The organism is Mobilicoccus massiliensis (genome assembly GCF_000826525.2).
Lineage (GTDB): Bacteria > Actinomycetota > Actinomycetes > Actinomycetales > Dermatophilaceae > Mobilicoccus > Mobilicoccus massiliensis.
The window spans coordinates 57,672-115,342 of record NZ_LN651325.1; the positions used below are offsets into that span (position 1 = coordinate 57,672).

At 71.3% G+C, this 57,671-nt stretch carries 53 protein-coding genes (2 of these 53 cut by a window edge); 33 read left to right on the forward strand and 20 right to left on the reverse strand.

The genetic code is table 11. The annotated features are described in order from the left end of the window. Positions 1–1,321, forward strand: the 3' portion of a protein-coding gene (locus tag BN1197_RS01985) for a M16 family metallopeptidase (RefSeq protein WP_052465869.1). It extends 8 nt beyond the left edge of the window; 1,321 of the gene's 1,329 nt are visible here — the last part of the coding sequence; its start codon lies off the left edge, out of view; its stop codon occupies positions 1,319–1,321. Continuing rightward, positions 1,318–2,649, forward strand: a complete 1,332-nt coding sequence (locus BN1197_RS01990) for a M16 family metallopeptidase (RefSeq protein ID WP_040155730.1) — start codon at positions 1,318–1,320, stop codon at positions 2,647–2,649. Before BN1197_RS01985 ends, BN1197_RS01990 begins: the two co-directional genes overlap by 4 nt. 13 nt (positions 2,650–2,662) lie before the next feature. On the opposite strand, the gene BN1197_RS01995 is transcribed toward BN1197_RS01990, so the two are convergent. The 5 genes from BN1197_RS01995 to BN1197_RS02010 all read right to left on the reverse strand — a co-directional run bounded on the left by BN1197_RS01995 (position 2,663) and on the right by BN1197_RS02010 (position 7,342). After that, a complete protein-coding gene (locus BN1197_RS01995) occupies positions 2,663–3,454 on the reverse strand; it encodes an inositol monophosphatase family protein (protein ID WP_040155732.1) in 792 nt (263 codons plus the stop codon). Positions 3,455–3,525: 71 nt separating this feature from the next. After that, positions 3,526–4,368 (reverse strand): polyphosphate kinase 2, encoded by an 843-nt coding sequence (gene ppk2 / locus BN1197_RS02000; protein WP_040155735.1) that lies wholly within the window; start codon positions 4,366–4,368, stop codon positions 3,526–3,528. A 132-nt stretch (positions 4,369–4,500) separates the two neighbouring features. Further along, positions 4,501–5,544 (reverse strand): ribosome small subunit-dependent GTPase A, encoded by a 1,044-nt coding sequence (rsgA, locus tag BN1197_RS02005; protein WP_040155737.1) that lies wholly within the window; start codon positions 5,542–5,544, stop codon positions 4,501–4,503. Continuing rightward, positions 5,541–6,842: a 3-phosphoshikimate 1-carboxyvinyltransferase gene (gene aroA / locus BN1197_RS17225; protein WP_040155740.1), complete on the reverse strand. Its 1,302-nt coding sequence runs from the start codon at positions 6,840–6,842 to the stop codon at positions 5,541–5,543. The genes rsgA and aroA overlap by 4 nt, the downstream gene beginning before the upstream one ends. Before the next feature lie 17 nt (positions 6,843–6,859). Continuing rightward, the gene (locus BN1197_RS02010) at positions 6,860–7,342 is read right to left on the reverse strand and encodes a DoxX family protein (protein ID WP_040155741.1); all 483 of its coding nucleotides are present in this window, start codon (positions 7,340–7,342) and stop codon (positions 6,860–6,862) included. 173 nt (positions 7,343–7,515) lie between these two features. On the opposite strand from BN1197_RS02010, the gene BN1197_RS02015 reads away from it, so the two are divergent. From BN1197_RS02015 to rsrA, 3 genes are all read left to right on the forward strand, one after another. Beyond that, the gene (locus BN1197_RS02015) at positions 7,516–8,382 is read left to right on the forward strand and encodes an SOS response-associated peptidase (protein WP_040155742.1); all 867 of its coding nucleotides are present in this window, start codon (positions 7,516–7,518) and stop codon (positions 8,380–8,382) included. Positions 8,383–8,560: 178 nt separating this feature from the next. Next, positions 8,561–9,349 (forward strand): sigma-70 family RNA polymerase sigma factor, encoded by a 789-nt coding sequence (locus tag BN1197_RS02020; protein WP_040155744.1) that lies wholly within the window; start codon positions 8,561–8,563, stop codon positions 9,347–9,349. Further along, positions 9,346–9,627 (forward strand): mycothiol system anti-sigma-R factor, encoded by a 282-nt coding sequence (gene rsrA, locus BN1197_RS02025; protein WP_040155747.1) that lies wholly within the window; start codon positions 9,346–9,348, stop codon positions 9,625–9,627. Before BN1197_RS02020 ends, rsrA begins: the two co-directional genes overlap by 4 nt. Positions 9,628–9,705: 78 nt before the next feature. Here the strand turns inward: rsrA and BN1197_RS18065 are convergent, their stop codons facing one another. Beyond that, positions 9,706–9,780, reverse strand: coding sequence for a 50S ribosomal protein bL37 (locus BN1197_RS18065; RefSeq protein ID WP_390622699.1), 75 nt, complete (start codon positions 9,778–9,780; stop codon positions 9,706–9,708). A 696-nt stretch (positions 9,781–10,476) separates the two neighbouring features. On the opposite strand from BN1197_RS18065, the gene BN1197_RS02030 reads away from it, so the two are divergent. The 4 genes from BN1197_RS02030 to thrC all read left to right on the forward strand — a co-directional run bounded on the left by BN1197_RS02030 (position 10,477) and on the right by thrC (position 16,145). Next, positions 10,477–11,853, forward strand: coding sequence for an HD-GYP domain-containing protein (locus BN1197_RS02030; protein ID WP_141397183.1), 1,377 nt, complete (start codon positions 10,477–10,479; stop codon positions 11,851–11,853). Next, positions 11,850–13,187: an HD-GYP domain-containing protein gene (locus tag BN1197_RS02035; protein WP_052465870.1), complete on the forward strand. Its 1,338-nt coding sequence runs from the start codon at positions 11,850–11,852 to the stop codon at positions 13,185–13,187. The genes BN1197_RS02030 and BN1197_RS02035 overlap by 4 nt, the downstream gene beginning before the upstream one ends. Positions 13,188–13,254: 67 nt before the next feature. Beyond that, positions 13,255–14,553 carry a nucleotide sugar dehydrogenase gene (locus tag BN1197_RS02040; protein WP_040155751.1) on the forward strand — a complete coding sequence of 433 codons (1,299 nt, stop codon included), beginning with the start codon at positions 13,255–13,257 and terminating at the stop codon, positions 14,551–14,553. A 131-nt stretch (positions 14,554–14,684) separates the two neighbouring features. Then, positions 14,685–16,145: a threonine synthase gene (gene thrC, locus BN1197_RS02045; protein ID WP_040155753.1), complete on the forward strand. Its 1,461-nt coding sequence runs from the start codon at positions 14,685–14,687 to the stop codon at positions 16,143–16,145. Between the two features lie 3 nt (positions 16,146–16,148). On the opposite strand, the gene BN1197_RS02050 is transcribed toward thrC, so the two are convergent. The 5 genes from BN1197_RS02050 to wecB form a co-directional block, all read right to left on the reverse strand. Then, positions 16,149–16,937, reverse strand: a complete 789-nt coding sequence (locus tag BN1197_RS02050; protein ID WP_040155754.1) for a GNAT family N-acetyltransferase — start codon at positions 16,935–16,937, stop codon at positions 16,149–16,151. Next, complete coding sequence (locus BN1197_RS02055; RefSeq protein ID WP_052465871.1) at positions 16,934–17,533, reverse strand: Uma2 family endonuclease; 600 nt, start codon at positions 17,531–17,533, stop codon at positions 16,934–16,936. Before BN1197_RS02055 ends, BN1197_RS02050 begins: the two co-directional genes overlap by 4 nt. 115 nt (positions 17,534–17,648) lie before the next feature. Next, positions 17,649–18,215, reverse strand: a complete 567-nt coding sequence (locus BN1197_RS02060) for a dienelactone hydrolase family protein (protein WP_040155757.1) — start codon at positions 18,213–18,215, stop codon at positions 17,649–17,651. Positions 18,216–18,241: 26 nt separating this feature from the next. Then, the gene (locus BN1197_RS02065) at positions 18,242–19,564 is read right to left on the reverse strand and encodes an HNH endonuclease signature motif containing protein (protein WP_052465872.1); all 1,323 of its coding nucleotides are present in this window, start codon (positions 19,562–19,564) and stop codon (positions 18,242–18,244) included. A 214-nt stretch (positions 19,565–19,778) separates the two neighbouring features. Continuing rightward, positions 19,779–20,861: a non-hydrolyzing UDP-N-acetylglucosamine 2-epimerase gene (wecB, locus tag BN1197_RS02070; RefSeq protein ID WP_040155759.1), complete on the reverse strand. Its 1,083-nt coding sequence runs from the start codon at positions 20,859–20,861 to the stop codon at positions 19,779–19,781. A gap of 258 nt (positions 20,862–21,119) precedes the next feature. Between wecB and BN1197_RS02075 the strand changes: the two genes are divergently transcribed. From BN1197_RS02075 to BN1197_RS02085, 3 genes are all read left to right on the forward strand, one after another. Next, complete coding sequence (locus BN1197_RS02075) at positions 21,120–22,214, forward strand: DegT/DnrJ/EryC1/StrS family aminotransferase (RefSeq protein WP_040155760.1); 1,095 nt, start codon at positions 21,120–21,122, stop codon at positions 22,212–22,214. Then, positions 22,214–23,203, forward strand: a complete 990-nt coding sequence (locus BN1197_RS02080; protein WP_040155767.1) for a Gfo/Idh/MocA family protein — start codon at positions 22,214–22,216, stop codon at positions 23,201–23,203. The genes BN1197_RS02075 and BN1197_RS02080 overlap by 1 nt, the downstream gene beginning before the upstream one ends. Before the next feature lie 150 nt (positions 23,204–23,353). Next, positions 23,354–25,090, forward strand: a complete 1,737-nt coding sequence (locus BN1197_RS02085; RefSeq protein ID WP_052465873.1) for a SpoIID/LytB domain-containing protein — start codon at positions 23,354–23,356, stop codon at positions 25,088–25,090. A gap of 90 nt (positions 25,091–25,180) precedes the next feature. On the opposite strand, the gene BN1197_RS02090 is transcribed toward BN1197_RS02085, so the two are convergent. Continuing rightward, positions 25,181–25,837 carry a CoA transferase subunit B gene (locus BN1197_RS02090; RefSeq protein ID WP_040155769.1) on the reverse strand — a complete coding sequence of 219 codons (657 nt, stop codon included), beginning with the start codon at positions 25,835–25,837 and terminating at the stop codon, positions 25,181–25,183. A gap of 1 nt (position 25,838) precedes the next feature. Next, complete coding sequence (locus BN1197_RS02095; protein ID WP_040155771.1) at positions 25,839–26,621, reverse strand: CoA transferase subunit A; 783 nt, start codon at positions 26,619–26,621, stop codon at positions 25,839–25,841. 234 nt (positions 26,622–26,855) lie between these two features. On the opposite strand from BN1197_RS02095, the gene BN1197_RS02100 reads away from it, so the two are divergent. Next, positions 26,856–28,379 (forward strand): peptidoglycan-binding domain-containing protein, encoded by a 1,524-nt coding sequence (locus BN1197_RS02100; RefSeq protein WP_141397184.1) that lies wholly within the window; start codon positions 26,856–26,858, stop codon positions 28,377–28,379. Here BN1197_RS02100 and BN1197_RS02105 read toward each other — a convergent pair. Genes BN1197_RS02105 through BN1197_RS02115 form a run of 3 tightly spaced genes read right to left on the reverse strand, consistent with a single transcriptional unit; the run spans position 28,360 to position 31,114 of the window. Next, complete coding sequence (locus BN1197_RS02105; RefSeq protein ID WP_052465874.1) at positions 28,360–29,097, reverse strand: TIGR03089 family protein; 738 nt, start codon at positions 29,095–29,097, stop codon at positions 28,360–28,362. The genes BN1197_RS02100 and BN1197_RS02105 overlap by 20 nt on opposite strands. A gap of 57 nt (positions 29,098–29,154) precedes the next feature. Further along, positions 29,155–30,459 (reverse strand): MFS transporter, encoded by a 1,305-nt coding sequence (locus BN1197_RS02110; RefSeq protein WP_217991135.1) that lies wholly within the window; start codon positions 30,457–30,459, stop codon positions 29,155–29,157. A gap of 1 nt (position 30,460) precedes the next feature. Further along, positions 30,461–31,114 (reverse strand): ArsR/SmtB family transcription factor, encoded by a 654-nt coding sequence (locus tag BN1197_RS02115; RefSeq protein ID WP_040155780.1) that lies wholly within the window; start codon positions 31,112–31,114, stop codon positions 30,461–30,463. Positions 31,115–31,366: 252 nt separating this feature from the next. On the opposite strand from BN1197_RS02115, the gene BN1197_RS02120 reads away from it, so the two are divergent. Further along, positions 31,367–32,320 (forward strand): DNA-3-methyladenine glycosylase family protein, encoded by a 954-nt coding sequence (locus BN1197_RS02120; RefSeq protein WP_245851790.1) that lies wholly within the window; start codon positions 31,367–31,369, stop codon positions 32,318–32,320. Between the two features lie 20 nt (positions 32,321–32,340). On the opposite strand, the gene BN1197_RS02125 is transcribed toward BN1197_RS02120, so the two are convergent. Then, positions 32,341–33,294, reverse strand: coding sequence for a hypothetical protein (locus BN1197_RS02125; RefSeq protein ID WP_040155782.1), 954 nt, complete (start codon positions 33,292–33,294; stop codon positions 32,341–32,343). Beyond that, a complete protein-coding gene (locus BN1197_RS02130) occupies positions 33,291–34,235 on the reverse strand; it encodes a 2-phospho-L-lactate transferase CofD family protein (RefSeq protein WP_040155785.1) in 945 nt (314 codons plus the stop codon). The genes BN1197_RS02125 and BN1197_RS02130 overlap by 4 nt, the downstream gene beginning before the upstream one ends. Positions 34,236–34,861: 626 nt before the next feature. Here BN1197_RS02130 and BN1197_RS02135 point away from each other — a divergent pair. Beyond that, on the forward strand, positions 34,862–35,128 hold the full coding sequence (locus tag BN1197_RS02135; protein ID WP_040155789.1) for a WhiB family transcriptional regulator: 267 nt from the start codon (positions 34,862–34,864) through the stop codon (positions 35,126–35,128). Between the two features lie 175 nt (positions 35,129–35,303). On the opposite strand, the gene BN1197_RS02140 is transcribed toward BN1197_RS02135, so the two are convergent. Continuing rightward, positions 35,304–35,744, reverse strand: coding sequence for a metallopeptidase family protein (locus tag BN1197_RS02140; protein ID WP_040155793.1), 441 nt, complete (start codon positions 35,742–35,744; stop codon positions 35,304–35,306). A gap of 127 nt (positions 35,745–35,871) precedes the next feature. Between BN1197_RS02140 and BN1197_RS02145 the strand changes: the two genes are divergently transcribed. The 16 genes from BN1197_RS02145 (at position 35,872) to secA (ending at position 55,130) form a co-directional block, all read left to right on the forward strand. Next, entirely contained in the window at positions 35,872–36,255 is a 384-nt protein-coding gene (locus BN1197_RS02145) for a DUF3499 domain-containing protein (RefSeq protein ID WP_217991139.1), read from the forward strand. A gap of 114 nt (positions 36,256–36,369) precedes the next feature. Further along, complete coding sequence (locus tag BN1197_RS02150) at positions 36,370–37,791, forward strand: phosphomannomutase/phosphoglucomutase (RefSeq protein ID WP_040155796.1); 1,422 nt, start codon at positions 36,370–36,372, stop codon at positions 37,789–37,791. Between the two features lie 45 nt (positions 37,792–37,836). Continuing rightward, the gene (locus BN1197_RS02155) at positions 37,837–38,052 is read left to right on the forward strand and encodes a Trm112 family protein (protein WP_040155797.1); all 216 of its coding nucleotides are present in this window, start codon (positions 37,837–37,839) and stop codon (positions 38,050–38,052) included. A gap of 1 nt (position 38,053) precedes the next feature. After that, the gene (locus BN1197_RS02160) at positions 38,054–39,223 is read left to right on the forward strand and encodes an SIS domain-containing protein (protein WP_040155798.1); all 1,170 of its coding nucleotides are present in this window, start codon (positions 38,054–38,056) and stop codon (positions 39,221–39,223) included. 24 nt (positions 39,224–39,247) lie between these two features. Next, positions 39,248–40,645, forward strand: a complete 1,398-nt coding sequence (locus tag BN1197_RS02165) for a mycothione reductase (protein ID WP_040155800.1) — start codon at positions 39,248–39,250, stop codon at positions 40,643–40,645. Between the two features lie 108 nt (positions 40,646–40,753). Next, a complete protein-coding gene (locus BN1197_RS02170; protein WP_040155801.1) occupies positions 40,754–42,085 on the forward strand; it encodes an Ig-like domain-containing protein in 1,332 nt (443 codons plus the stop codon). A 260-nt stretch (positions 42,086–42,345) separates the two neighbouring features. After that, positions 42,346–42,834 (forward strand): class F sortase, encoded by a 489-nt coding sequence (locus BN1197_RS17230; RefSeq protein ID WP_052465876.1) that lies wholly within the window; start codon positions 42,346–42,348, stop codon positions 42,832–42,834. 259 nt (positions 42,835–43,093) lie between these two features. Continuing rightward, positions 43,094–44,539 carry an adenosylhomocysteinase gene (gene ahcY / locus BN1197_RS02180; RefSeq protein ID WP_040155802.1) on the forward strand — a complete coding sequence of 482 codons (1,446 nt, stop codon included), beginning with the start codon at positions 43,094–43,096 and terminating at the stop codon, positions 44,537–44,539. A 167-nt stretch (positions 44,540–44,706) separates the two neighbouring features. Next, positions 44,707–45,384 (forward strand): MtrAB system response regulator MtrA, encoded by a 678-nt coding sequence (mtrA, locus tag BN1197_RS02185; RefSeq protein ID WP_040155804.1) that lies wholly within the window; start codon positions 44,707–44,709, stop codon positions 45,382–45,384. A gap of 92 nt (positions 45,385–45,476) precedes the next feature. Next, entirely contained in the window at positions 45,477–47,423 is a 1,947-nt protein-coding gene (mtrB, locus tag BN1197_RS02190; RefSeq protein ID WP_082043550.1) for an MtrAB system histidine kinase MtrB, read from the forward strand. Then, a complete protein-coding gene (locus BN1197_RS02195) occupies positions 47,420–49,234 on the forward strand; it encodes an LpqB family beta-propeller domain-containing protein (RefSeq protein WP_040155806.1) in 1,815 nt (604 codons plus the stop codon). The genes mtrB and BN1197_RS02195 overlap by 4 nt, the downstream gene beginning before the upstream one ends. A gap of 149 nt (positions 49,235–49,383) precedes the next feature. Beyond that, the gene (locus BN1197_RS02200; protein ID WP_052465877.1) at positions 49,384–50,190 is read left to right on the forward strand and encodes a ComF family protein; all 807 of its coding nucleotides are present in this window, start codon (positions 49,384–49,386) and stop codon (positions 50,188–50,190) included. A 233-nt stretch (positions 50,191–50,423) separates the two neighbouring features. Continuing rightward, positions 50,424–51,080 carry a ribosome hibernation-promoting factor, HPF/YfiA family gene (gene hpf, locus BN1197_RS02205; protein WP_040155807.1) on the forward strand — a complete coding sequence of 219 codons (657 nt, stop codon included), beginning with the start codon at positions 50,424–50,426 and terminating at the stop codon, positions 51,078–51,080. Positions 51,081–51,167: 87 nt separating this feature from the next. Further along, positions 51,168–51,857: a response regulator gene (locus tag BN1197_RS02210; RefSeq protein WP_390622696.1), complete on the forward strand. Its 690-nt coding sequence runs from the start codon at positions 51,168–51,170 to the stop codon at positions 51,855–51,857. Between the two features lie 46 nt (positions 51,858–51,903). Continuing rightward, positions 51,904–52,188 carry a GNAT family N-acetyltransferase gene (locus BN1197_RS02215; protein ID WP_040155809.1) on the forward strand — a complete coding sequence of 95 codons (285 nt, stop codon included), beginning with the start codon at positions 51,904–51,906 and terminating at the stop codon, positions 52,186–52,188. Between the two features lie 209 nt (positions 52,189–52,397). Further along, positions 52,398–55,130, forward strand: coding sequence for a preprotein translocase subunit SecA (secA, locus tag BN1197_RS02220; protein ID WP_040155810.1), 2,733 nt, complete (start codon positions 52,398–52,400; stop codon positions 55,128–55,130). 60 nt (positions 55,131–55,190) lie between these two features. Here the strand turns inward: secA and BN1197_RS02225 are convergent, their stop codons facing one another. Further along, positions 55,191–55,781 (reverse strand): Rv3235 family protein, encoded by a 591-nt coding sequence (locus BN1197_RS02225; protein ID WP_052465878.1) that lies wholly within the window; start codon positions 55,779–55,781, stop codon positions 55,191–55,193. A gap of 167 nt (positions 55,782–55,948) precedes the next feature. On the opposite strand from BN1197_RS02225, the gene BN1197_RS02230 reads away from it, so the two are divergent. Continuing rightward, the gene (locus BN1197_RS02230) at positions 55,949–57,517 is read left to right on the forward strand and encodes a wax ester/triacylglycerol synthase family O-acyltransferase (protein ID WP_082043551.1); all 1,569 of its coding nucleotides are present in this window, start codon (positions 55,949–55,951) and stop codon (positions 57,515–57,517) included. Positions 57,518–57,530: 13 nt separating this feature from the next. Next, positions 57,531–57,671, forward strand: the 5' portion of a protein-coding gene (locus tag BN1197_RS02235) for a DUF6912 family protein (RefSeq protein WP_052465879.1). 237 nt of this gene lie beyond the right edge of the window; only the first 141 of its 378 coding nucleotides appear in the window; its start codon is at positions 57,531–57,533; its stop codon lies beyond the right edge, outside the window.

Here is a 57,671-nt window from a genome sequence, read left to right on the forward strand (position 1 = left end):
GGATTACCCCGTCGAGATCACGACGCTGCCCAACGGGCTGCGGGTCGTCGTCAGTGAGGACCACGCCGCCCCGGTGGTCGCCGTCAACCTCTGGGTGGGGGTGGGCTCGAGGCACGAGCAGCCCGGGCGCACCGGCTTCGCCCACCTCTTCGAGCACCTCATGTTCCAGGGCTCGCGCAATGTCGCGAGCGGAGAGCACTTCTCGGCGCTCATGGCGGCAGGGGCGCGGCTCAACGCGACGACGTGGTTCGACCGCACGAACTACTTCGAGACCCTGCCCGCGGGCGCGCTCGATCTCGCGCTGTGGATGGAGGCCGACCGGCACGGCTACCTGCTGGACGCGGTGACACAGGAGAACCTCGACAACCAGCGCGACGTCGTCAAGGAGGAGAAGCGGCAGCGCTACGACAACCAGCCGTACGGCGAGGCGCTGCACCACCTGTACGCGAGCGTCTTTCCCGAGGGGCACCCCTACCACCACCCGACGATCGGGTCGATGCCCGACCTCGACGCCGCGACGCTGGACGACGTCCACGACTTCTTCCGCCGCTGGTACCACCCCGGCAACACCGTGCTCACACTGTGCGGCGACCTCACCCCGGCCGAGGGTGTCGCGGCGGCGGAGCGGTACTTCGGCGAGCTGCGCCGCGGGGAGGATCCGCCGCCGGCCGCCACTCCGCCGTTGCCGCCGCTGACCGCGGCCACGCGCGTCGAGATCGATCAGGCCGTACCCGCGCCGCGGCTCTACCTCGGGTTCCGGTTGCCACCGGACCACACGAGCGAGTTCGACGCGGCCGCCCTCGCCCTCGAGATCGTCGGCGGCATCGCGATCTCCCGGCTCGAGAAGCGGCTCGTGCGCGGCACCGAGATCGCGACCTTCGCCTCCGCCGCGGCCCTGGGTCTGGCCGACGGCGTCTCGCTGGGGTTCGTCGCGGCCCAGCCCACCGACGGTGTCTCGCTCGCGGAGCTCGAGGAGGCGATCGTCGCCGAACTGGAGGAGTTCGCGGCTCAGGGGCCCACGGCGATCGAGATGGAGGCCGCCGCGGCGCAGAACGAGCGCGAGTGGCTCTCCACGCTGGCCGACGTCGAGCAGCGCGCCGACCAGATCGGCCGGCTGACCACCCTCTACGACGACCCGCAGGGCATCAACACCCATCTCGATCGTCTGCTCGCCCTCACTCCCGAGGACGTCCGCCGGGCCGCCGACGTCTGGCTGCGGCCGGAGTCCCGCGCCGCCGTCGTCTATCCCGCGCGCGACCTGCCGACCGACCTCACCGCCGACGAGGGCGACGTGACGACCCACGAAGGAGCCCCGGCATGAGCACGCGTCCACAGATCTCACGCCCCGGTCCCTGGGCCTTTCCGACAGGCGACACGAAGCGGCTGAGCTGCGGGGCCGACCTCATGACGTTCGACGTGCCCGGCCAGCACGTGCTCTCGGTACAGGTCGTCTCACGGCTGCCACTCGACACCGAGCCCGAGGCCCTCGAGGGCGTCGGATCAATCATGGCCCGCACGCTCGACGAGGGCGCGGCCGGCCGCGACGCCGAGGAGATGGTCGAGCTCCTCGAACGCACCGGCATGGCCCTGCACGCGGGCGTGGGGGAGCGCGGCCTCGCCGTCGACCTCGACGTGCCCGCCCGCCGCGTCGAGGACGCGCTCGGTCTGCTCGTCGACGTCCTCACCCGCCCCGAGCTCGGCGAGGAAGAGGTCGCGCGACAGGTGCGCACCCGGCTCGCCGAGATCGACCAGGAGGACGCCAACCCCGGCATGCGAGCGGCACGAGAGTTCGCCGCCACCTATTACGCGCCCGGCACCCGCGCCTCCCGCCCGACCGCCGGGTCGCGGGAGACGGTCGCGGCGATCACGAGCGGAGCCGTTCGGGCGCGACACTCCGGGGTCGGCCCTCACGGCTCGACGATCGTCGTCGCCGGCGACCTGCGTGGCGTGCCCATCACCGCGCTCGTCGATTCGGCGTTCGCGGGCTGGCGCGGTCCCGTGACGCCGACGTCCCCCGAACCCCTCGTCCGGGCCGACGACGCCGAGCGCCTCGTCGTCGTCGATCGCCCGGGGAGCGTCCAGAGCGAGTTGCATCTCGGGTGCACGGGCCCCGACCGCCGGGTCGCAGGTGGCTGGGCGCCCTTCCCGGTCGTCGCCTACCTGCTCGGCGGTTCGCCGCACGCCCGGCTCGACGTCGTGCTGCGCGAGGAGAAGGGCTACACCTACGGCATGCGGGCCGCGGCCCGCCCCCGGCACGACGGCGGACTGTTCATGGTGTCGGGCTCGGTGCGTACGGAGGTGACGCGGGAGGCCCTCGAGCTCACCCTCGGCATCCTCGACGGCGCCGCCCAGGGCTTCACCGCCGAGGAGACCCGCGCCGGCGTCGACTTCCTCGCCCTCACCGCGCCGGGCCGTTTCGCCACGGCCGACGCGATCGCGGCCGAGGCCGCGGCTCGTGCGCTCGACGGGCTCGGCACGGCGCACACCTCGCAAGTGCTGGCCGACACGCTCACGCTCACCCCCGAGCGCCTCACCCGGGCGTACACCGAGCACGTCGATCGACGCTGGACGATCGTCGTCGTCGGTGACGCCGAGAAGATCGCAGGCCCGCTCGAATCCCTCGGCCGCCCGGTCACCGTCGTCGCCTAGGCGCGGGGGAGTCTCACTCCTCGTTCGTGCCGAGGCGCCGAAGCACCTCGTCGTGCAGCAGTCCGTTGGTGGCGAGAGCCGTTCCGCCCCAAGGGCCGTCCTGCCCGTCGAGCGAGGTGAACCGGCCACCGGCCTCGGTGACGATCGGCACGAGCGCGGCCATGTCGTGCACCTCGAGCGAGGGCTCGGTCGCGATGTCGACGCCGCCCTCGGCGACCATCATGTAGGACCAGAAGTCGCCGTAGGCGCGGGTGCGCCACACCTCGTCGGTGAGGTCGAGGAACTGGGCGCGGCGGCCGATGTCGCCCCAGCCCGACAGGCTCGAGTACGACAGCGACGCGTCGGCGATCGAGGCCACCGACGAGACCCGCATGCGTTTGGCACCGGCGAGCGAACGCCCGGTCCACGCGCCCGTGCCCTTGGCCGCCCACCACCGCCGGTTGAGAGCCGGGGCAGAGACGAGGCCGACGACGACCTCGTCGTCCTCGACGAGTGCCATGAGCGTCGCCCACACGGGCACGCCGCGCACGTAGTTCTTCGTGCCGTCGATGGGGTCGACGATCCACTTGCGGTTGCCGTGACCGGTGGTGCCACCCTCCTCGCCCTGCACCACGTCGCGTGACCGCGCTCGCTTGAGGTAGGAGCGGATGAGGTCCTCGGCGTCGCGATCGGCGTCGCTCACCGGTGTGAGGTCGGGCTTGGTGTCGACCACGAGGTCCTCGGCCTGGTAGCGCCCCATCGTGACGCGTTCGACGGAGTCGGCGAGGACGTGAGCGAGGCGGAGGTCGTCGTTGTAATCGGGCACGACGACACGCTATCGCCCGAACAGCGGTGAAAGGGGCAGGGATCGGCTCGACGTGCGTGTCTCGCCGGGCCTCACTTGTCCTCGGGGTCCTCGTACGGGCTGTGCTCGGGCTCGCCCACGGTGGCCGCGTGGTCCGGGACTTCGAGCTGGAGCTCGCGGTCGGTGCGCCGGTAACCCGTCGAGGGGGGCCGCTTGGGCATCTTCAGCTTGGGCTGCTCGATGTGCTGGTACGGCACCGAATGCAGCAGGTGGGCGATCATGTTGATGCGCGCCGCACGCTTGTCGTCGCTCTCGACGACGTTCCAGCGGGCCTCGGGAATGTCGGTGTGCACGAACATGTCGTCCTTCGCGCGGCTGTAGTCCTCCCAGCGCGTGAGCGACTCGAGGTCGGTGGGGGAGAGCTTCCACCGGCGCATCGGGTCGGTGAGTCGCGACTCGAACCGCTTCATCTGTTCGTGGTCGCTCACCGAGAACCAGTACTTGCGCAGCATGATGCCGTCCTCGATGAGCATGCGTTCGAAGATCGGGCACTGGCGCAGGAACCGGCGGTACTCCTTCGGGGTGCAGTAGCCCATGACGCGTTCGACGCCGGCGCGGTTGTACCAGGAACGGTCGAACAGGCGGATCTCACCGGCGGCGGGAAGATGCTCGACGTAGCGCTGGAAGTACCACTGGGTCTGCTGGCGCTCGGTGGGCACGGGCAGCGCGACGATCTGCGCGGTGCGCGGGTTGAGGTACTCCGTGACGCGTTTGATCGCGCCGCCCTTGCCGGCGGCGTCGCGTCCCTCGAAGACGACGACGAGCCGCTGGCCCGTCTGCTTGATCCATTCCTGCATGTCGACGAGTTCCTGCTGCAGGCGCAGCAACTCGGCCTCGTACAGGGACTTCTTCATCTTCTTGTGCTTGCCGGACATCCTTCGATCATGGCACCGCGCGGTGTCCTCAGGCGCGCCGAGACAGCCGTGGTTTCCGGCCCGGGGTGACGGGAGGGGGATTCACGTGGTCCGGCGACCGGTCGAGGGCGGAAACGGCGGCTGTCTCGGCGGTCAGGATGCGCGGGCTCGCAGCAGGCGGCGCAGTGAGTCGAGCCGGGCCGCACCTCCCGGCCCGGCCCGGCCGGAGGCGACCCAGTCGTCGAGACCGCAGTCGGGTTCGTCGTGACTGCACCCACGGGGGCAGTCCTCGAGCCCGCCGGCGAGCTCCTCGAAGTGGCCGACGATGCGGTCGGGGTCGATGTGGGCGAGGCCGAACGAGCGGACGCCCGGGGTGTCGACGATCCACCCGCGCCGGTCGTCGGCGTCGGGTGGGAGCTCGAGCGCGATGGCCGAGGTGGAGGTGTGCCGCCCGCGCCCGGTGACGTCGTTGACGCGGCCGGTGGCGCGATCGGCGTCCGGAACGAGCGCGTTGACCAGTGTCGACTTGCCCACCCCGGAGTGTCCGACGAGCACGCTGACCCGGCCGGTGAGGTGGGCTCGCACCTCCTCGACGCCGCTGATCTCCTGACGGCCGTCGGCGGCGAGTTCACCGGCGAAGGACGTGACGACGATCGGCACGTCGAGCGGGGAGTACGCGGCGAGGACACCGGGTGGGTCGTCGGGGTCGATGCGGTCGGCCTTGGTGAGCACGAGCAGCGGGTCGAGCCCGGCGTCGTAGGCGGCGACGAGGCACCGGTCGATCATTCGGGGCCGCGGCTCGGGATCGGCGAGAGCCGTGACGATGACGAGCTGGTCGGCGTTGGCGACGATGACCCGTTCGACGGGGTCGGTGTCGTCGGCGGTGCGGCGCAGGACCGAGCGACGGGGTTCGATACGGACGATGCGGGCGAGCCGGTCGGGGCCGCCGCGCAGGTCGCCGACGAGCGCGACCTCGTCGCCGACCACGGCGGCCTTGCGTCCGAGCTCGCGTGCGCGCATCGCGATGACCGTGTGGTCGCCGACCCGCACGGTGTACCGGCCGCGATCGACGGTGAGGACCGTGCCGAGGACCGCGTCCTCGTGACGAGGCCGCTCCTTGGTGCGCGGGCGGGAACCCCGCCGACCGGGCCGGACCCGGACGTCGCTCTCGTCGTAGCGATCCGCGAGGCGGCTCACGGCCCGTCGGTTCCCGCGATCATGGCCTCCCACATGCCGGGGAAGTCCGGCAGCGTCTTGGAGGTGGTCCCGATGTCCTCGACGAGGACCCCGGGGATGCGCAACCCGAGGACGGCCGCGGCCATCGCCATGCGGTGGTCGGCGTAGGTGTGCAGGGTCGCCGGTCGCGGCGGGCCGGGGGTGATGTGCAGTGCGTCCTCGAGCACCTCGACCCGCCCACCGACGGCCTCGATCTCGGTGGCGAGGGCGGCGAGCCGGTCGGTCTCGTGGCCGCGCAGGTGCGAGACCCCGCGCAGCCAGCTCGGCGAGTCGGCGAGGGCGGCGACCGCGGCGACGACCGGCGTGAGCTCGCCGGCGTCGTGCAGGTCGACGTCGAGACCGGTCGGCACCTCGGGCCCGACGACCGTGAGCCCGTCGCGGGTGAGGGTGACGTCGCCGCCCATCATGTCGAAGACGTCGCGGATCGAGTCGCCCGCCTGCGTCGTGTGGTGCGGCCAGTCGGGCACGTGGACGCGGCCGCCGGTGACCATCGCGGCCGCGAGGAACGCGGCGGCGTTGGACAGGTCGGGTTCGACGACGACGTCGAGCGGGTGGATGGCCCCCGGCTCCACGTGCCAGCGGTTCAGGTCCCCGTCGTCGACCGTGACCCCCGCGTCGCGCAGCGCCTCGACCGTCATGACGATGTGGGGCTCGCTCGGCACCGGCTTTCCGTCGTGGACGACCGTGACGCCCCGGGCGAACCGCGCGCCCGCGAGCAGCAGGCCCGAGACGAACTGCGAACTCGCCGAGGCGTCCATCTCGACGAGGCCACCCTCGAGCGCCCCGCGACCGTGGACGGTGAACGGCATCGCGCCGCGCCCGTCATCGTCGATGCGCACGCCGAGCGAACGCAGGGCGTCGAGCCCGGTGATCATCGGGCGACGGCGGGCGGCCTCGTCGCCGTCGAAGCGCACGGGCCCGTCGGCCAACGCTGCCACGGGCGGGACGAACCGCATGACCGTGCCCGCGAGGCCGCAGTCGATCTCGACGTCGCCGCGGAGCCGGCCGTCTGCCGCGGGGGTGACGATCCAGTCGCCGTCGGCGGCGTCGGCGATCTCGACCCCGAGCGCCTGCAGCGCGCCGGCCATGAGCTCGGTGTCACGGCTGCGCAATGGCGAGCGCAGTCGCGAGGGGCCATCGGCCAGCGCCGCGATGACGAGATAACGGTTGGTGAGTGACTTGCTCCCCGGCAGGCGCACCGTCGCGTCGAGCGGCGTCGAGGGCGCGGGCGCCTGCCAGAGAGCGGGATGGGAGACCACCGGTGAACTGCCTCCGATCAGGAGACGGCGAGCTTGGCCTGCGCCTTGGCCAGGCGGGCCTCGCGCTTGGCGGCCTTGGCGGCGTTCTGCGCACGCCAGGCGAGCCCGGGCTTGCCCGCGGTGTCGACCGAGGCGAGGATCGTGCCGCCCAGGAGGCCGAGGTTCTTGAGGAACTGGGTCTGCTGGTTCGCGCGCGCGCCCTGGTCGGTCTCCTTCCAGAACTGGTGGCCCACGAGCGTCGTCGGGATGATCGACGCCGCCAGCATCGTGCTGGCCAGCCGCGGGAACCGGCCGGTCGCGAGCATGAGGCCGGCGGTGGCCATGAGAGCGCCGTTCGCGCGGACCATCATCTCGGGGTCGTCCGGCGTGCCCGTGAGCTCGGCGACCTTGGCCGTGAAGGGCGCAGCCTGCTGCACGCGGGCGCCCGGGTGACGCAGCGCCTCGAGCCCTCCGCTGACGAAGATGGCTGCGAGCATGGGTCGGGCGAGTCGTCGGATCATCGTGTCTCCTTGATGCGATCGGGATCGACGGGCACGTCTCGTCGGACGCGTGGCACCTACCGTAGTCGTCGGGACCGGTGCCCGCGCGTCTGCGTCGCGGTGCGCCGACCTGGGGACGAGCAAGAGCGGGACGCACCCCGGCGCCCACCGGGACACACATCGAGGAGTAACCCATGTGCGGTCGATACGCCGCGTCCGCGAGCAGCGACGACCTCGTCGAGGAGTTCGACGTCGTCCTGGACCGCACGACGGAACCGGTGCGTTCGGTGCTCAAGTCGGCGCAGGAGCCGCCCGCGGGCAGTCCCGACTACAACCTCGCCCCGAGCGAGAACGTGCGGGTCGTCCTCGAGCGTCCGGCGCGGCGGGCCGGCGCCCGTGACGAGACGAGCGAGGAGCAACTCGACGAGCAGAGTGACGAGCCCGTGCGGCAGCTGCGTCTGCTCACCTGGGGGCTCGTGCCGTCCTGGGCCAAGGATCCGTCGGTGGGGATGCGGATGTTCAACGCACGCGCCGAGACGGTGCTAGAGAAGCCGGCCTTCCGCAAGGCAGCGCTCGCGCGTCGGGCGCTCGTGCCGGCCGACGGCTGGTACGAGTGGCAGAAGAGCCCGACGGCCACGCTCAAGGGCAAACCCCGTAAGCAGCCGTTCTACGTGCACCGCGCCGACGGCCGCCCGATCGCCTTCGCCGGGCTCTACGAGTTCTGGAAGGACCCCACCGCCGACCCGGCCGACCCGCTGTCGTGGCTCGCCACGGTCTCGATCATCACGACGGTGGCCGAGCCGGGTCTCGATCGCCTTCACGACCGCCAGCCGCTCGTACTCGAGCAGCGGGACTGGGATCGCTGGCTCGACCCGACCCTGGAGGACCCGGAGGAGATCGGCGCCATGCTCGCGTTCTCCGAGCCCGGGCGGTTCGACGCCTACCCCGTCGGCCGCGCGGTGGGCTCGTCGTCGGCCTCGGGCCCAGGACTCGTGCAGCCCGCCCCCGCCGACGAGCTCGAAGGCGTCGTCGACCCCGCGACCGGGGAGATCATCGGCTGAACTCCGCCCACATCCGATGACGGGCGGCTGAGGGCGAGTGACGGGCGCTGACGGGCGATGAAGGGTGGTGGGGGCGGTGACGGGCGGGAATGTCGCGGCTCGGGCCGTCGTTGACCGGGAATGTCGCGGCTCGGGCCGTCGTTGACCCCGGCGACCATCCACGCCGAAGGAGAACCGCATGCTCGTTCTCAGCCGCCCCGCCGAGACGGGGTTCGTCGGGCTCACCGATGCGGCCGGCTCGAGCGGAGTCGGCCTCGGGGCACTACCCTGGACGACGATGAACGAGTCGTCTGCCCCGTCGGCCCCCAGGTCAGCGCCCGAGCCCGGCGAGAACACGTCCAGCGCCTTCGAGGCGCCGCCGCGTCCTGCCGACGCCGACGTCGACCGGGCCACCGAGACCCCCACCGAGAGGGTCGCGCGGTTCGAGCGCGACGCGATGCCCTACCTCGACCAGCTCTACAGCGCGGCCCTGCGCACCACGCGCAATCCCGCCGACGCGGAGGACCTCGTTCAGGAGACCTACGCCAAGGCCTTCGCCGCGTTCCACCAGTACAAGCCCGGAACCAACCTCAAGGCGTGGCTGTACCGCATTCTCACGAACACCTACATCAACTCCTATCGCAAGAAGCAGCGTCAGCCGTTGCAGTCCGACGCGGCCGAGGTCGAGGACTACCAGCTCGCGCGCGCGGAGTCGCACACCTCCACCGGTCTGCGCTCCGCCGAGGTCGAGGCGCTGGACCACCTGCCCGACAGTGACGTCACCCGCGCGCTCGCGAGCCTGGGGGAGGACTTCCGCCTGGCGGTCTATCTCGCCGACGTCGAGGGGTTCTCCTACAAGGAGATCGCCGAGATCATGGACACGCCCATCGGCACCGTGATGTCGCGTCTGCATCGTGGCCGCCGCCAGCTGCGCGAACTGCTCACCGACTACGCCGCCGACCGTGGCTACACGGGGGTGAGCTCATGAGTGCCGAGCCCGCCCGTTCCAGTGACTGCTCGGAGTTTCGGATGCGGGTCTTCGAGCTGATCGACTCCGAGCTCGATTCCGCCGAGTGCGAGCGACTGCGCGCCCACCTGGACGAATGCGGTCCGTGCATGGAGGAGTACGAGCGCGACCTCGTGCTCAAGGCCCTCGTGCGCCGCTCCTGCGCGTGTCAGCCCGCGCCGCGCACGCTGCGCATGCAGATCATGGCGACGATCATGACGTTCACCGTCGAGGTACGCGGCGAGCAGGACGCCGGCTGAGGCGCGCCCGACCCGCGAGCACGACGAACGAGGGCCTCACCGTCAGCTGACGGTGAGGCCCTCGTTCATGCCCTGTGCTCAGGCGTTGGGCCTGCGGCCGTGGTTGGCGGCGTTCTTCTTGCGCGCGCGGCGCTTGCGGGCTCGTTTGCTCATGGTGCGGCTCCTTCGGAGTTCGTGCAGTCGCAGCATCTTCCCACAGGCCCCGGCCGCCGCCGAAACACAGGCCCGGCCTGCTCTGAAAATCGCGTAGGCCGCCGGGCGCATGGTTCTCCCCGTTCGGCGACAACTCGAGGTGTCGAGTGCGATATCGTCGCGGCGTTCATGCCGCCAATGGCAGTATGAATATCTCGTGCTTCCCCTTTGTTCACCTGCACTTCATTCTTGGACAACTGTCCAAAACGCCGTTCGGACGTCCGACCAATGGTTATCGTCTTGTAAATCCGGCAAAGAGTCCGCAAGCAAAAGCGACACGGACTTTGTCGGGCGTCCGAAGCTGGCTATATTCGAAATGCGTTCGAGGCCGATGGGGGATTGGTTCGAGAACGCACCTCGAAAATTCGACATTCGCCGGCCGCTCCGACGCTCAACGTGAGAGTCCTTGGGGGAGAGGTGCGGCGGCGGTTCACAGAGATGGAGTTGATTCCGATGCGTACGTCCCGTTGTTGGTGGTGGACCCCCTCCTTCTGAGGACGGTCCCCTCCCGCTCAATCGGCATTCCTCGCCTAAGATCGAGGAATGATCAGCCCGAAGTCCCGACGCCCACCCCCGGCCGAGCCGGAACGGGCCGAAGGATTACACGACGCCCGTTCCGACTCCCGTCGGGGCGGGCGTCCTGGCATTCTCATGCCGGTGGTCGTCACCGCCGGTCTCACTATCGCGGTCACCGCCCTCGCATATCCCCAACGCGCGACGACTCTGGGTGATGCCTTCTCCTTCACCGTTCTGCTCGTCGCCGCCGCAGCGAGCGCAGAGCTGAGGTTCGGCAGGCGTGAGGAGCGCGTCTCCTTCTCGTTCACAGCCGTGGTCCTCCTCGCCGCGATCCCGCTCGTCGGCCCGCTCGGGGCGGTACTGCTCGGCTTCGGCGGCGCGGTGCTCGACTCCCGGCAGGACTGGTGGCTGGTCTCGGTCTTCAACGGCCTGATGTTCGCCCTGTCCTCCGCGGTCGCCTCGCTCGTCTACGGCGCGAGCGGGGGCGCGTTCCTGTTCTCCGGTGACCTGCTCGTGGACGGGCGGCTCGTGGTGGCCGCCCCCACGCTCGCATCGGCGCTCACACGGCACGTCGGCGGCCCGCTCCTGCTCGCCGACGCCGCCTTCCTCGCGACCAACCTCGTGGTGCTGCTCGCGATCACCGCGCGGGACACCCAGGGGCCGGGGCGCCGTGTCGTCGCCGGCGGCGTGTTGCGCGGCGTTCCGATGTTCCTCGCGTGGGCCGTGGTCGCGTTCCTCGTCGTCGCGTTGTGGGGCCCCGGCCGGCTCGATGCCATCGCCCTGCTGCTCGTCGTGGCGCCGCTCATCGTCACCCGTCACATGCACGGCCTGTTCTCCGCCGAACGCCGGGTGCGGTTCAGCATCGTCGATGCGCTCGCGGATGCCGGCGCCGACGACGGGCGGAAGGCGCACGGCGAACGCGTCGGGCGGTACGCCCTGTCGATCGCGAGCGAGCTGGGCCTGCGCCCGACCGACAGGTCGGGCCTCGAGTACGCCGCCCGCCTGCACACCGTGGGGGTGCACGACGGGTGCACGGCCGAGGTGCGCGTCGGCGCCCGCGAGGCCTCGACCACGGCGGCGCGGGCGGCCGACGAGGTGCTCGGACGCATCGAGTTCCTCACCCAGGCCGCGCAGGCCGTGCGGCACGAGTCGGAGTGGTTCGACGGCACGGGGGGCCCCGACGCTCTCGCGGGCGGTGACATCCCGGTGCAGGCCCGCATCCTCGCGGTCGCCGACGCCGCCGACGTCCTCGTCAACGAGTCCGACGCCGATGTCCCGGGGATCGAGGTCCTCCGTGTCCTCCGCGAACGGGCCGGGACGCAGTTCGATCCGCACGTGGTCGACGCCCTCGCGCGGGCCCTGCGGTTCGACGCGTTCGGGGAGGTCGAGGCGTCGTCGGCGCAGGCGGTGGATCCGCCGCGGGAGGCGTTCACGCCCGCACGGCTTCGCGGGCGCACCGGCCGGCGCGCCCCCGGCCACGCGGCGTCGGCGAATCCGGCGAGCGGGGCGGACCGATGAGGACCCCGCGCCGCTTCAGCGTCCTGCTCGCGCGCCTGCTGTTCGCGCTGGCCTCGGTCGTGGCCCTGATCTCGGCCTCGGGCGCCTGGCCCGCCGAGGGGCCGTGGGGCGGTGAGGCGCTCCTGCTCCTGTTGTTCTTCTCGACCATCCTGTCGGGCTCGACGATGCAACGCTACGACCGCGGCCGGTCCACACGAACCGTCGACGTCGGAGCGACGGCCGCGCTCGCCCTGACGGCCGTCTTCGCGCTCCCCAGCCACGCCGTCGACCTGTCGACGTCGCAGATCGTCGCCGTCGTCGCCCTGGGCCTCGTGGGCGGCGGGATCATCGGGACGCCTGCCCCCCACCGGCCCGCGCTCGCCCTCGTGCTGCGCCGCACCCTCCCACGCATCCTCACGGTGGCGGTGCTCTCGTTCTTCCTGCGCGACCTCGGCGGCAGCCACGCGCTGCTCGAGGTGCTGCAGACCGGGTCCGCCAAGATCACGGCCCTGCTCCTCCTGGCTCTCCTCTACGTCGCCCTCGTCGTCGAGGCGCCGGTGCGCGCCGAGCTCAACCGCCGCCCCGACGAGACGCGCCGCGTCGCCCACGTCGCCGAGCTGGGCGAGAGCCTCTCCCTCGGCATCATCCCGGCATCGACCGCCGTGCTCGTCGCGATGGCGCAACCGGTCCTCGGGTTGCCGGCGCTGCCGCTGCTGCTCCTGCCACTCGTCTTCAACCAGGTCGCCGTACGGCGGCACGAGGAGATGCGCGAGCACTCCCACCAGAGCGTCGTGGCCCTCTCGCGAATGCCCGAGGCGCTCGGGGTCGTTCGCGCCGGGCACGCCGCGCGGGTCTCCCGTCTCGCCGGCGACCTCGCTCGCGAACTCGGGCTCGGGCGGCGTGAGGTCCTCGAGGTCGAACGTGCTGCCCTGCTGCACGATCTCGGCCAGGTCCGGTCGGCACGCGCCGTGCCGTCGGGGGCGACCGTGCTCGCCGCTCCGGCCGATCAGCAGGACATCGCCCAGACGGGGGCCGACATCGCCCGGCGCACCGGGGTGCTCGACGCCGAGGCGGATGTCATGCAGGCCCAGGCGTCGCCCTATCACCACCACGTCTCGCACGCACACGCCCTGCCGCTCGGTAGCCGCATCCTCAAGGTCGCCAACGCCTACGACGACCTGCTCACCGGGGAATCGGCGGGGCTGCCCCTCGACGACCCGGAGGCCGTGCTCGAGCGGATCTACCTGGGGTTGGGGCACGAATACGACCCGCGGGTCGTGGACGCCCTCGACCGGGTGCTTCACGACGGGGTGTCGGCCACCGGTGCCGCCGTCGGTGACGACTCGAGGACTTAGGATCGGCGCGGACCACATTTCGACACACCGCAATCTCGGCGTCAGGCCGGAAGTGAGGAATTCGCTCGTGAACATCACCGTCGTGGGCCTCGGCAAGATCGGCCTCCCGCTCGCCGTGCAGTTCGCCAGCAAGGGCCACCGGGTCCTCGGCGCGGACGTCAACCCGGCCGTCGTCGAGAGCGTCAACGCCGGCACCGAGCCGTTCCCGGGCGAGGCGGATCTGCAGACCAAGCTCGGTGCGGCGGTCGAAGCGGGACTCATCGAGGCCACCACCGACACGGCCTCCGCCGTCGGCCAGTCCGACGCGGTCGTCGTGGTCGTGCCGTTGTTCGTCGACGCCGACGGCAAGCCGGACTTCGGTTGGATGGAGTCGGCCACCAAGGACATCGCCCGCGGCCTCAAGCCCGGCACGCTCGTCTCCTACGAGACGACGCTGCCCGTGGGCACGACCCGCGACCGGTGGAAGCCGATGCTCGAGCAGGGCTCAGGCCTCGTCGAGGGCCAGGATTTCCACCTCGTCTTCTCGCCCGAGCGGGTGCTCACCGGCCGGGTGTTCGCCGACCTGCGCAAGTACCCCAAGCTCATCGGTGGTCTCGATGGGCTCGGCGGGCCCGGCGCTCGCCGCGGCACCGACTTCTACGAGGCCGTCCTCGACTTCGACGAGCGCCCCGATCTCGAGCGCGGCAACGGCGTGTGGGATCTCGGGTCGGCCGAGGCCGCCGAGATGGCCAAGCTCGCCGAGACCACGTACCGCGACGTCAACATCGGCCTCGCCAACCAGTTCGGACGCTTCGCCGCGGCGCACGGCATCGACGTCTACCAGGTCATCGACGCGAGCAACTCCCAGCCCTACAGCCACATCCACCGGCCGGGTATCGCCGTCGGCGGTCACTGCATCCCCGTCTACCCGCGCCTGTACCTGTGGAACGACCCCGAGGCGACGGTCGTGCGCTCCGCCCGCGAGGCCAACGCCGACATGCCCGTCTACACCGTCGGCCTCGCCAAGGGGGCGGCCGGTGACCTCGCCGGCAAGAAGGTCGTCGTGCTCGGCGCCTCCTACCGCGGCGGAGTCAAGGAGACGGCGTTCTCCGGGGTCTTTCCCACGGTCGACGCGCTGCGGGCCGAGGGCGCCGACGTGGCCGTGCACGACCCGATGTACTCCGACGAGGAGCTGCAGAAGTTCGGCTGGGCGCCCTACCACCTGGGCGAGCAGGTCGACGTCGCGATCGTCCAGGCCGACCACGCCGAGTACGCAAGGCTCGGCAAGGACGACCTGCCGGGAGTCTCGGTCGTCGTCGACGGTCGCAACTTCCTCGACCCCGCCCGGTTCGGCGACGTCACCTTCCGCACGGTCGGCCGCGCCTGAACCGGCCCGCCGGCGTCTGAGCCCCGCGCGTCGGATCACGGGTTCCACGCGCTGATCCGCCGCACCGGGTGCCGCGTCGACACGTGGACGCCTCCGAGGGGCGGAGTGGGCTGCGACCTACCCTGGGTGACGTGCGCTATCTCTCCACTCGTGACCCGAACGGCGACGCGTCCCAGCGGTTCTGCGACATCCTCATCGGCGGTCTCGCGCCCGACGGCGGCCTGTACCTGCCGCAGAGCTACCCGCAGGTCGACGCGTCGACGCTGGCCCGGTGGCGGCGCATCCTGGACGAGGAGGGTTACGCGGCGCTCGCACACGCGATCCTCTCGCTGTTCATCGACGACATCCCGAGCGAAGACCTGCGCGGCATCTGTGAACGCGCCTACACCCGCGAGAAGTTCGCGACCGACGAGATCGTGCCCGTCACCCATCTCGACGACCGGCTGTTCATCGGTCATCTGAGCAACGGGCCGACGGCCGCGTTCAAGGACATGGCGATGCAGCTCCTGGGGGAGCTCTTCGAGTACGAGCTGGCGCGGCGCGACTCCTCGCTCGCGATCCTCGGCGCGACCAGCGGCGACACCGGCAGCTCGGCGATCTTCGCGATGAAGGGCCGCGAGCGGATCCACGTCTTCATGCTCAGCCCGCTCGGGCGCATGACGCCGTTCCAGCAGGCGCAGATGTTCAGCGTCGACGACCCGGCCGTGGTCAACATGGCCGTCGACGGCGTCTTCGACGACTGCCAGGACATCGTCAAACAGGTCGCCTCCGACCTCGACTTCAAGGAGCTGCACCGCCTCGGCGCGGTCAACTCGATCAACTGGGCACGACTGCTGGCGCAGGTCGTCTACTACGTCGCGTGTTGGCTGCGAGCCACCGCCGACCTCGAGGACCCGGCCGGGCAGCGCATCTCCTTCTCGGTGCCGACCGGCAACTTCGGCGACGTCTGCGCCGGGCACGTCGCCAAGCAGATGGGGGTGCCCATCGAGGCGCTCGTCGTCGCCACGAACGAGAACGACGTGCTCGACGAGTTCTTCCGCACCGGCGTGTACCGGGTGCGCACGAGCGCCGAGACACACGAGACGTCGTCGCCGTCGATGGACATCAGCAAGGCGAGCAACTTCGAGCGGTTCGTCTTCGACCTCCTCGGCCGGGACGGCGCCCGCACGGCCGAGCTGTTCTCCGGCCTGGGCACGGGACAAGGCTTCGACCTCTCCGGCGATCCCGCGTTCGCCGACGCCCGGGAGCGGTACGGGTTCCTCTCGGGCACGTCCACCCACGCCGACCGCGTCTCGACGATCGCCGCGGTCGAGCGGCAGTACGGCGTCCTCGTCGACCCGCACACGGCCGACGCGCTCAAGGTCGCCTTCGACGTCCTCGACGCGGGCGAGGTCACCTCACCGATCGTCGTGCTCGAGACCGCGCTGCCGGTGAAGTTCGCCGAGACCATCCGTGAGGCCGTGGGGCGCGACCCCGAGGTGCCCGAGCAGTTCGCCTACCTCGCCGATGCCGACCGGCGGGTCGTCGAGGTGCCCAACGACGCCGAGATCGTCAAGAAGATCATCGTCGAGACCCTCACCGCCGACGCCTGAGGCTCACCGCCGCCACTCGTACGGGGTCGTCGTCGTGACGCGCTCGAAGCCCGCGCGGGCGAGGATCGGTCGCGAGTACTCCGTGGAGTCGCTGTGTAGGTAGTCGAAACCGCGCGCGATCGCCGAACGGGCACGCGCCGCGGTCAGAGCGCGGTAGATGCCGCGTCCGCGCTGGTCACCGCGTGTCGCTCCGCCCCACAGACCGGCGATGCGGCTGCCGGCCACGGGCTCGAGACGCCCGCCGCAGACGAGCTCGCCGTCGAGATCGGCGACCCACACCTCCATGTCGTCGCGGCCCAGGGAGAGCCGGTGGAGGAGGGCCTCGGCGATCCGATCGCTCGGGGGATCGCCGAACGCCTCGTCGGTCATCGCGCACATCGCCCGCACGTCTCGTTCGGAGTGGATGCGGCGGATCGTCACGCCCTCGGGCAGGGGAACGTCGACGGCGAGGTCGCCGGCGCGCCCGATCATCACCGACTCCGCCTCGTCGGGGGTGAATCCGTGTGATGTGAGGGCGCGTTCGAGGACGTCGCCGTTCGGGTCGTGCGCGCGCGTCTTCCACTCGACACGCTCGATGTCGGGATCCTCGACGAACGTCGTGAGCACCCGGTCGACGAGCCGGGCGATCTCGTCGTCTCCGAGGCCGGCGAGCGCCTCGTGCCGGTGGGTGACGAACCCTCGCCCGCCGGTGAACCTCGCGACGACGACCTCGCCGTCGGCGCGCACGGAGACGGCTCCCGGCACCTCTCGCTCGCCCCGGATGTCGTCGTACGCACGCAGGAGTTCGTTCATGCCCCGAGCGTGCCGGGATCGCGCGGCGGGCGTCCACCGGATTGTCGGGCCAGGTCGCTCGGGACGACGTCGATCTCGAACGGCCGGTGCGTGTGAAAGGCCGACTCGCCGACCGAGTGACCGGCCTGCACGTATCGACCGTCGTGCAGCTCCCAAGCCCTGATCCACGGCTGCCCGCCGTCATCCCCAGGATCGACGGCCCAGTAGGTGGGGCACCCGGCGAGTTCGTAACGCGTCTTCTTGAGCCCCAGGTCGATCAGTCGGGTGCTGGGGGAGAGGATCTCCACCGCGAGCAGCGGCGGCCCCGTGAGCCCGGTTTCGTCGAGTGCATCGGGATCGACCACGACGAGATCGGGCTGGACGACGGCGTTCGGCGCCAGCCGCACCTCGAAGGGGGCCGCGAAGACCTCGAGCCCGGCCGGGCAGGCGGCGCAGAGCGCGAGGAACAGTCGACCCGACACCCGCTGGTGCCGCGGGACGGGTGCCGGGGTCACGATGAGCGCACCGTCGACGAGCTCGTAGCGGTTCCCGTCATCGGGCATACCGGCGAGGTCGGTCGCCGTGAAGCGGTGGGTGGGCAGCGTCACAGAGGTCATGTTCTCGTCTCGGCCAGATGGCGTCCAGGGTCACGTCGTCATCGTCGGCGCGCCATGGACGGCAGTGGTGCCCCACCGGGTCCTCGTCCACAACGAGCACGGCCGGCCGCAAGCATTACGCGCTCAGACGCCTCGCGATCCGGTCGACGACCTCGGCGGTGAGGGCCGGGTCGTGTTCGGGGAGGGCGGGCTCGGTGAAGAGATGCCCGGCTCCCGGGGCGACGACGTGCTCGAACGTGGCACCGGACTCGCGGACGACGCGTTCGAGGTCGCTGACGTCGGCGCTGTTCACCCACGGGTCGTCGGCGTAGTGGTGGACCTGTACCGGCACGCCGGGCCACGCCCCGCGCACGGGGTTCGTGTTGCCGATGAGGACACACAGACTCATGGCGGGGCGTTCGGCGGTGAGGCGCTGCGCGAACGACGCCCCGAGCGAGAGTCCGACGAACGCGGCGTCGCTCGGCACCCCCACGAGGTCGTCGCGCACGCGGTCGAGGAGGGTCCGGTAGCCGACCTCGTCACGGTGGGCGACGCCGCGGGCCTCGTCGGTGAAGACCTCGCCGCGGTAGTAGTCGGGGGTGATCACCTCCCGCCCGGTCGCAGCGCGCAGGTCCTCGGCGAGCGCGAGGGTGCCGGGTGTGAGCCCGTAGGCGGCGTGAAGGACGACGATCGGTGCGGGCATGGCACGACCATAGGCGCGGGCAGAGGTCATCGGTCGGCGAGCCGTCGAACGCGCGGGGTGTTGCCGATCGGGCTGCCGTCGGATCTGCGCCAGCGCACACCGGTGTCGTCGACCGTCGCGGTGTGGCCGTGGCGGTGGACGAGCGTGTGGTGATGTCGACACAACAGGGCGAGGTTCGTCATGTCGGTGGGGCCGAACGTCGCCCAGTGGCGGATGTGGTGCCCGTCGCACCATCCCGGCGGTGCTCCGCAGCCCGGATAGGTGCAGCCCCGGTCCCGCACGTGCAGGGCCGCTCGCTGCGCCGGGGTGACGAGGCGGGTGGCGCGGCCGAGGTCGAGCACGTCGCCGGCGCTGCCGAGCACCGCCGGGATGATCTCGGCGTCGCAGGCGAGCGTGCGGGCCTCGGCGGGGGAGAGGGTCTGCCCGAGCGCGGTGGAGGCGGATCCGGTGCCGGAGACGAGGTCGGCGAGGGTCATCGTCACGGTGACGCGGGCTCGCGCCCCGCTGCCCGGGACGTCGACGCGCGGGGTGGTCGCGAGGCCGGCGAGACGTACGATCGCGTCGGCCCGGCGCTGCCCGGGAGTGCGCAGGTCGGCTTCGACGACGTCGCCCCGGTCGTCCTTGACGGGGGCCGGCGCGGAGAGGGCCTGGATCGCCGCGGTGACGACCGCCTCCGAGGCCGGGTCGAGACGAGGTGTGGCGACGAGCATGCCGGAGCGGTCGGGCCGGAATCCGGAGAACTCCCGCAGCCGGTGCTGCCGCTCGTGCTTCTCGTCCAACTGGGTTGCGGTGCCGTACTGACCGAGGACGGCGTCCTCCATCGCCCGCAGCCTGCCCGGTGAGGCGCCGGAGGCGGCCCAGTCGACGACGATCTGGGCGAGGGCGTCCCAGTCGGGATAGTCGACCGAGGCTCGCAGTCGGCGGAAGATGCGCGCCACGAGCCCGGCGGACTCGACCGGCAGTCGCCCGCAGGTGACCGCCTCACGGATGCGCTCGGCGTCGGGCCCGGCGCACGTGAGCGCGACCTCGTGCAGATCCCGCGCCGCGCGCCGCGTGACCGGCACCCCGCCCTCGCGGCAGGACTGCTCCACCCACCGCTGGGGCCGCGGATGATCGGAGGTCGCGATGACTCCCCGCGAGGAGGCCTCGAGCACGACGGCGGCCTGGGCGGCGTCCGCCGCCGCCGCCACCGCGGCCGCTTCCGCGGCGAGGGCCGCGAGATCGTCGGACATCACACCCGCGAGGTCGCCGGGAATCCCGACGAGCAGCTGCCGAGCCTCCTGCAATCGCGCGAGAACATCACCGTGGCCCGCCGGGGGCGGGAGTTCGATGACGGGCGCCGTGGTCATGCCTCGATTCTATCGAACGCGCATTCGATCAACGCCTTATCCACAGGCGAATTCGTATGCGGCACAACGTCTCCCGCCGGGGCGGAGGCGGGCGTGTGCTGCGCTGAATGTCCATGTGCGCCAACGGGTTTCATGGCCCTGACGTGAGGGCTTGCGATGTGAACTGCATCACACTCTGACGCGTCGTGCAGACGCGCCGGCGCAGGCCCTGCCCTCAGCGCGCGCGTTCCATCAGTACCCGCGCGACCCGGTCGGCGGTGTGACCATCGCCGTACGGGGTGCCGCGGTCGGTGGTGGGGGCCTCGCGCAGGGCGACGTCGGCGAGCCGGGTGAGGTCGTTGTCGAGGATGTTCCAGCCGCCCTCGAGCGTCTCGACCCACTCGGTCTCGGGGCGGATCGTCGTGCACGGTGTGCCGAGGAGATAGGCCTCCTTCTGCAGGCCACCGGAGTCGGTGACGACGCCGGCGGCGCCCATGACCGCGCGGACCATCTCGGGGTAGGCGAGCGGGGTGGTGCCGAAGAGGGATCCGCCGACGAGGTCGAGCCCGTGCTGCTGGGCCTTGGCGACGAGCCGGGGGTGGGCGAGCAGCACGACCGGTGCGGGGGCCGCGCGCAGCGCGTCGAGGATCGCGCCCAGACGTTCGGGGGTGTCGGTGTTGTCGGGGCGGTGGATCGTCGCGAGCAGGAACGGCCGGGACAGGTCGAGGTCGCCGACGCCGGAGACGTCGAGTGCGTCGCTGAGCGGCGTGTCGGCCACCTGGTCGCGCACCTTGAAGCACACGTCGGTCATCACGTCGCCGACCATGATCGACCGCTCGGCGAGGCCCTCGTGCGCGAGGTGGCGCATCGCCTCGTCGGTGGGCGCGAGCAGCAGGTCGGCGGCGTGGTCGGTGAGCACCCGGTTGTGCTCCTCGGGCATGCGCCGGTTGAACGAGCGCAGGCCCGCCTCGAGGTGCGCGACCGGCAGGTGCATCTTCACGGCCGAGACGGCCGCGGCGAGCGTGGAGTTCGTGTCGCCGTAGACGAGGACCCAGTCGGGACGGTGCTCGTCGAGCACCGGGTCGAGCCCGGCGAGCATCGAGCCGGTCTGCACACCGTGGCTGCCGGAGCCGACGCCGAGGTGGACGTCGGGCTTGGGGATGCCCAGGTCGTCGAAGAACACGTCCGACATCACGGCGTCGTAGTGCTGCCCGGTGTGGACGATGACGTGCTCGACACCCGCGGAGGTGAGCGCGGTGGCGACCGGGCCGAGCTTGACGAACTGCGGGCGAGCGCCGACGACACTCAGAACCTTCATCGGGGTGACCTTTCACGTGCGGACCTGGTGCGACGGTAGGCTGGCGGGCGGTGACGGCCGTGCCTGACGCCGCCCATTCTGCCCCGAGCACCAGCGCGGGGCGTGGACCGGCTCGATGCCGCGTCGAGACGACACTCGGCGGGGGCGCCACGTCCGGGATGGGTGCGGGGGGCAGCCGTCGGCGCACTGAGGGCCCGCGACCTCCTGGTCGAGGGTCATCGACGATCAAGCGGTACGCCTGGAAGGGGCAACCTCGACATGACCGACTTCATCCCTCCCGCCAAGCCCCTCATCGGTGATGAGGAACGCGCAGCGGTCGACCGGGTGCTGCGCAGTGGAATGCTCGCCCAGGGCCCGGAGGTCAAGGCGTTCGAGCAGGAGTTCTCCGAGCACTTCGGCCTCGGTCGCGAGTGCGTGGCCGTGAACTCCGGCACGTCGGGTCAGCACCTGGGCATGCTCGCCGCCGGCGTCGGCCCCGGTGACGAGGTCATCGTGCCGTCGTTCACGTTCGCCGCCACGGCGAACTCCGTGGCACTCACGGGGGCCACACCGGTGTTCGCCGACATCGAGGAGGGCAGCTTCTGCCTCGACCCGAAGAGCGTGGAGTCGGTCATCACCGAGCGCACGGTCGGCATCATGCCGGTGCACCTCTACGGCCACCCGGCGAACATGCCGGCGCTCATCGAGTTGGCCCGCCGGCACGACCTGATGATCTTCGAGGACGCCGCGCAGGCACACGGCGCGTCGCTCGACGGCACGCCGGTCGGCGCGTTCGGCGCCTGGGGGATGTTCAGCCTGTACCCCACCAAGAACATGACCTCCGGTGAGGGCGGAATGGTCTCCTGCGAGACCCCCGAACTGGCCCGCAAGGTGAGGCTCTACCGCAACCAGGGCATGGAGAAGCAGTACCACAACGAGGTCGTCGGCCTGAACAACCGCATGACCGACATCCACGCCGCGATCGGCCGTGAGCAGCTGAAGAAGGTCGACGCGTGGACGCGCACGCGTCAGCAGAACGCCGAGTTCCTCTCGGCCAACCTCGAGGGCGTGACGACGCCGCCGGTGGCCGAGGGCGCGGTGCACGTGTACCACCAGTACACGATCCGGGTGCCCGAGGGCCGCGACGAGTTCTCCGCGGCGCTCAAGAGCGAGTACAACGTCGGCTCGGGCATGTTCTACCCGGTGCCCAACCACGAGCTCGCCCCGTTCGCGGGCAACGCACACGCCGACCTGCCGGCCACGGCCAAGGCCGCCGCCGAGTGCCTGTCGCTGCCGGTTCACCCGAGCGTCGACCGTTCCGGTCTCGAGCGCATCGTCGAGGCCGTCAACGCGCTCGCGAAGGCGGGTGCGTGATGGCGAACCTGCGCGCGGGCCTCATCGGCCTCGGCATGATGGGCCGCCACCATGGCCGCGTTCTCGCCGGCCTCGAGGGCGTCGACCTCGTCGCGGTCGCCGACGCGAGCGGGCAGGATCCGCACGGAGTCGCCAAGGGCCGCCCGTTGCTGTCGAGCATCGACGAGCTCATCGAGCAGAACCTCGACTACTGCATGGTGGCGGTGCCCACCGCCTACCACGTCGACGTCGCGCTCGCCCTGGCCGACGCCGGTGTGCACGCGATGATCGAGAAGCCGCTCGCCACCGATACCCCGGGCGCTCAGAAGATCGCCGACGCGTTCTCCGAGAAGGGCCTGGTCGGCGCGGTCGGTCACATCGAGCGGTACAACCCGGCGCTGCAGCAGGCCAGGGCCCGCATCGAGAACGGTGACCTCGGCGACGTCTACCAGATCATCACCCGGCGCCAGGGTCCGTTCCCGGCCCGCATCGCCGACGTGGGCGTGGTCAAGGACCTCGCGACCCACGACATCGACCTCACGAGCTGGGTGCGTCAGCAGCCGTTCGCCGCGGTCGCTGCGCGCACCGCCTACCGCAGCGGTCGGGAGTTCGAGGACATGGTGAGCGTCACCGGCCAGCTCGCGGACGGCACGATCACGAGCCACCTCGTCAACTGGCTCAGCCCGTTCAAGGAGCGCATCACGGTCATCACCGGCGAGAAGGGCGCGTTCGTCGCCGACACCCTCACCGCCGACCTCACGTTCCACGCCAACGGCAACGTGCGCACCGAGTGGGACGACGTCGCGAACTTCCGCGGGGTCTCCGAGGGCGACGTCGTGCGCTACGCGATCCCCAAGCGCGAGCCGCTGCTCGTCGAGCACGAGAACTTCCGTGACGCGGTGCTGGGCAGGGACGCCGACATCGTCACCCTCGAGCAGGGGTCCGCGGTCGTCCGGGTCGCCGAGGCCGTCCTCGAGTCGGCTCAGGCCGGACGCACGATCGATCTCTGAGCCGAGCGCCGGCCCACGTAACCTCGATCTCTTTCGAGGATCGCACTCGGGCCTCTGACCTGCACTTTCGGTGCCGGGTCGGGGGCCTGAGTCGTGCCGGCGCCGGCCGAGACGGTCAAGTCTCGGCGGTCTCGGGCCGATGAGAGGGGCGTGAAGCCGCTCACCCTCGCCCGTGCCGCCGTCGTGCCCGCCCTCGGATTCGCGCTCCTCGCCGCCGATCTCGGCGTCGCCCCGATCGCCGCACACGCGGCCGATCCGGTGACGACCGTGCCGGAGGACGGACGGGTCACTCTCGACGGCCGAGGCTACGGCCACGGCCGGGGGATGAGCCAGTGGGGCGCGTACGGAGCCGCCGACGCCGGCCTCTCCTGGCCCCAGATCCTCTCGTTCTACTACCCGGGCGCCACGCAGGCCAGGCAGGCGAACTCGGAGATGCGCGTGTGGATCTCGCGGGACAACGACGGGATCACGAACATTCCCAAGCAGCTCGAGCTGCAGGCGATCGTCGGCCGCCAGAGCTACGGGCTGCCGGGCGGGCCGGGCCACGGGCCCTGGCGTGTCGTGCCGAGCGGTAAGGGCGTCGCGCTGCAGTTCATGGACATCAGCGGCACGTGGCAGAACTTCCGCATCCCGGCGACCGACACCGTGGTGTTCACGGCCGGCGACACCGTGGAGGTGACGATGCCCGGGGGTGCCGCCGAGGCGTTCCCCGGGCGGGTGATCGCCCGCCGCGAGGGGAACAAGGTCATCACCATCGTCTCGACGACGACGGAGCGCTACCTGCGCGGGGTCGTGCCCAACGAGATGCCGTCCTCGTGGCACAAGAACGCGATCGCGGCGCAGTCGGTGGCCGCGCGCACGTACGCCTCGGCCTATCGGGCACGCAAGCGGGCCGCCGGCGCCCCGTGGGACATCTGCGACACGGTCGCCTGCCAGGTCTACCGCGGCGCCGCGTCCTCGTCTCAAGGTCGCCGAACGCCCCTCGACGATGCTCGCGCCAACGCCGCCATCGCCCTCACCTCCGGCACGGTGCTCAAGACGCCGGGCAACAACTTCGTGTTCGCGGAGTTCTCGGCCTCCAACGGCGGCTACACCGTCGACGGCGGCGCGTTCTCGCAGGTCGCGAAGCCGGACCCCTACGACGGTCGCAAGCAGACCTCCGGAGGTGTGTGGACGAAGGACGTCGCCGCCGCCACGCTCGAGCGTCAGTTCGGCCTCGGCAAGCTCCAGTCGCTGCAGGTGGTCTCACGCGACGGCAACGGCACGCTCGGCGGCCGCGTCAAGACGGTGCGGCTCGTCGGGGCGACCCGCAGCGTCGACGTCAGCGGCGCCAAACTGCGCCAGGTGCTCGGGCTGCGCTCCGAATGGTTCGCGATCAGCGCCGCCGACGGCACGACGCGTCCGGGCACCCCCGGCCTGCCCGCTACTCCGAAACCGGCCCCCACGCCCGTCGGCCCGACCACGCTCGTCGCCGAGTGGAGCGGAGACCGCACTCCCGACCGCCTGCGCATCTCGGGCGGGCGGCTCGTCATCGAACGCGGTCTCGGCCGCGGTCGCTACGCCAAGGCCGCCCCGGTGGCGAAGTCGCCCACCCGCCTCGCCCGTCTCGTCGGCGTCGGCGACGTCGACTACGACCGTCGTGCCGATGTCGTCGCCGTCGACACGAGCAACCGCCTCGTCGTGCTGCGCGGGAACGGCAAGGCCGGGGTGCTCGCGGCCCGGACCCTCGGCGGAGGCTGGGGCGCGTTCCGAGCCCTCGAACTGCGCGACGTGACCAAGGACCGACGTGCCGACGTCATCGCGACGGCCCGCGACGGGCGGCGCACCCTGTACGTCGGCACCGCCAAGGCGACGGTCGTCAAGAAGGGCGCGTACACGGGCCGCTGATCTCGGGAGGCGCACACGAGGTGCCGACACGGCAACGCTCGGGCGAGCGGGCCACCGGCCCATCCGCCCGAGCGTGTGTGGAACGCCGACTCAGTCGCCCAGGTGGGTCGTCGTGATGTCGACCTCGAACGGGGCGTCGGTGCGCTCGCGCACCTCGTCCTCGGTGACACCCTCGGCGAGTTCGCGCAGCACGAGCCCGTTCTCGGTGACGTCGAAGACGCACAGGTCGGTGATGATGCGCTGCACGACACCCAGGCCGGTGATGGGCAGGGTGCAGGCGCGAAGGATCTTGGCGCCACCCTTGCGGTCGTTGTGGTCCATGAGCACGATGACCTTCTTCGCGCCGTGGACCAGGTCCATCGCGCCGCCCATGCCCTTGACCATCTTGCCGGGGATCATCCAGTTCGCGATGTCACCGGCCGCGCTCACCTGCATCGCACCGAGGATCGCGGCGTCGACCTTGCCGGCTCGGATCATGCCGAAGCTCGTTGCGGAGTCGAAGTACGAGGCGCCCTTGCGCACCGTCACGGTCTCCTTGCCCGCGTTGATGAGGTCGGGGTCGACGTTCTCCTCGGTCGGGTAGGCCCCGGTGCCGAGGATGCCGTTCTCGGACTGCAGGACGAGTTCGACGTCGTCGCCCACGTAGTTGGGCACGAGCGTCGGCATGCCGATACCGAGGTTGACGTAGTCGCCGTTCTTCAGCTCCTTGGCCGCGCGGGCGGCCATCTGCTCACGAGTGAGAGCCATCTCAGTTCGCTCCTTCGCTCGGGCTCACGGTGCGGCGCTCGATGCGCTTCTCGGCGGCCTGCTCGGGGGTGAGGAGGACGACGCGGTGGACGAAGATGCCGGGCAGGTGCACCTCGTCTGGGTCGATCTCGCCGGGCTCGACGAGTTCCTCGACCTCGGCGATCGTGATCCTGCCCGCCATGGCGCACGGCGGGTTGAAGTTGCGGGCGGCCTTGTTGAACACGAGGTTGCCGTACCGGTCGCCCTTCCACGCACGCACGATGCCGTAGTCGGTGCGGATCGCGTCCTCGAGCACGAACGTCTTCATCTCGCCGTCGACCTCGAAGGCCCGCGTGTCCTTGGGCTCGGAGGCCTTGACGACATTGCCGTCGGCGTCGTACCGCAGCGGCAGCCCGCCCTCGGCGACCTGAGTGCCGACCCCCGTCTGCGTGTAGAACGCGGCGATGCCCGCGCCGCCGGCCCGCATCTTCTCGGCGAGCGTGCCCTGCGGGGTGAGTTCGACCTCGAGCTCACCGTGCAGGTACTGGCGCTCGAACTCCTTGTTCTCACCGACATAGGAGGCCTGGATACGGCGAAGACGCTTGTCGCGCAGCAGGATTCCGAGCCCCCAATCGTCGACGCCGCAGTTGTTGGAGACCACTGACAGGTCGGAGGCGCCCTGCTCGTGCAACGCCTGGATCAGCGTCGAGGGGATGCCGCAGAGGCCGAAGCCTCCGACCGACAACGTGGCTCCGTCGGGGATGTCAGCGACCGCTTCGGCCGCGCTGTTGACGACTTTGTCCATGGCCCGGACTCTACCGGCCGAGACCGGTTCCAGGGGGCCCGCGCACGGGCGGTCCCGGGGCGGCGGAACGCCCGCGCGGGTGTGCGCAGGCGGTCTCCTGCGCGTCTTTCCTCAGGCTGCCGCCGGGGGCGCCGACGAAGAGGACGTCCCCCCCCAGACACGGCGGCCGATCCGGCCGCTGCCGCACGGCGTGCTCCACCTCTGCCTGCCGCCGTCGACTCCCCGGAGGCCGCCTTGACCCGTCACGACGCCGTGACCTCGCCCGCCTTACGCCGCACTCTCGCGATCGCGCTCGCGGGCGCCACGCTGCTCGGCGTCGTCGCCCAGAGCGCTGCCGCCGAGGGAGGCGACGAGCACGGCGCCGGCGGCCTCGTCCTGCGCGGCCCCGTCGCCGGTGCCCGCCCCCTCACCCTCGGTGTCATGCTCCCGACGCCGCGCAGCGCCGCGTCGCTGCCCTCGTCGCTCGACGCCCGCCCCACCTACCAGCCCGGGGTGTCGTGCGATCCCGTCGACCGCGCCGGCTCGGTCAAGCTCGGCCGGCTGCTCGTCGACACCTACCGCACGGGCGTCTTCGGAGTCTCCCGCAACTGCGACGGCACGCTGAGCGAACACCACGAGGGCCGGGCCGTCGACTGGATGCTCGACGTGCGCAACCCGGAGCAGAAGGCCGTCGCGGACGCGTTTCTCGCCTGGCTCACGGCGAACGACGGCGAGAAGGCGCGCCGTCTCGGCATCCAGTACGTCATCTGGAACCGGACGATGTGGCGGGCCTACGCGCCCGAGCGTGGATTCACTCCGTACTCCGGCGCCAGTCCGCACACCGACCACATCCACCTCTCGCTCACGTGGGACGGGGCGATGGGCCGCACCTCGTGGTGGAGCGGAGTGCCCCTGACCACGCAGGACGTTGGCACCTGCCGTGTCTATGCGGGCCAGCCCGCCCCGCTCTACACGGGCCGGCGTACGACGCCGTGCCCGTCGTGGCTGCCCGCGGCGCCACCCTCGCCGCTGCCCGTCGTCGCGATCGGATCGCGGGATCGTGCCAACGTCCTGCGCGGCCAGTTCGCGATCGGGATCACGGCCGACGGCGTCTTCGGACGCGGCACCCAGCAGGCCGTTCTCGCCTACCAGAGGGCCAACGGTCTGCCGACCTCCGGCGCGTTCGACAAGGCGACGTGGAACCGGCTCGTGCCGGCGGCACCGGTGCCCCCGGCGACGGTCGGGACTCCTGCGCCCGCCACCGGCAGCAACGACACGGCGCCCCGACCCGTCGTCACGGCACCCGAGCCCGCCGCCCCCAAGCCCAAGGTGGCGCTGCCGGCGACGGTCACCCGTCCCCTCGACGCGTACAAGAAGACGGTGCTGCGGCCGGGCTCGACCGGCACGCCGGTGCGGGCGCTGCAGTCGGCCCTCGGTGTGCGCGTCACCGGCCGCATGGACGCCGCCACCGTCGCCGCGGTCAAGAGGGTCCAGGCGCGCTGGCGTCTGCGGACGACCGGCGTCGTCGATCTGCGCACGTGGAATCGCGCGGAACTCACCCGCTACCCGTGGCTCGGATACACCAACAAGACGCTGAGGCGGGGATCGACGGGCCCGGCGGTCGTCGCGCTGCAGAAGGCCTTGAAGGTCGGTGCGGACGGGCAGTTCGGACCGGCCACCCAGCGTGCCGTACAGGCGGTGCAGTCGCGTTACGGCCTGACGGCCGGGGGCGTCGTCGACGTCGCCACGTGGCGCGCGATCACGCACGCGGCGCGCTGACCCCCTCGCTCTCGAGGACGTCGGCGAAGGCGCCGGAGGTCGGATCGCCGCCGTGATCGGCCTCCCAGGCGGGATCGGTGAGGACGACCGAGCCGCCCCCCGCCCACGCCGACGTGGCCGCGAGCAGGACCTCGGTGAGCGAGACCGAGCCGGAGACGTGGATCCGGTCGGCGGTGCCCGCGCCGACGAGGTTCGCGTACGCGATCTCACCCGCGGGGGAGTCGGCGACCAGGGCGATGTCGTCGTCGGAGGCGCGGTCGTAGGGCTCCATCTCGTCGGCGTAGGAGAGCAGGGTCGCGGCCTCGTCGATCACCCCGTCCGGCAGATCGACCGGGCTGCGGCGCGCGAGGGCCGCGCGGGTCAGGCCGACGACGACCTCCGCCGCCTCGGCGTCGACCTCGCCCGAGGCGAGGCGCTCGCCGTCGGCCACGAGCACGTCCACCCGTTCGGAGCCGTCGCGGGTCTGCACCGTTCCACCGACGGTCCATGTCGCGAGGGCCCAGACGAGCAGCCGCCAGTGCGGCGCACCCTCGAGCCGGACCCGCGTGCCGACCTCGGCGTCGAGGTCCTCCTGGAGCAGGTCAGCGGCCTTGGCGACCCACGTCGACAACACCCGGCCCGAGAGCTCGATCCGCTCGCCGGGGGCGTGCCAGATGATCCGGGGCCGGGCGGAGTCACCGGATCGCAGCAGTCGCATGAGCTCATCGGGACGCGTCATGCCTGCATTGCTACGGCACCATCGGCCTTCCGGGCAAACGCGAACGCCTCGGGTTGGTCAGGTCACGGTCTCGAGTGCTCGCGAGGGGCGGTCGTTCATGGCTCTGAAAGACGGCAGCACCAGGGGTGCGAGGGTGGCAAGGAGGTAGGCAGCTCCCAGTGCGTAGAAGGCTCCGCTCAATCCCAGGCGATCAAGGAGCTGCGCCCCGAGCAGGCCGCCGAAGGGCATGAGGACCCACGCCATCGCGGTGACGAGGGAGCTGACGCGGCTCACGAGCGGCGCCGGGGTTCGCTCGAACTGAACGGCGGAGATGATGGGATTGAGTACTCCTGAGCCGATTCCCGCGATCGCGAGAACCGTCAGGATGACGGGCATGCTCGGGTCGAGGGCGAAGACGGCGAACCGCGGCAGGCCCGCGAGGAGGTAGCCCGCTGAGTAGGTGGCCAGTCGCGGCATGCGGGCGCCGACCGTCGCGGCGATGAGCGATCCGGCGATCGCGGATGCGGTCATCGTGCCGAAGGCGAGGCCGACGGAGCCTGAGTCGTGTCCGTGGTGCGTGGCCCAGACAGGGACGAGGACGACGACCCATGCCTGGTCGATCATGTTGGTGGCTGCAACCATGACTGCGATGGCTCGAAGTACGGGTTCACGACGGACGAAGGACCAGCCGTCGGCCAGTTGCCCGAGATAAGACCGGGCATCTGCCGCGCCCGGGGCGTTGGTCTCGCCACGCGTCTGCTTGCGGGGGACATTGGTGTGTGGTCGGAGAACGAGTCCGATCAGGGCTGCGGAGAGGGCGAATCCCGCGGCGGTGGCGATGATGGCGTTCGGGGCGCCGGCTGCGGCGATGAGTAGGCCGCCACCGGCTGCGCCGACGCTGCTTGCCAGTCGTTCGGTGGTGCCGGCGACACCGGTGACGCGCTCCAGTGGCTGCCCGCTGAGACGTGCGACCTCCGGCACGAGGGCATACTTCCCGGCGTCCGCGGGTCCGCGGAGGGCACCGAGGACCGTGACCAGTGCCACGAGGGTCGGGAAGGTCAGGAGGTGCATCGCGTGGAGCGTCGGAATGATGGCAGCGACTACCGCGCTGGCAACATCCAGCCAGGACGCCCCGCGAGCCGGGCCGATGCGATCCAGGAACGGCCCGGCCAGAAATTTCGTGACCACCATCGGGGCCAGCTGTGCCATGACGACCAGGCCCGTTTGGCCTGCGGATCCCGTCGTGGTCAGCACGAACCATGGAATCGCCAGGGCTGCGAGGCGGCTGCCCAACACGGAGACGACGTCTGCGCCTGCCCACGCCGCGAAGAGCCGCACACGCCTGCTGCCGGGGGCCTGGTCTGTCGAGGGCTGCGAATTCATGTCAGTCGCCTCGCACGTCGGGTGCCTTCGGCTCGTGATCGACACCCTGTGACTCGGCCCGGTGCGGAATGCGGCCGGGTCGCGGGAAGACGTGGAACTGGAACATGACCTGCTCGCGGTCGTCCGGCGCCGACACCTCTGTGGCATCGCCCCCTTCGTCATCCGCTTCATGCATCGCCGTGGTGAGCAGATCCGAGATCTGCCTCATGAGTTCCCGGGCGCGTTCCGGCGAGAGCCGCATCATCCAGTCGCTGTGCGTCGATGCGAGTTTCCACGCGTCGGGCAGCTCGTCGAACTCCTCCGCGCTCTCCTGCAGAGTCTGGGTGTGGCGGATCACGACCGTCTGCAAGAAGGCCCCCGCTGCCGGCGTTGTGGGATCTTCCACGCGGGTCGTTCGGTGTGCAGCCCGCCACCAGCGCTCCCGCCCGGTCCCCAGCTCGGTCGCTTCGGTGACGTACCCGTGGGAAGCGAGCTGACGCAGGTGGTAGCTCGTGGCGCCGGTGTTGAGACCGAGCTGGCCGGCCAGTCCTGTCGCAGTCTGCGGGCCGTCGCTGCGCAGCAGCCCGAGCATCTTGAGTCGCGTGGGATGTGCGAGCCCGCGCAACTGGTCAGGGGTTGGAACATGTCCAGCAGTCGAATCCATGATCGCAAACATACCTTTGCATAGATACGCATGCAAAGGGATCTTTGCTTCCAGGCTCGTCTGTCCTGCGGGAGTCGTCGCCGAGCTCCTGGAGCGCAGTTCGAGCCGGCCTTGCTCGGCGTCCGCCTATTACCCCAGGAGTGCTGCTCGTGGGGCCGACGGGGCGAGCCGGGCCCCTGCCTGGCGTCTCCCGGGTGGGCATCACGACGTCCCGACGAGTGGCCGGGGTAGGGCTGTCGGTGGGTATCCGTACGCTTCCAGGCGATGAACGAGACGGTGATCGACACGGGTGAGGCGGCGACGACGATGAGTCGTCGCTGGGCGCCGGGGCGACCCGTCTCGCTCATGGCGACTCTGGGCACTCTGCGGCGCGGCAGCGGCGATCCGACGTGGCGTTCGACCCCCGGCGGCTTCGCGACGACGTGGCACACCCCCGGCGGCTGCGTCGCTGTGCGCTTCACCGAGCACGCGCGGCTCGGCGAGATCGAGGTCACCGGGTGGGGTCCGGGCGCCGAGTGGGTGTGTGACCGGTTGCCGCAGATGCTCGGCGCCGACGACGACCCCACGGGATTCGTGCCGCACCACGACCTGGTCGCCGAGCTGTGGCGCCGGTTTCCCGGGTGGAGGGTGCCCTCGACGGGGCTCGTCGTCGCGGCGCTCGTCCCCGCGGTCATCGAGCAACTCGTCACGGGCGCGGAGGCCTTCGCCGGATACCGCTACCTCGTGCGAAAGTTCGGCGACCCGGCACCCGGGCCGTTCGGGCTGACGACCCCGCCGACTCCGCGACGGTGGATGAGCATCCCCTCGTGGGAGTGGGCCCGGGCCGGGGTCGACGCGACCCGCGCCTCCACGGTGCTGCGCGCGGTCTCCTACGCAGGCCGATTGGACGAGTGCGCCCACCTACCGCTGCAGACGGCGCACCGCCGCATGCGCGCGATCCCCGGCATCGGCGTGTGGACGGCGGCCGAGGTCGCCCAGCGGGCGCTCGGCGATGCCGACGCGGTGAGCTTCGGCGACTACCACGTGCCCGCCGACATCGGCTGGGCCCTCACCGGCTCCCCGGTCGACGACGACGGCCTCGCCGAGCTGCTCGCGCCGTACGCCGGCCACCGGTTCCGGGTACAGCGGCTCCTCGAACTCGGGGGGATCCACCGCCCCCGCCGCGGACCCCGCATGACCATCCGCACCCACACCCCCTCGGTGGCGCGGCGGAGGTAGCCGAACCTCGAGTCGCCGGGTCAGTGTCGCCCAGGCGCGCCCGCATCGTCGAGGTAGGCGACGAGAGCGCTCGGCCCGCCCGCGTCGACGCCGTGCTGTACGGGTGTGGCCGCGATGCCTTCGGCCGCGAGGGCGACGACGAGCCGACCCACCGCTACGCCGAGCGACAGATCGTCGGGTGCCTGAACGCGCACCCCGGTCTGGACCGTCGTCAGCGTCACCGCGTCGAGGTCGACGCGCATCCGCACGTACTTGCGCGCCGGGTGGCCGTCGCCGACCACCGGGAACGGCTGAGCAGCGACACGACAGGCGCGGGCGATGCGCTCCTCGACGTCGTCACCCTCCGCGGGCAGCCCGGCCTCGAACGCCGCCGCCGTGCCCGGTACGACGCCCAGGGCGGTCCGCACCGCCTCGTAGCCGTGATCGTCCACGACGGCGCCGCCGTCCGAGAGGTCGACGGTGTCGTCGTAGCCCGTGACGAGGACGGCTGGGGCGTCGACGCAGCCCAGCAGCGTGGCGAGCATCGACGGTGCCTCGCCCGCCACCGCCAGGGCCACGGGGGCCACCGGAGTCGTCGACGCACGGGAGGCGAGGACGACCTCCACCGTCCCACCGAGCGCCACGCGCAGCTCGGACGCAGCGGCACCGGCATCGACCGGAGGAAAGGCGACCATCCCGTCGCCGGCGGCCTGGGCGCCGGCGTCGACGAGATCGGCGCAGGAGCCGTCGGCTCGGATCACACGGACGACCCGTCGCACCCCCTCGGGGCCGAGACGTTCGCTCACGACGGAGTGACCACGGCGCATGACCTCGACCACCCGTTCCCGAGCGGGCAGCCGGGGGCCCAGCACCGTCGCGTCGACCACGAGCACCCCGCCGATGTCATCCAGCAGCGCTCGCACCTGGGCAGCGACGTCGGCCGGGCCGCCCGCGGACAGTTGAAGAGGACGGATCGAGAGACTGCCGGGGTTCACGAGGCCACTTCCTCGGAGATCTCGCCGGCCAGGCGCACGGCGGTTCCTGCGAGCACGCCCGGGAGCGGCTCCGCGATCCCGCGTACGGCCGTGTCGCGCAGTGAACTCCGGACGGCATCGAACTCGGCGTCCGGCACGACGCAGCCGTCGAGGATGTCGGCGTACAGCCCGGCGGCAACATCTCTCGAGGTGTAGTCGAGGTCGAGGGGCTGCACGGTCGCCGCCTCGTCGCCCCGCATCGGCAGGAGCGTGGGGCCGACGCCGATGACCTGCGCGGATGTCCCTCGGAGAGCATCACGGACGCCGGGGAGGCCGAGCATCACTCCGAGGCCGGTGACCGGTGCGGTGAGCGGAACCAGCACCGCAGTGGCCCCGCGAATCGCCTCGAGCACCCCGGGGGCCGGTGTCGCGCTCGCGAGCCCGGCGGCGCTGATGCGCACGGGGCGTGCATCGTCGCCGGACATCCGGGTCGATGCCCACTCGCGGGCGTGGACGGCGCGCTGTGAATCGCCGTCGTCGAGAACGACGTGGGCCTCGACGGGCTGATCACTCATCGGCAGCAGACGGGCTCGCGCCTCGACGGCGGCCATCCGGTCGCAGGTCTGTGAGAGCGAGACGCCCGAACCGAGCCACCGGCTGCGCGCGATCGCTCGCGCGAAGGTCCGGTCGTCGGCAGGGAACCAGTCGGGGACGGCGCCCCATCTCCGCAACTCGTCACGCACGGCGTGTGTCACCCGGCCCGGCGAATCCGCCTCCGGCGAGAGCAGGTCGGCGACGGCATCGAGCTCCGGGCAGAACCGCAATCCGCACAACGTGATGTCCTCGGCGGTCCCCGCGACGATCGTCACGTCGGTCGAGTTCGACGACGCCTCCCGCCACGTCAACAGGTCGGAGACGAACGCCGCGCCACCGAGGCCACAGGCGAGGACGGTGAGATGCATGGGCGACAGTCTCCCACCCGCTCCACGAGGCCTACGCCCGGTGATCGACATGACGCAGGGGACGCCGGGGAGGGTCCACGTCAGGCGATCGCATGCATGCATGGCTTCGGTAGACCTGGCACGTCGTCGAAGGCGTGCTCGGTGCGCACGAGGCGTGCACGGATGCCGCATGGCGTGCATCGAACGCGCCCCGCCACCTCGCTCTCGGTAGGGGGCGTCGGGCATCCAGAGGCGGCCTCGTCGGCGCCTCCGGCGGGCCCGACAGGGCGTTCTCGAGGTGCGCGACGGGTGGCGATGACCTCGTTCTCGAGGGTGTGGGCAGGGGGTGGAAACGGCCCCGCGTGAGGTGGTCACCAGGGGGTGTGCAACGGTGTCCCCGAACGCATTTCGGTCGCCCGACCAGGTCATTCGTCCAGGTCGGGCAGCCTTACAGGCTAAGAGAACTGCGCTTGACTTCCCGGGATGACACGCGTGTAATTTTGCGTGTCGTCGCTCCCCGAGCCGAAGGCGAAGCGCTATGTGCAACGTCCTCGGCAAGGGTGGGCCTCTGGGGGAGGGGCCACGCGCCGGCGCGCCGCTCTCGGGTGGCACACCGTCACGCAGCAGACCCAGCACCAGGAGGGGCCATGAACGAACTATTGCTCGTCGCGAGTTCGGATGCCGTCGAGGAGACCGTGCTCTCCTGGCAGGACCGGGCACTGTGCGCGCAGACCGACCCAGAGGCGTTCTTTCCCGAGAAGGGCGGCTCGACCCGCGAGGCCAAGCGCGTCTGCGTCGGCTGCGACGTGCGGGCCGAGTGCCTCGAGTACGCCCTCGAGCACGACGAGCGCTTCGGTATCTGGGGTGGACTCTCCGAACGTGAGCGTCGCAAGCTGCGGCGGCGCGCGGTCTGAACGGCGGGCCGAGACATGTCGACGGCGGCGCGGATCCCACGGGGTCCGCGCCGCCGTCGTCTGTCGCCGTAGTCCAGTTGTCGTCGTAGACCAGTTGTCGTCGGCGGCCTGTCCTCGGCGGCCTGTCACTGGCCGTCGGTGTGCCGAGGCCGCGTGAACCCGCTCAGCAGTCCGCTCAGAACTCCTCGTCGCCCTGGTAGCCCGGGTCGAGCGAGGTGGGCTCGACGCCGAGGGCGCTCGCGATCTGCTCGACGACGATGTCGTTGACCATCACGGCGAGGTCGCGGGGGTCGTCGGCGCGGGTCTCGACCGGACGTCGGTAGAGCACGATGCGGGCCGGGATCCCGCGCTCGGCCGGAAAGAGGCGGCTGAGCGGCACCCGGTCCGGTTCGAACGGCGTCGGGTCGGTGGGCGGCACGAGCTCGACCGCGAACTCGATGTCGCCGATGCCCGAGCCCACCCGGCGCTCCACCCGCTCGACCGCGTCGAGCACGAGGTCGTCGAACGTCTCCGACCGCGAGGTCATCGACGGCACCGGGGGCCACACGAGCGGCCCGCGCACGCCTCGGCCGTGGCGGTCGCGGCGGCGCAGCGGGCGGGGCGGACGTCGGTTCATGGCCGTCACTGTACGGCGCCACCCGCCCCGATCGCGGAGCTCCGACGCGGCCCGGCGGACCCTGTTGTCGGCGTGGCAGCGCGCGTCAGGGCCGGTCGCCGGCGTTACTCTCTGACACGTGAGTCTGATGCGACGGTGTTCTCGAACGGCCTGCGGGCGATCCGCCGTGGCGACCCTCACGTACGTCTACGCGGAGCAGACCGCCGTCCTCGGCCCTCTCGCGACGTTCGCGGAGCCGCACACCTACGACTTGTGCTCGTTCCACGCCGAGCGACTCACCGCGCCGCAGGGCTGGGAACTCGTGCGGCTCGCGACGCACTTCGAGGAGGCCCGCGACGGCGACGACCTCCTCGCCGTGGCCGAGGCCGTGCGCGAACAGCGTGAGACCGCCTCGCCGCCGCTGCCCGGATTGGACTCCTTCGACGACCAGGCCGGTGAGGGCGACGGCACCGACGGCTTCGGCCGGGTCGCGCACCTGCGGGTTCTGCGCGAGGGCGGCGGCCGGCCCTGACCTCGGCCTCGCCCGGGGTGAATCCTGCCGAGCCCTATCGACTCCTGCCGACCCGTACCGGCCCGCTCGACCGGCCGCTGGGCGCCCACCTCCCCACCCACTAGGCTGGCCTGCGTGAACGAGAGCCGTCTGACCGACTTCATCAAGGCCTACGACGTGCGTGGCCTCGTCCCCGAGCAGCTCGACGCCGACGCGGCCCGCGCCATCGGCGCCGCGTTCGCGCGGGTGGTGGCGATCCCCGACGAGGCGGGCGGCATCGTCATCGGCCACGACATGCGGCCTTCGTCGCCGGAGCTCTCGCTCGCGTTCGCCGAGGGTACCCGCGCGAACGGCCTCGACGTCACGCTCATCGGGCTGTGTTCCACCGACGGCCTCTACTACGCCAGCGGCGCACTCGACCTGCCCGGCGCGATGTTCACCGCCAGCCACAACCCCGCGCAGTACAACGGCATCAAGATGTGCCGTTCGGGTGCGCGCCCGGTCGGGCAGGATACCGGTCTCGCCGAGATCACCGCGGTCGCCCAGGCGATCCTCGACGGCGCGGAGCCCGAGGTGCCCGAGGCGGCCGGCGACGTCACGCCCGGCTCGATCGACGAACGCGATCTGCTCGCCGACTACGGCGCGTTCCTGCGCGGGCTCGTCGACCTCAGCGGCTCTCGCCCGCTCACGGTCGTCGTCGACGCGGGCAACGGCATGGGTGGGCACACCGTCCCCAGCGTGCTCGCCGATCTGCCGTTGACGATCGTGCCCCTGTACTTCGAGCTCGACGGCACGTTCCCCAACCACGAGGCCAACCCCCTCGAGCCCGAGAACCTCCGCGATCTGCAGCGCGCCGTCGTCGAGCACGGCGCCGACATCGGCCTGGCGTTCGACGGTGACGCCGACCGCTGCTTCGTCGTCGACGAACGCGGCGAGCCGGTGAGCCCGTCGGCCATCACCGCACTCGTCGCGGCTCGCGAGATCGCCAAGGAGGTCGCCGAGGGCGTTCCGGCCGGTGACGTCGCCATCGTCCACAACGTCATCTCGAGCCGGGCCGTGCCCGAGGTCGTCGCCGAACACGGCGCGCGCGCCGTGCGCACCCGCGTGGGGCACTCCTTCATCAAGGCCGAGATGGCACGCGCCGGAGCGGTGTTCGGCGGCGAGCACTCCGCGCATTACTACTTCCGCGACTTCTGGTTCGCCGACACCGGCATGCTCGCCGCGATGCACGTGCTCGCCGCGCTCGGCGAGCAGAGCGCCCCGCTCTCGCAACTCGTGGCCGAGTACGCGCGCTACCCCGCCTCGGGCGAGATCAACTCCAAGGTGGCCGACACCCAGGCGGCCGTCGCGCGCATCCTCGACTGGGCGCCGCAGGATGCCACGCAGGATCACCTCGACGGCCTCACCCTCGGCTCGACAAGCGGCCCGATGTGGTGGATCAACCTGCGCAAGAGCAACACCGAACCCCTCCTGCGCCTCAACGTCGAGGCCGAGGACGAGGCCACGATGCGGCGCGTCCGCGACGAGGCCCTCGCGCTCATCCGCCAGGACGCCTGAACTTCCACAGCCACCCTCCACGACCTGACCCCACAGGAGTACGACATGACCCAGTCCGGCACGTCCCGCATCGCCCCGTGGCTGCGGGAGATCCTCCGCTGCCCGGTGACGGGCTCCGAACTCGTCGACGGCGTGGCGCCCGACGGCAGCCCGGAGCTGCAGGCCGTCGCCGCCGATGCCGCCGGCGTGCGTCGCGCCTACCGCGTCGAGGGCACGATCCCGGTGCTCCTCGCCGACGAGGCCCGCACGATCGACGCCTGAGATGGTCTACCTCGACGAGGCGCTGCTCGACGACGAGGACCACCTGCGCGCGTGTGACCGGCGCGGCACCGTTCGCGCGTTGGCCACGGCGGGGGCCCAGGTGCGCGAGGGGCTCGCGCTGTCGGCCGATGCCGACATGGCGCGGCTCGCCCGCGGCGATCGCCCGCGATCGGTGCTCGTCGCCTCGCTCGGGGGCTCCGCCGTCGTCGCCGACGTGCTCGACATGCTCGCCGAGCCCGGCTCTCCGGTCCCGGTGTCGGTGCGTCGCAACGTGCCGTTGCCCGGCTGGGTGGGCCCCCTCGACCTCGTCGTCGCCGTCTCGTTGTCGGGCCGCGCTCGCGGTCCGCTCGCCGTGGCCGCCGAGGCGGCCCGCCGCGGAGCGTCGCTGCTGACCGTCGGGGCGAGCGATTCGCCGCTGGCGGCGGTGTGCGCGCGGGCCCGCGGAGTCCACGTCGACGTCGGTCGCGACCGGGTCTCCTCCCGCACCTCGCTGTGGTCGTTGCTCACCCCCGTGCTCGTCGGAGCCGACGCCCTCGGGCTCGTCGACGTGCCCGAGTCCACGCTCCTCGGTGCGGCCGACCGCCTCGACGCCGAGGCCGACGCGTGCCGGCCCTCCTCGGAGTCGTTCGTCAACCCCGCCAAACTGCTCGCCCTCGGCCTCGCCGGTACGGTGCCGGTCGTCCTCGGCGACGGGGCGTTGAGCGGGGTCGCCGCCGCTCGCGCCGCCGCGATGCTCGCTCGCACCGCGCGGGTGCCCGCCACGCACGGCGAGCTGCCGGACGCTGCCTCGCAGATCGTCGCGACCTTCGACGGGCCCTTCACCGCCGGTGGGGGAGAAGGGGTCGACACGAAACACGACATCTTCGCCGACCCGTTCCTCGACGGCCCCTCGATGCCGCGGCTCTCGATGCTCATGGTGCGCGACGCGCCCGCCGAGATCACGACGCCCGAGGAGGCCGACCTCGCCGCGCTCACCGACGCGGTGCTCGCGACGGCCGAGGACACCGGAGTGCGCGTGTCGACGGTCGTCGCCGAGCCGGGCCCGCCGGTCGTGCGGCTGGCCGGCCAGATCGCGCGCATCGACTTCGCCGCCACCTACCTCGCCATCGGCTCCGGGCTCGATCCCGCCGAGTCCCGCCACCTGCACCAACTACGCGATCGGTTCAACTGAACCGCCGCGCCGAAAGGACCCCCCGTGGACCACGTCGACCTCGCCATCATCGGAACGGGCTCCGGCAACTCCCTCGTCACCCCCGACTGGGACGGCAAGCGCGTCGCGGTCATCGAGTCGGGTGCGTTCGGAGGCACGTGTCTCAACGTGGGATGCATCCCGACCAAGATGTTCGTCTACCCCGCCGAGGTGGCCACCACGGTGCGGGAGGCCTCGCGCTACGGCGTCGACGCCCACGTCGACGGGGTGCGCTGGCGCGACATCCGCGACCGGGTCTTCGGGCGCATCGATCCCATCTCCGCCGGAGGTGAGCAGTACCGCATCGAGGGGGAGAACACGACCGCCTACCTCGGCCGCGCCCGCTTCACGGGCGCACACACCCTCGAGGTGGCCCTGAACTCCGGTGGCACCGCGCAGGTCGAGGCCGATCAGATCGTCATCGCCACGGGTTCGCACGCCGTCGTCCCGGCGGCCGTCTCCGAGGCGGGCGTGCCGTTCCACACCTCGGACACGGTGATGCGCATCGACGAGTTGCCCGAGCGCATCGTCATCATCGGCGGCGGTTACATCGCCTGCGAGTTCGCGCACGTGTTCTCGGGGCTCGGTGTCGAGGTCACGGTCGTCGCCCGCGGTGAACGGCTGCTGCGGCACCTCGACGGCGATGTCTCGCGACGCTTCACCTCGGCCGCCGTCACACAGTGGGACGTGCGGCTGAACACGCAGGTCGACGGGCTGTCGAGCGTTCCCGCTCGCGACGGCGGCGATCCACGCCACGTCGACGCCACGCTCACCGACGGCACGACGATCGAGGACGCGCTCCTCCTCGTGTGCACGGGCCGTGTGCCGAGCGTCGACGACCTCGACCTGTCCGCGGCCGGTGTCGAGCAGCATCCCGACGGACGTGTCGTCGTCGACGAGCACGGCCGCACGACGGCGCCGGGGGTGTGGGCGCTCGGCGACGTGTGCTCCGAACACCAGCTCAAGCACGTCGCCAACCACGAGGCGCGGGTCGTCGCGCACAACCTCGTCCACCCCGACGACCTCAGGTCGTTCGAGGAGGACGTCGTGCCCGCGGCGGTGTTCACTCGGCCCCAGATCGCGACCGTGGGGGCGACGCAGGAGGAGCTCGAGGAGGCCGGCGTCCCGTTCCAGTTCAAGGTGCAGGAGTACGCCGACGTCGCCTACGGCTGGGCGATGGAGGACACGACCGGGTTCTGCAAGGTCCTCGCCTCGCCCGAGGGTCGCATCCTCGGCGTCCACCTCATGGGCCACGAGGCGTCGATCGTCATCCAGACGGCGATCCAGGCCATGGCGCTCGGCCTCACCGCGCACGAGACGGCCCGTGGCCAGATGTGGATCCACCCGGCGCTGCCCGAGGTGCTCGAAAACGCCCTCCTCGGCATCGAACAGTCTCAAGACTGATCGAATCCTTAACAACCTCAGTTCTTTTCGCCGCTTCCACGCGGTTTTCGGGTTCTTAGCATCTTCTCGAGTGGGTGCGCGTCCCGGCGTGCCCGGAGCAGAGAAGAGATGTCCATGCCCCGTTTGTCGCACACGCTGCGCGCATCGAGCGCGCTCGCGCTCGTCGCCGCAGGACTGGGCCTCGGCCTTTCCGCCGCCGACGCGTCCACGGTGCCCGGTGCCGTGACCGACGTGCGGATCGAGGAGAGGGCCGCCGCCACGTGGTCGCAGCTCAAGCTGCACCTGGACTGGCGAGTGCCGGACGGCACGTCGTCCGGCGACACGTTCGTCCTCACGTTGCCCCAGGAGCTCCGGGCGACCGACGGCACGAGATTCCGCCTGCGCGACAAGGCCGGCGCGACCGTCGCCGAGGCGTCGGTGACGGGGCGGCGGGTCACGTTCACGATGACCGACTACGCCCGCAGCCACACCGGGGTTCACGGATCGGCATGGTTCTGGGTCGAGTTCGCCGACGGTGTCGCGCCGGGGGACTCCCTCGATCTGCGGTTCGACGTCGACTCGGTGGTCTTTCGCGATCAGGTGCGGATCGAGCGGCCAGGGCCGGGCAACCCCTCCTATCCCGTGAAATGGCAGCGGTGGACGAGCCCCGAGCGCGACCGGTTCCTGTGGGCCGTCGACGGGCCCGTCGTCCAGCCCAACATGGTCGGCTCCTCGTACGAGATCACCGACAACCCCGGCCCTGGGCAGCGGCTCGACTGCGATCGGATCGACGTCTTCACCGGTACCCGCGACGACACCTGGACCCAGACCGGCTACATCGTCAAGAGCCGCCTCACCGACTTCTCGTGCACCCCGGCGAAGGTCCGCATCGTCGTCACCCCCACCGCCGACCAGGTGGGCCAGTCGTTCCGACTGCTCGGCATGTCGATCGTCACCGACCCCACCCTCACGGAGTACCGCAACGACGGGTTCGTCCGCCTCTGGAACAGCGTCACGTTGCCCGTCACCCACGCCATCCGCGCCGGGGGCGGCGGGGAGGGCACCGGGCTCCTCCGCCCTGCCGTCACCGCCACCGCCACCCCCACCTCGGTGCCGACGAGTGCCACCCCCACGCCGACGGCGACCGTACCGGTGATCGTGCCCGGTCAGCCCGCACCGACGACGTCCGGGATCCCGATGTCATCGACGACGCACACACTGGCGCCACCCCGTCGGCCACGAACACCTCCACCTCGACGACCACGGTGGCGGCGGCGTCACCCCGGCCGGCTCGGTCCGCGCCCGGAGCCGCTCCGAAGCGCATCGACACCGGGGTGCCGCAACAGGGAATGGACGTGCGCATCGCCGGCGCGGGCGGAGCGCTCGCCCTCGCGAGTGGAGCCGAGCTCATCGCCCTCTCACGGCGCCGTCCGCGCACCGACCGGTCCTGATCCGGCGTGACGACCGTCCGCCGCAGCATCGCGGGTGCCGCGGCGCGTACGGCTCTCGGTGCCGGAGTCGTCGTCGGCCTCGGGCTGGTCGGCCTGGGGGCAGTCGGTCGGGGGCCGGCGGCGCCGCCGGACGCGCCGCTACCCTCGCAAACCTTCGACCTTCGCGAGACGCCCCCACCCGCGCGTACGCCGTCGTCCGGGTCGGCTACGCCGCGGGCGCCGTCGTCCCCGGCTGCGTCGTCCCCGACTCGGGACCACCCGACGACGGGTGTGGTCGCGGCGGCCCGGGCGCCGGTGCCGGACCCCTCCCGGCTGCGCATCCCCGATCTGGGGGTCGACGCCCCCGTGTCGCGGGAGCGCGTCGCCCCCTCGGGTGAGCTCGTCATCCCCGGCGACCCGCACGTCGTGGCCTCCTGGCGCGCCACGGACCGGACGACCACGCAGACGGACGGAGTTCTCGTGCTCGCCGGCCACGTCGACAGCAACGGCCGCCTCGGCGCACTGCATCCGTTGTCACAGGTCGAGCCGGGCATGCAGGTCGTCACCTCCGACGCGGCCGGCCGCGCGGAGACCTGGCGGATCGATGCGCTCGAGGTGCGACGCAAGGACGACCTACCCGCTTTCTCGGCGCGTGGAGAGCGCCGGCTCGCGATCGTCACCTGCGGCGGACCCGTGGTCGAGGACGAGCGGGCTCGGGGCGCCGGCGATACCCGCGGTTACCGCGACAACGTCGTCGCCTGGGCCTCGCCGGCTCCCTGAGCCGCCGACGGCCCGCCCGGCCCACATGGCACGGGCCGCCCGCGAGGTCCACCGCCGTCCACGGGTCGACTCGGCGTCGTGCGCTCAGCGCGCTAGGCTGGCCCTCAGTTCCGGCGTGGGTGATGACCCGCTGCGTGATGCCCGGCTCCTCCTTCGGGGGTGAGCGCGCGTCCCGGCCCAGAAGGGCGTCGCCGGGGCCGATCCAGGCCGTCCAGTCGTGCCCACGCGCCGACTTCACACCACCACCGAAAGAGTGCACATGACTGTGGAACACCAGGTCCGCGACCTGTCCCTGGCCGAGGCCGGCCGTCACCAGATCCGCCTCGCCGAGCACGAGATGCCCGGCCTCATGGCCCTGCGCGAGGAGTACGCGGGCAAGAACCCCCTGGCCGGGGCCAAGATCGCGGGCTCGTTGCACATGACGGTCCAGACGGCCGTGCTCATCGAGACCCTCATCTCCCTCGGTGCCGAGGTCCGCTGGGCCTCCTGCAACATCTACTCGACGCAGGACGAGGCGGCCGCCGCGGTCGTCGTCGGCCCGAACGGCACCCCGGAGGACCCCCAGGGCGTGCCGGTCTTCGCCTGGAAGGGCGAGACGCTCGAGGAGTACTGGAACTGCACCGACAAGATCCTCACGTGGCCGAACGGCGAGTTCGCCAACATGATCCTCGACGACGGTGGCGACGCGACGATGCTCGTGCACAAGGGCCGTGAATGGGAGCAGGCCGGTGGCGTGCCGCCCACCACCGAGGAGGACTCCGAGGAGTTCACCGTGTTCAAGGCCCTCGTGCGCCGCACGATGGCCGAGGACCCGACCAAGTGGACCGAGATCGCGAAGCACATCAAGGGCGTCACCGAGGAGACGACCACCGGTGTGCACCGCCTCTACGAGCTGGCCCGCGACGGTGAGCTGCTGTTCCCGGCGATGAACGTCAACGACGCCGTCACCAAGAGCAAGTTCGACAACAAGTACGGCTGCCGCCACAGCCTCATCGACGGCATCAACCGCGCCACCGACGTGCTCATCGGCGGCAAGACCGCCGTCGTCTGTGGTTACGGCGACGTCGGCAAGGGCTGCGCGGAGTCCCTGCGCGGCCAGGGCGCGCGCGTCATCATCACCGAGATCGACCCCATCTGCGCGCTGCAGGCGGCGATGGACGGCTACCAGGTCGCCCGCCTGGAGTCCGTGGTCGACAGCGCCGACATCTTCATCACGACGACCGGCAACTTCGACGTCATCACCGCCGACCACATGCGTGCGATGAAGAACAAGGCCATCGTCGGCAACATCGGCCACTTCGACAACGAGATCGACATGGCCGGGCTCGCCAAGACCCCGGGCATCACCAAGACCGAGATCAAGCCGCAGGTGCACGAGTGGACCTTCGAGAACGGCTCCTCGATCATCGTCCTGTCGGAGGGGCGCCTGCTCAACCTCGGTAACGCCACCGGTCACCCGAGTTTCGTCATGAGCAACTCCTTCGCCGACCAGACGATCGCGCAGATCGAGCTGTTCACCAAGGCCGGCAAGGACGACCAGTACCCGATCGGTGTGTACGTGCTGCCCAAGCACCTCGACGAGAAGGTCGCCCGCGCGCACCTCGCCTCCCTCGGCGTCGAGCTCACCGAGCTCACCAAGGCCCAGGCCGAGTACATCGGCGTCGACGTCGCCGGCCCGTACAAGCCGGACCACTACCGCTACTGATTCGGTACTGACCCGGTGCCGACCGCGTGACGACATGACGGCCGCCCGCACTTCTTCCGAAGGCGCGGGCGGCCGTCTCGCGTGCTGGTCATCGCGATGCCGCGGCTGAGGCTAAACTTGGAGTCGGCCGAGACGTCGGCCGTCACAGGGGATTCGGAGGGACATCCATGAAGGCGCGTGTGCTCGTCGTCGACGACGACCTTGCTCTCGCGGAGATGCTCGGCATCGTTCTGCGCAACGAGGGCTTCGACGTCGATCACGTGGCCGACGGCTCCGAGGTGCTCGGCGTCTTTCGCGAGACACGCCCCGACATCGTCCTGCTCGACGTGATGCTGCCCGGCATGGACGGCATCGACGTGTGCAAACGGCTGCGCGCGGAGTCCCCGGTGCCGATCATCATGCTCACCGCCCGCACCGACACCGTCGACGTCGTCGTCGGTCTCGAATCCGGTGCCGACGACTACGTGAGCAAACCGTTCAAGCCCCAGGAACTCATCGCCCGCGTGCGCGCCCGCCTGCGCCGGGGGGAGGAGCCCGCGCCCGAGCGTCTCTCGATCGGCGATCTGGCGATCGACGTGGCGGGCCACTCCGTCAAGCGCGACGGCACTCCGCTCTCGCTCACCCCACTCGAGTTCGACCTCCTCGTCGCTCTCGCCCGCAAGCCGTGGCAGGTCTTCACGCGCGAGGTCCTCCTCGAGCAGGTCTGGGGTTACCGGCACGCCGGTGACACCCGCCTCGTCAACGTCCACGTGCAGCGCCTGCGCAGCAAGATCGAGAAGGATCCCGAGCACCCCGAGATCGTGCTCACCGTGCGCGGCGTCGGCTACAAGGCAGGTCCGGCCTGAGCTCCGCGCCCCATCCCGGTGACGCTGCTGGAGCGCCGCGCCCCGCGAGCGCGGCGCCTCCCGACGGCGTCATCACCTCGGCTGCTCCGGGGGTGACCACGGCCGAGCATCGAGCCCGCGATGCCGCCACCACCGACGCCGTCGACACTGCCCGCTCCGCCGACAGCACCCGCGCCCTCGAGAACGCAGCCGACAGCGATACGGTCGATCAGGGGGGCACCGCCGGCGCTCTCGCCCCCGTCACCCGCGCGTGGCGGCGCCTGCAATCGGCGGTCCTGCGCCTGTGGCGCGGGGTGCGCCGCCTGTGGCGCACGAGCCTGCAGTTCCGGGTCGTGCTCACCACCATGCTCATCGGCACCGTGGTGACGATCATCCTGCAGTCGTTCCTCTACGAGCGCATCGCCGACGCACTCGTCTCGGCGCGGATGGCCACGGCGCAGCAGGAGGCCGCCAACGGCGCGCGCGACATGCGCCTCAAGCTCGACAGCACCGATCAGACCGATCTCATGCGCATCCAGCAGGTCGCCGCCGACACGATGCGACAGCAGGAGAACCAGAGCTCCGACCAGACCCGCACCCTCATCCTCACCCGTGCGATCAACAACCAGCACGGGGTCGCCAACTGGACCACGATCTACGCCAACGTCCCGCTCACCGTCATCCCGCAGGAGCTGCGTCAGGCCATCGCGGACGACCCCAACCACCAGCAGGTGCAGATCGTCCCCGTGCCCGGGGAGAACGGGCGTGAGGTGCCCGCGGTCGTCGTCGGCACCCAGGTCCAGATTCCCGAGGCCGGCGCCTACGAGCTCTACTACATCTTCCCGATGCAGCGGGAGGAGGACGTGATGTCGCGCGTGTGGCGCGTGTTCGTCGTCGGATCGGTCGCGTTGGTCGCGGCGCTCGGTCTCATCGCGTTCGTCGTCACGCGCATCGTCGTGGACCCGTTGCGGCAGGCCTCCGAGGTCGCCGGCCGGCTCAGCGACGGCCACCTCAACGAGCGCATGCTCGTGCGGGGTGAGGACGACATCGCGCGCCTCGCCACCGCGTTCAACGACATGGCCGAGCATCTCCAGCAACAGATCCGCCAGCTAGAGGACCTCTCGCGAGTGCAGCAGCGGTTCGTCTCCGACGTCTCGCACGAGCTGCGCACCCCACTGACGACGATCCACATGGCCTCCGAGCTCATCCACGACCAGCGCGACTCGTTCGACCCCGTCGTCGCCCGCTCGACCGAGTTGCTCCACGCCCAGGTCGAACGGTTCGAGGAGCTGCTGGCCGACCTGCTCGAGATCAGCCGCTTCGACGCCGGCGGAGCCGCGCTGGAGCTCGAGGCCACCGACCTGCGGATCGTCGTCGCGCGCGTCGTCGCCGGGGCCGAGCAGCTCGCCGAGGCACGAGGCAGTGACATCGTCGTCGCGGGCGACGAGAATCCGCACGTGGTCGCCGTCGACGGCCGCCGCGTCGAACGCATTCTGCGCAACCTCGTGGTCAACGCCGTCGAGCACGGCGAGGGCAGGCCCGTGACCATCGAGCTGGCCTCCGACCAGGACGCGGCCGCCGTCGTCGTCGCCGACGAGGGCATCGGCCTCGCCCCGGGGCAGGCCGCGCTCGTGTTCAACCGGTTCTGGCGCGCCGACCCCTCGCGCAAACGCACCACCGGCGGCACCGGTCTCGGCCTCGCGATCTCGCTCGAGGACGCCCACCTCCACCACGGACGGCTGGAGGCCTGGGGGGAGCCCGGCCGCGGTTCGCGGTTCCGGCTCACCCTGCCGCGCGTCGCCGGGAGCACGCCGGAGGGCTCACCTCTGCCCCTGGAGCCCCCGCACGCGCTGCCCGCCGCCGAATCGCCCGATGCGAGCACGGAGTCCATCGGGAGCGGGATCGGGATCCGTAGCGGGGGCGGGGATGAAGGTGGGGACACGGACTCCACCCGCTCGCCGTCCGACCCGGCCGCCTCGTCCCCGGCGCCCGGTGACCTCGAGGCCCGGCCCGCCGGTCGGGCGCCCGGCCCCGGCACGTCCCGCGGAGCCTCGTCGTGACCCCCCGGCTCGTCCCCGCGAACCTGCGCCGCACGCTCACGGTGACGGTCCTCGTCGCCGCGATGCTCCTTCTCGCCGCGTGCGGTGGCCTGCCCCGCAGCGGGCCGATCAACCGCGGTCTCGAGGTCGGGGTCACCAACTACCACCCCATCCGCCTGCAGTTCGAGGCGCCCACCCCGGGCGCCTCGCCGGTCCAGATCGTCCAGGGATTCCTCGCCGCGAGCTCCTCGACCGAGGACGACTACGCCGCCGCCCGCGCCTACCTCACCTCGCAGGCGTCGAAGGCGTGGCGACCCAAGGAGCAGGTGACGGTCTACGGCGACTCCGGCAACGTCTCGCTGAAGTCGAAGGACGGGGCGGTCGACCTCAGCACGTCGGTCGTGGCCCGGGTCGACGAGACCGGGCGCTATCTCGCGGCCTCCCCGGGCGAGGCCGTCGCCGCGACGCTCGGTCTCACCCAGGTCGAGGGCGAGTGGCGCATCTCCAGCGTGCCCGACGGGTTCGGGGTGTGGTTGAGCCGCTACTACTTCGAGAACGCGTTCGGGCAGTTCACGCTCGCCTACGCCGACCCCTTCGCGCAGATCCTCGTCCACGACTACCGCTGGTTCCCCCTAGGTCAAGGTCTGCCGACGAGCCTCGCGCGTGCGCAGCTCGCCCCGGTGCCGGGCTACCTCAAGGGCGCGGTCGTCACCGGATTCCCGCCGGGGACCGACCTCGCCGTCGACTCGGTGCCGATCGTCGACAAGGTGGCCCAGATCGAGCTCACCGAGCTCAACACCACCACCGACCAGCGCCGTGCGGCGCTCGCCCAGATCCTCGCCACCATGCGCCAGGTGCCGGGGGTGAGCGCGGTCGCGGTGTCCGTCGGCGGCACCCCCGTGCAGGTGCTGGGGATCCAGGGCCTCGCGACGAGCACCGAGGACTTCGGCTACACCTCCGCCGAGACCGCCCCCGCCGCGGTCGTCCTGCGAGACGGCGACCGCCTGCAGGCGACCGACTTCTCCGGGTGGCTGCGAGGCGGGGAGAACCAGCGCCCGGTCACCTCGAGCCTGCCGGCCGTGTCGCCGAAGTGGGAGGCGCTCGCGGTCTCGGAGAAGCTCGACGAGGTCAGCGGGGTCAGCCACGACAGGGCGACGCTCTACCGGTGGACACCGCGCGGAGGCGGCAGCCCGCCGCCGTTCGGCTCCTCGCTCACCGACCCCGCCATCGATCAGCGCGGCCGCACCTGGGTCGGCGGCATCGGAACCGACCGGGCCCCCCGCATCTGGTGGGTCGCGAACGGTGCCGTCGCCGGCACGCCGCCCGCCCCGATCGAGGCGCCCTGGCTCGAGGGCAAGGTGGTCGCCGTGCGGCCCTCGCCGGGAGCCAGGCGGCTGGCCGTGGCCCTCGCCGACCCCGCGGGCACGACGTCGGTGTACGTCGCTGGCGTCTCCGTCGGGCAGGGCGGATCGCCGGTCTCGCTCGGCAAGCCCTGGCGCGTCGCCGCCGGGCTCTCGCAGCTGCGCGACCTCACCTGGGCCGACGGCGGCTCGCTCGCGGCCGTGACCGCATGGGAGAGCTCCGAGGTGCGGCCGACGATCCTGCCGCTCGGCGGCCCGATCGAACCGCTGCCGCCGGTACGCGACGTCGTGCAGATCGCCACCGCGGGCGGCGACGGCCAGCCGCGCTGGGGGCGCTCTGCGGCCGACCGCCGCTCGACGCGCTTTCGGGGGGTGCTCGTCGTCACCTCCACCGGCGCCGTGTGGCGACGGGTGGGCAATGCCTGGCAGAGCCGCGGCCACGTCGACGAGCTCATCGTCCCGGGGTTCTGACCGCGCCGCACCCACCTTCGTGGCGTCTCCTTCCCACCTCCACCTCTGGGTCCCCATCGCCGCACACACCCCACGACGTCGGAGGCCGGTCGTCCACAGGCAGGCCGGGGCGTCTCCCACACGCGAGGGAGATCGGGCAGGGTCGAGTCATGCGGACGCCTCTGCGCGGGGGCGCGGCCGGTCTCCTGCGTGCGACGAGAGGTGTCCTCGCGGCCACCGGCGCGCTCGTCGATCTCGCGGTGCCGGTCTGGTGCGGCGGCTGCACGGCGCCCGGAACTCCGTGGTGCCCCGACTGCGCCCGTGAGCTGGACCGGGCGGCCGCCTATCCCCGCCTCGTCGCCGGGCCCGCCGGAACCGCCTGCGCTCCCGAGGGGTTCGTCGTCGCCGCTGCGCCCTACGCCGGGGTCGTGCGTCATGCCGTCGCCGCGTTCAAGGACGGGGAGCGCCGCGACCTCGCCTCCGTGCTCGCGCCACCCCTACGGGCCGCGATCGTCACCGCCGTCGCGCTCGCCGCCGACCGCGCACCCCTGAGCGAGGACGTCCTGGCGGTCGTGCCCGCACCGTCGTCCCGACGGTCGAGGCGCGTACGAGGCGACGTCCCCACCCACGTGCTCGCCCGGCAGGCCCTCGCGGGGGTGGAGGTGCTCACCGGCCGACCGTGCGCGTGGGCGCCGGTCCTGCGACACGCCCGGGCCGTGTCCGATCAGGCTCGTCTCACCCGGGCCGAACGTGCCGCCAACACCGAGCGCGCGTACGTCTCGACCGACGCCGGGTCGTTGTGCGGTCGCGACGTGCTCGTCGTCGACGACGTCGTGACGAGCGGGGCGACGGCACGCGAGTGCGTCCGGGCGCTGCGCGCGGCCGGGGCCCGCCCGATCGCGGTCGCGGCGCTCGCCTCGACCCCTCGTCACGCGGCCACGGCCGGGGCACCCGATCGCGCCGATATGTACTCATGACCTGCGCCGCGCCGCGCCGGTATCACTTCCCCGCCACACCTTCGTCGTCTACGGTTCAGGTAGGTGTCCGACGCAGGGCACCGCCCGTGGTTCTCCCCGACCCCGTCGTGGGCGACGACGTCTTCGGACCTCCCCGCCCCCGCGGTCGCGGCGGTCGACGAAGGAGGTGATGAGGTTCCCTCACCCGGGCTCGTGCGAGCCCGTCATCACCGAAGAGTCACAGGAGGAATCCCGTGGAGATCATCGTCACCGGCCGTCAGATCAAGGTCTCTGACCGCTTCCGAGAGGTTCTCGAGGACAAGCTCGCCAAGGTCGAGCAACTCGCGCCCCGCACCCAACGGGTGGAGGTCGTGCTCAGCCACGAGACCACCCGAGGCGCGCCCAAGGGCAGCGAGCGACTCGAGATCACGTGTCTGGCCAAGGGCCCCGTGGTTCGCGCCGAGGCGTACTCGGAGGACAAGTACACAGCTCTCGACCTCGCCCTCGCCAAGCTGACCGAGCGGCTCCGTCGGGTCGGTGACCGCCGCAAGGTCTCCCGACGCCGCGGTGGACCCGACCTGCAGACCGCCGTCGCCGGACTCGAGATCGCCGAGATGGGCGGTCCGGAGCCGCAGGCGCCCGAGGAGAGCCCCGCCCCCGCCGGTGACGTGAGTCATCGCATCCCCGCTCAGGGCGACTCGCCCATCGGGGTACGCGAGAAGATCCACGCCTCCGCCCCGATGACCCTCGAGCAGGCGCTCTCGGAGATGGAGCTCGTCGGGCACGACTTCTACCTCTTCCACGACATCGACACCGACCACCCGAGCGTCGTCTACCGGCGTCGCGGGTGGGACTACGGCGTCATCCACCTCGAGGTCTCGCACGAACAGCAGGAGGCGCAAGCGGTCTGACCCCATGACTCGTCTCCACCGGGCGGGGTCGGCGCAGCGGCGCCGGCCCCGCCCGTGTGCTGCCGAGCGCGTGCCATGATGGCCGGCGTGAGCAGCGACACCTCGAGGCGCGGGGGCACCGGGAGCCGTCCCACGCGGGTCGTCGTCGTCGACGATCATGTGCTCTACCGCCGCGGGCTCGAGGTGGTGCTCGGCACGGAGGACGATCTGGAGATCGTGGGGGAGGCCGCCAACGGCGTCGACGCGGTCGAGCAGGTGCGTGAGGTGCGCCCCGACGTCGTCCTCATGGACGTGCGCATGCCCGGGGGAGACGGCATCGAGGCGTGCCGAGCGATCCGCGACCTCGGTTACGGCACGCGGGTCGTCATGATCACGACCTCGGAGGACGAGAAGGACCTCGTCGCCGCGATCCGCGCCGGCGCCAGGGGGTATCTGCTCAAGGACGCGCCGCCCGAGACGATCATCGACGGCATCCGCGCGGTGCGAGAAGGGCAGTCCCTCCTGTCGCCCGAGCTCGCCTCGACGTTGCTCGAGGAGTTCTCGGCGATGGTCTCGAGCGAGGAACGCCGCGAGGACCCCACGACCGCGCTCACGGAGCGGGAACGGCAGGTGCTCGGCGTGCTCGGCGAGGGCCTGACGAACCGCGAGATCGGGGGCCGGCTCTTCATCAGCGAGAACACCGTGAAGAACCACGTGCACAACATCCTCGACAAGCTGGGCCTGCATTCGCGCACCGAGGCGGCCCTCTACGCCGTGCGGCGCCGACGCGACTCCTGACCGGCCCCGAAATGTGTGCCCGCCCGGCGCATGGCAGGGTGGAGGAATGAGTGACGTACAGGTGACACGTAACGACGACGCCGGCCGCTACGAGGCCCACCTCGACGGACAGCTCGCGGGGTTCGCGGAGTTCCGGCGCGGCGACGGCACGATCGAGTTCCCCCACACCGTCACCGAGCCGGAGTTCGGCGGTCGCGGTGTGGCCTCGGCCCTCGCGCGCACGAGTCTCGACGACGCCCGTGCCGAGGGCCTGAGCGTCATCCCGTCGTGCTCGTTCTACGCGGGCTGGATCTCCAAGCACCCCGACTACCAGGACCTCGTCGCGTCCTGACGGTGAGCGGCCTCGTCGGGCCCTCGGGCCCGGGGCCGAGACGAATCCCGTGGTCCTCGAACGGGCTTGACGCGCCGTGATGCGTCCCGGCCTGGGCCGACGGTGTCCGGTTGCCGGTCCACCAGCGTTTACCCTGGAAGGACCACCGAGTACGGCGCCGGACAGTTCGTAGGGGTCAGGCGCCGTTCACATGCGCAAGGAGTCAGGCCGTGCCGAAGATCGTCGACCGAATCCTGCGAGCCGGAGAAGGACGGGTCGTCAAACGACTCGAAGGCATCGCGGCCCAGGTCAACGCCATCGAAGAGGACTTCGAGAAGCTCAGCGACGCCGAGCTGCGCGCAGAGACCGACGTCTTCAAGCAGCGCGTGGCCGACGGCGAGTCGCTCGACGCCATCCTCCCCGAGGCGTTCGCGGCGGTGCGGGAGGCGAGCAAGCGCACGCTGGGCAAGCGCCACTTCGACGTGCAGATCATGGGCGGCGCGGCCCTTCACCAGGGCAACGTCGCCGAGATGAAGACCGGTGAGGGAAAGACCCTGGTGGCCACCCTGCCGAGCTACCTCAACGCGCTCGGCGGCAAGGGTGTCCACGTCGTCACGGTCAACGACTACCTCGCCGAGTACCAGTCCGAGCTCATGGGCCGCGTGCACCGCATGCTCGGCATGGAGACGGGTGTGATCCTCGCTCACATGACTCCGGCGCAACGCCGTGAGGAGTACGCGAAGGACATCACCTACGGCACGAACAACGAGTTCGGGTTCGACTACCTGCGCGACAACATGGCCTGGCAGATGGCCGATCTCGTGCAGCGCGGCCACAACTTCGCCATCGTCGACGAGGTCGACTCCATCCTCATCGACGAGGCCCGCACGCCCCTCATCATCTCGGGCCCCTCCGACGCGGCGACCAAGTGGTACACCCAGTTCGCCCGGCTCGTGCGGCATCTCGAGCGCGGCACCCCCGCCGACCGCATGCGCGGCATCCCCTCGACCGGCGACTACGAGGTCGACGAGAAGAAGAAGACCGTCGGCATCCTCGAGCCCGGCATCGAGAAGATCGAGGACCTGCTCGGCATCGACAACCTCTACGAGGCCGTCAACACCCCGCTCATCGGCTACCTCAACAACGCGATCAAGGCCAAGGAGCTCTTCAAGCGCGACAAGGACTACGTCGTCATGGACGGCGAGATCCTCATCGTCGACGAGCACACGGGCCGAATCCTGCGCGGACGCCGCTACAACGAGGGCATGCACCAGGCCATCGAGGCCAAGGAGGGGGTGGAGATCCAGAACGAGAACCAGACCCTGGCCACCGTCACCCTCCAGAACTACTTCCGTCTCTACGACAAGATCTCGGGCATGACCGGTACGGCCCAGACCGAGGCCGCCGAGCTGCACCAGATCTACAAGGTGGGCGTCGTGCCCATCCGCACCAACCGGCCCATGGTGCGCAAGGACCAGCCCGACCTCGTGTACCGCACCGAGAAGGCGAAGTTCGACGCGGTCGTCGAGGACATCGTCGAGCACCACGCCAAGGGGCAGCCGGTACTCGTCGGCACGACGAGCGTCGAGAAGAGCGAGTACCTCAGCACGCAGCTCGAGCGGCGCGGGGTGGCGCACGCGGTGCTCAACGCCAAGCACCACGAGCACGAGGCGAACATCGTCGCCGAGGCCGGCCGCAAGGGCGCGGTGACCGTGGCGACCAACATGGCCGGCCGCGGCACCGACATCATGCTCGGCGGCAACCCCGAGTTCCGCGCGGTCGCCGCGCTCAAGGCCCGCGGCCTTTCCCCGGAGGAGACCCCCGAGGAGTACGAGGCCGCGTGGGACGAGGCGTTCGCCGCGGCCGAGCACGCCGTCGAGCGCGAGCACGACGAGGTCACGCAGCTCGGTGGCCTCTACGTGCTCGGCACCGAACGCCACGAGTCGCGCCGCATCGACAACCAGCTCCGCGGACGCTCGGGGCGCCAGGGCGACCCGGGGGAGTCCCGGTTCTACCTGTCGCTGCAGGACGACCTCATGCGCATGTTCAACGCGGGCATGGTCGACCGCTTCATGACCTCGGCCGGCCTCGAGGACTCGGTGCCGATCGAGTCCAAGATGGTCAGCCGCTCGATCCAGAGCGCGCAGACGCAGGTCGAGGGCCGCAACTTCGAGATCCGCAAGAACGTCCTCAAGTACGACGACGTGCTCAACACCCAGCGCAAGGTCATCTACGCCGAGCGGCGCCGCGTGCTCGAGGGCGAGGACCTCACCGAGCAGATGCGCTACTTCCTCACCGACGTCGTCGAGGGGTACGTCACGGCGGCGACGGCCGAGGGCTTCGCCGAGGACTGGGATCTCGAGGAGCTGTGGACCGCCTGCGGCACGCTCTACCCCATGGGCGTCACCCTGGACGAGGTGCTCGACTCCGCGGGCGGCCTGCCCGGCATCGACCCGCAGGTGCTCAAGGACGAGCTGTTGAGCGACGCCCACCGCGCGTTCGACGCCCGTGAGGAGCAGCTCGGTCCGCGTGGCACCCGTGAGGTGCAGCGCCGCGTCGTGCTGTCGGTGCTCGACCGCAAGTGGCGCGAGCACCTCTACGAGATGGACTACCTCCAGGAGGGCATCGGCCTGCGCGCCATGGCCCAGCGCGACCCGGTGGTGGAGTACAGCCGCGAGGGCTACCAGATGTTCAACGCGATGCTCGACAGCATCAAGGAGGAGTCGGTCGGCTACTTCTTCAACGTCGACGTGCAGATCGACGAGAGCCAGCTGCCGCCGGAGGAGGGCGACGACGCCGGGGTGGCCGTGCGAGGCGAGGGCCTCGACGGGCCGCGCAAGGAGCGTCTGCACTACTCCGCACCTGCCGAGGACGGCTCGGTCGAACAGCACGACGACGACAGCAACCGCGATCGCAAGTCCCGGCGGGCCGCGAAGCGCGCACAGCGCAAGAAGGGTCGCTGAGCCGGGCGGGCATCGACGAGGCCTGCCTCGTCGGCTGACGACGACGAGACGGGCGCCGGTTCAGCCGATCTCACACGCCGTGACGAGCCACCGTCCGTCGAGTCCTTCGAGGCGCAGGGCCATGGCGCGCACGCGATGGTGGTCGTCGATGACCGCGCTCGCCTCGACGACCGAGACGTGACCCGGAAGGACGGTGGCGACGACGCGCCGCAGCCGCACCGGCCGACGGGTCGCGCCTCCGCGGCGCGCGGCTCGGCCCGAGCGGCGGACGATGGAATCGTGGACGTCGGGCGCCAGCCACCGCATGACCTGGGTGGCCGGGCGAGCACCCGTCGCGGCCTCGTACAACGCGACCGCGACCCCACGCACCCACAGTTCGGCGTCGGGCAGCCCCGACAGATCGGTGTGGGTCGGGCCGAAGTCGTCGACGAGCCGCAGCCGTGCACGCCGCGATGTCCCCGACCGTCGCCCGGAGGCATCCCCGGCGGTCGCCGCGGCCGCGTCGACCGGAGTGCTCCTGCTCGGACGCGCCGCGGGCCACGGCGGCGTGCCCACCGCCTGCGCCAGGGGGCGCATGCGGATGGGCAACGGGTGCCGACCCGCGTCGTGGGCGGAGGCGTACTCGCCGAAGTCCGGCGCGGCAGTGGACATGGCGACTCCTGGGGTGAGGACGTGGGGGCTGCGAGCGCCTGAGCGCTGCTTGTGTCAAGTATGCGCCCGGGGTGACGACCCACGCGGCCGGCAGCGCCTCGGGCCCTGTGGGTAACCGACCGATGCGCGCGCGGGGCGGGCCGCGCCACCCGTGGCACGATGGCGGCGTGCTCGATCGACTCAGTCCCCTCGACGCCTCGTTCCTCTACCTCGAGGAGCCGGAGACCGCCCTGCACGTCGGCTCGGTGATGATCCTCGAGGGTGCGGCGGGCCGACGGGCGCGCCGGGGTTCGGCGCCTCTCGATCACGACGCGCTCGTCGCGCTGGTCTCCGACCGCATCGGGGAGTCCTCCCGCTACCGCCAGCGCGTGCGCGAGCTGCCGGGGCGCATCTCGGGGCCGGTGTGGGTCGACGACGTCGACTTCGACATCACCTACCACGTCCGACGCTCCGCACTGCCCGCCCCCGGATCGGAGGAGCAGCTCGCGGAGTTCGTCGCCCGCATCCAGAGCCGGCCCCTGGACCGGCAGCATCCGCTGTGGGAGATCTACGTCGTCGAAGGCCTCGAGGGTGGACGTACCGCCCTCGTGACCAAGACACACCAGACCCTCGTCGACGGGGTGACGGCCGTCGACATCGGGCACCTCCTGCTCGACACCGAGCCGAACCCCGACATCCCGACGCCCCCGCCGTGGCGGCCCCGCCGCGAACCGCACGACGCGGCCCTGCTCGCCGACGCCGTGCTCGAGGCCGTCCGCCGACCTCTCACCGTCGCCGATCGGGTTCGCGGCGGAGTCGTCGACGGCGTCTCGGGCTTCGCTCGGCGCACGCTCGGTGGCGTGGGCAGTCTCCTCGCGCAGGCGGCCCGCACGGCGGCCAGCCCGGCTCCGGCGAGCGCGCTCAACACCCGCGTGCGGGCACCCCGCCGGTTCCACATGCTTCGCACCGACCTCGTCGAGTACCGGATGATCCGCGACGCGATCGCGAACGGTGCCCGGCCGGTCGACGTGACGATCACCGACGTCGCCCTCACGGTGCTCACCGGAGGTCTGCGCACGTGGCTGCAGGCGCGTGGCGAGCCCGTGCACTCCGCGACGACGGTGCGGGCCATGGTTCCGGTGAGCATCTCGGAGGGGCCGGCCGAGGACGAGCCGTTGGAGAACAGCGTGTCCTCCAGCCAGGTCGTGGCCTGCTTCGTCGACCTACCCGTGGGGGAGCCGAACGGCCGTCTGCGGCTGGAACGCATCGCGTACCAGACCCGGCACCAGACCCGCAGCTCGCGGGCGTTGCCGGCGAGTTCCCTCACGAGCATCGTCGGGTTCGCCCCGGCGACGCTGCACCACCTCGGCGCGCGCGTGGCCGGCGCGGTCTCGAGGCGGATGTTCAACCTCGTCGTCACCAACGTGCCGGGCCCTCAGAAGCCGCTCTACGTGGGCAGCGCCCGCATGATCGCGACCTACCCGGTCATGCCGCTCACGCCCGGGCAGGCGCTCGCGATCGGCCTGACCTCCTACGACGGAGAGGTCTTCCTCGGGCTCAACGGCGACCGGGCCGCGATGAGCGACCTCGACGTGCTCGCGGACGGGGTACTCGAGGCGCTCGAGGAGCTCACCACGACCGTGGGCACCGGGGCCGCTGGGGGTTCTGAGGGCTCTGGGGGTTCTGAGGGCTCTGGGGTCATCATCGACACCGACGACACATCGACACCGACGACACCATCGATACCGAAGACATGACGGAGGACCGGAGATGAGCGTGCGGGTGTATCTGGCCGCGGGGGCCGGCGGGGTGCGGTCGCTGCGCGACGCGGGAACCGTGCGGGCGCCCGGTTATGCGGTCACGCCGGCGATGCGGGCGGCCGATCCGCGCGCCGACGAGGAGGACCTCGAG

Coding starts and splice junctions, on each gene's coding strand:
- BN1197_RS01990 (WP_040155730.1), top strand. CDS start 1,318: ATGAGCACGCGTCCACAGATCTCACGCCCCGGTCCCTGGGCCTTTCCG.
- ppk2 (WP_040155735.1), bottom strand. CDS start 4,368: ATGTCCGGCAAGCACAAGAAGATGAAGAAGTCCCTGTACGAGGCCGAG.
- BN1197_RS02010 (WP_040155741.1), bottom strand. CDS start 7,342: ATGATCCGACGACTCGCCCGACCCATGCTCGCAGCCATCTTCGTCAGC.
- BN1197_RS02015 (WP_040155742.1), top strand. CDS start 7,516: ATGTGCGGTCGATACGCCGCGTCCGCGAGCAGCGACGACCTCGTCGAG.
- BN1197_RS02020 (WP_040155744.1), top strand. CDS start 8,561: ATGCTCGTTCTCAGCCGCCCCGCCGAGACGGGGTTCGTCGGGCTCACC.
- rsrA (WP_040155747.1), top strand. CDS start 9,346: ATGAGTGCCGAGCCCGCCCGTTCCAGTGACTGCTCGGAGTTTCGGATG.
- BN1197_RS02035 (WP_052465870.1), top strand. CDS start 11,850: ATGAGGACCCCGCGCCGCTTCAGCGTCCTGCTCGCGCGCCTGCTGTTC.
- BN1197_RS02050 (WP_040155754.1), bottom strand. CDS start 16,937: ATGAACGAACTCCTGCGTGCGTACGACGACATCCGGGGCGAGCGAGAG.
- BN1197_RS02055 (WP_052465871.1), bottom strand. CDS start 17,533: ATGACCTCTGTGACGCTGCCCACCCACCGCTTCACGGCGACCGACCTC.
- BN1197_RS02060 (WP_040155757.1), bottom strand. CDS start 18,215: ATGCCCGCACCGATCGTCGTCCTTCACGCCGCCTACGGGCTCACACCC.
- BN1197_RS02065 (WP_052465872.1), bottom strand. CDS start 19,564: ATGACCACGGCGCCCGTCATCGAACTCCCGCCCCCGGCGGGCCACGGT.
- wecB (WP_040155759.1), bottom strand. CDS start 20,861: ATGAAGGTTCTGAGTGTCGTCGGCGCTCGCCCGCAGTTCGTCAAGCTC.
- BN1197_RS02075 (WP_040155760.1), top strand. CDS start 21,120: ATGACCGACTTCATCCCTCCCGCCAAGCCCCTCATCGGTGATGAGGAA.
- BN1197_RS02080 (WP_040155767.1), top strand. CDS start 22,214: ATGGCGAACCTGCGCGCGGGCCTCATCGGCCTCGGCATGATGGGCCGC.
- BN1197_RS02090 (WP_040155769.1), bottom strand. CDS start 25,837: ATGGCTCTCACTCGTGAGCAGATGGCCGCCCGCGCGGCCAAGGAGCTG.
- BN1197_RS02095 (WP_040155771.1), bottom strand. CDS start 26,621: ATGGACAAAGTCGTCAACAGCGCGGCCGAAGCGGTCGCTGACATCCCC.
- BN1197_RS02105 (WP_052465874.1), bottom strand. CDS start 29,097: ATGACGCGTCCCGATGAGCTCATGCGACTGCTGCGATCCGGTGACTCC.
- BN1197_RS02110 (WP_217991135.1), bottom strand. CDS start 30,459: ATGAATTCGCAGCCCTCGACAGACCAGGCCCCCGGCAGCAGGCGTGTG.
- BN1197_RS02115 (WP_040155780.1), bottom strand. CDS start 31,114: ATGTTTGCGATCATGGATTCGACTGCTGGACATGTTCCAACCCCTGAC.
- BN1197_RS02120 (WP_245851790.1), top strand. CDS start 31,367: ATGAACGAGACGGTGATCGACACGGGTGAGGCGGCGACGACGATGAGT.
- BN1197_RS02130 (WP_040155785.1), bottom strand. CDS start 34,235: ATGCATCTCACCGTCCTCGCCTGTGGCCTCGGTGGCGCGGCGTTCGTC.
- BN1197_RS02135 (WP_040155789.1), top strand. CDS start 34,862: ATGAACGAACTATTGCTCGTCGCGAGTTCGGATGCCGTCGAGGAGACC.
- BN1197_RS02140 (WP_040155793.1), bottom strand. CDS start 35,744: ATGAACCGACGTCCGCCCCGCCCGCTGCGCCGCCGCGACCGCCACGGC.
- BN1197_RS02145 (WP_217991139.1), top strand. CDS start 35,872: ATGCGACGGTGTTCTCGAACGGCCTGCGGGCGATCCGCCGTGGCGACC.
- BN1197_RS02155 (WP_040155797.1), top strand. CDS start 37,837: ATGACCCAGTCCGGCACGTCCCGCATCGCCCCGTGGCTGCGGGAGATC.
- BN1197_RS02160 (WP_040155798.1), top strand. CDS start 38,054: ATGGTCTACCTCGACGAGGCGCTGCTCGACGACGAGGACCACCTGCGC.
- BN1197_RS02170 (WP_040155801.1), top strand. CDS start 40,754: ATGTCCATGCCCCGTTTGTCGCACACGCTGCGCGCATCGAGCGCGCTC.
- ahcY (WP_040155802.1), top strand. CDS start 43,094: ATGACTGTGGAACACCAGGTCCGCGACCTGTCCCTGGCCGAGGCCGGC.
- mtrA (WP_040155804.1), top strand. CDS start 44,707: ATGAAGGCGCGTGTGCTCGTCGTCGACGACGACCTTGCTCTCGCGGAG.
- BN1197_RS02200 (WP_052465877.1), top strand. CDS start 49,384: ATGCGGACGCCTCTGCGCGGGGGCGCGGCCGGTCTCCTGCGTGCGACG.
- BN1197_RS02215 (WP_040155809.1), top strand. CDS start 51,904: ATGAGTGACGTACAGGTGACACGTAACGACGACGCCGGCCGCTACGAG.
- BN1197_RS02225 (WP_052465878.1), bottom strand. CDS start 55,781: ATGTCCACTGCCGCGCCGGACTTCGGCGAGTACGCCTCCGCCCACGAC.